Consider the following 57671-nt stretch of genomic DNA (forward strand, 5'->3'; position numbering starts at 1 on the left):
GTCTTGCCTTGTTATGGTATTCTGCTGATGTTCTACTTTCTGTTGAATCTGTAGATACCGCTCCATTTGCTTGTTATAGTCGCTTCTCTGTTTTCTCGCGACCTGCTCCTGGCGTGCCAACCCTTGTATTCTTGTTTCTAAATACTGCTGATATCCCATCTTTATAACGGTATGCTTTGGTACCGTCTTTCTCTTCACTTGCTCCATATGAATAATCATATTGGCGGTATTCTCTAACAATGTTTCATCATGTGATATATATAAGATTGGTTTTTGGCATTGATTGATAAAGGTTTCCAACCACTCCAACGTTTCTATATCCAAATCATTCGACGGTTCATCCAGTAAAATAACATCTGGCTGTTTCATCAGTAAACGAGCAAGTTGTAATTTCACCTTTTCCCCACCAGATAAGGTTTTAATCTCTTGTTCTGAATAAAATCGATCCAAGGGAAATCCCACTTGTCTACCAATATGGGTCAATTCTTTTGGTGTTAGCATGGAAAATGCATCTTCCTCCACACAGTACGTATAGATTGTCTTTTCTAAATCTTCCTCACTCATTTCCTGTGCCAAATACCCTAGAATTCCACCATTGGTAATAAATTCACCTGAGTAATCCACATAAGAATCTACAAGTTCTGGATTGTAAATCACTTTCATTAAAGTAGACTTTCCGTTCCCCTCTTCTCCAATGATAGCTGCCTTATCTCCATCATTGAGAACCACGGAAAAATCAGACAAGATTGTTCGTAAATCTTTTTTATGTGTAATGGTTACATTTTTAATTTGTAACATAAAATCATCTCCATTCTTTTTACCGAAAAAGCCCTAGAACTAGCGCATCCCCCGGAGGATTTCTATTATAGGAAAGTCGAAGGACTTTCCTATAATAGAAAAAATCTGCTTTCCGATTACCGAAAAACAGATTCATCCATGCTTCTTCATTTTATAGAGATCTCTATACATACTTGCAATATAGCGTACACTTCTATTTGAAGAGGGAATGACTAATCAATAAATCGGTAACAGAAAAAAACTTGCTCTCGGCAGGTCTTGTAATCATGTTCTGTTTTTACGAATTATTAATTAGTTATTCATCTTATCCCTCTTTTACTTTTTTATATAATACGATTCGGTATTACAACAGTTTTGCGTTCAACTTTTTACATCTTTATGTGAAAAGTTTGAATTTATAATAGCAGATTATGCCATAATTGTAAAGTCGAATCTATCTGATCTGATGTATTTATCTGATGTATTTATCTGATGTATTTATCTGACGAACTTATCTAACCAATTCTACTTTTTTTAGGTAGCCATTTGAGTGGTTCATACATTTTTTTAACCACACGTACTACGCGGTTCATATCTCCTGGTTCAATCAATACATTATATTGATTCGGTATAGTTCCAAATGTTACGACCTTTTCAATACCAATCTCTTTTTTTAAGTAATCTAACATATTTTTCTTACTTGCATTTTTATTATAGATCTTAATATACCCATACCCTGGATAATCATCTGATTCGTATAGAAGGACTTTGAAACGTTCTGTATACCCCATTTCCTGTAAGATCTGATAGAATTCTTCTACTCGCTGCATCTTATCTAAGATCATAATATAAACCACTTCTTCCTGTTCAGGAAGAGGACGCTTTACATAATTACGAAACGGAGATCGGCGCATTTCCTGTACCAATTGGTTTTGTACCTCATCTTCCATCTCCTCATAGTAGATGACTAACATATCATCAATGATCACATTGGTAAAACAATGTATCCCCTGTTCTTTGATTAGATCCAGCATTTCCTTCGCTTTCTGATAGGAGATCACATATTTCTTCTTGTATTGTTTTTGCTTGATATCATATAAAACGGCTCCATCCATTGCAATAACTGGGAGGTTCAACCGAATATCTCGCATTGGTTCCAACATAGAAGCAGGTGTTCTCTTTGTCGCTATTGTAAAATTCGCCCCATCATCTAGAATGCGGTTTAGTTCAAATCGACTATACGCGGACATGTTATCCTTTTTATTCAATAATGTATCATCAAGACCCGATAGGAATAGGATATCCCGATTCTTCTGTTTTGGCAGATGAAAACTATTAACAAGTAAGGCTATAAGAATACCGATCATCGTATCTAAGAATCGATTCCACACAAAAAGATATGGATTTTGGTCTGCTATATGATTCACTACAATACTTAAGAATACAACGCAGGAAAAGTAGGAAGCTTCCTTCCGATTAATTAAAACTGTTGTATAGATAACTACAATAATCATAAAAGCAATGCTAATATCATAGATAATCTGGTGTTCGATTGGCGATATATGCAACTGCTTTCCAACAAGGATTACAACTAATCCATATAAAGCACCGATTATGGTTCCAATCGTCCTTTGTTTTGCTTTACTTACACTATTCTTTACATATAATTGCATACACCATAATGCCGCTAACTGTGAGTAAAAGACAATTCCACTTCCTCCTCGCAAGGAAGATACCACATAGCATAGGGCAATGGCAACTGCAGATTTTATGATTCGCAACCCAACTGGTGGAATCTCATATTTCTTTCCAACTTTCATTTACAGAAACCTCTTTCGCTTTCAAATTCGTAGCGATCTTATATCTACGAATCCAATGTCACTGAATACCATGCATTTTCATGCCTGTTTTTTATTATAAAAATGTATTCAGACTTTTTCAAGAGTTTCCATCTTTTTCAATATACGCTCCAATACCTGTTCCAGTAATGATGTACCTATCAAAGCTACACATTCGTACTAAGTGCTAACAAATCTTTCGATATCTCTTCTACTTGATGGAATGTGTCTCCCATTGCCTCTGTTGCCATGTTCTGTGTCTTTGTTGCTTCTAATATGGAGTTCGTTTGTTCTACTGAACTATGTACCAGTTCTCTCATTTGGTTGGTCATATTCACAATATTTTCGGTATGTGATTTATTGCTCGTACTACATTCTAATAGTTTTTCTGTTTTCTTACGGGTATCTTCCTGTAATTCTCCTAACTTCTCTGCTCGAGAGCGTGCTGCATCAATCTTATCGATTCCTTCCGTAACGGACTTACAATTTTGTTCTACGGATTCTCGAACCAAACGGATCTCTTCTAGGATATTGTTAATGATTCCCGCAATATTACCACTAGCATTCTTTGATTCATCTGCAAGAACACGTACTTGATCTGCTACTACTGCAAAACCTTTCCCATTCTCCCCAGCTCTTGCTGCTTCAATGGAAGCATTCAGTGCCAACAGATTGGTCTGTCCTGTAATATTGGTGATCGTTTCTGCAAATTCAGAAATCTCTGCAATACGTTTATCAAGATTATTAATAGCAGAATTGGTTGAATTTGCTGTGGTTTCAATCTCTTCCATACTGGCAACTGCATCCTCCATGAACGCTACATATGCCTTGGTTTCTTCATAGGTCTTATCGGAAATCATGATCATATCATCCGTCTCACTGGACATGGTATCTGCAACACTTTGCATCTGCTCAATACTTTCTTTTGTGGAATCCACCTGTTCTAAACTCGAATTGCAATCTTGTAAGGTTTGGTTTACTGCTTCCACAATCTGCTTATTCGCACCAACCGTATCATCCATGGCATTGGATAGCTTTTCAACAACATGAACTAATTTCATCGATGCATTTTCACAATTCTCCACAACTTCCTTTACCTTTTCGGTATTATGTAAATCCTTCATCAAATTTCTCGTAACACCTGCAAGTGAAATAAACACGCTACACATAACCACATGTTCTAACGTAAATCCAAGCATTCGTCCCACCGCTTCAGATATATTACAATTTAATCGGATGAAAATCGATAACATTAATGGAAAATACGCTATTATACAGATATTTCTAGTAAATTTTTTATCAAAAAACATACAGCTACATGCCAATGCTAACGTATATGTCATGTAGATTCCTACTGTTTCAAAGGCACCCATAATGCTAACACAACCAGCTATTGCAACGATAATTACATACTTCATTACGCCAATTGGTATATGATTATTGAATTTCAATAATACAGTAGGTGTTACCGTACATATGGTACCCATAATAGAGATAATCAATAGACTTAGATAGCTGGTGGACCATATTTTAAGAAAAGACATAAGGAACAAAATAGGAAATACGAATGTCATCCATAATAGAATTTTTGACAATCGTTTGCACATACGTAAATCATTTGCTTCAAAAAAAGATAATTTTTCCTCCATACAAACCTCTCCATTCTTATCTAATGTTTATATACAGCCTATTACTCTATTTATTATACCATTATATCTTTTTTTTCGCATTAATTTTCGTGTCAATTATAAATGTTAACAATTTTTGAGAACTGCAAAGTAATACCTACATCGCGAAGGCCACGAGGTCATTCACTATAGAGAATACCGACTTCTATTACAAATCCATCTTCTTCCTTATACGCATCAATATGCCCTCCCATTTGCTCCATACAATAATGGCAGATATACAAGCCAAGACCAGTACCTTTCTGTTGTCGTATTGTAGGATTTTTACTACGGTAGAATTTCTGAAAGATTAATGGAAGTTCTCCTTCCTCCACCCCATGTCCAAAATCCTTGAACCGAAGGCGTAGCTCTTCTCTTCTTTCTTCAATGGTAACTTCAATTCTTGTATCTGCATATTTATAGGAATTCACAATAATATTCGTAATAACCTGCTCCATACGAAGGGGATCCATCTGTACCAGACAATGGGTCGTTCCACTCACCGTTACTAGGTTGCGATAATCTGCATGTTCGATCATAGACAAGATTGTTTTACTATTCGCATCCGTAACAACAACTTGGAGTTCCCCCAAATCCTTCAATGTAGATTCAAAAAGATTTGATACAAGAGCATCAATCTTATCTGCATTCCCGTATATATTCTCTAGTTTCTCTTTCATCTTTTCATCCTGCTCTTTTACTAGAAGGACTTCTGTTATTACTTTAATTGAAGTAACCGGTGTCTTAATGTCATGACTAAGGGAAGCCACTAACTCCTGCTTGCTGGCATTTGCTTTATATTCGGTTTCTTTCGCTAATTTCAGTTCATCGCGCATACGATCAAAACTTTCTGTAAATGCACCAAACAGATTTTTTTTATCCATATTAAGTGGATAATCCAGATTTCCATTGGATACCTGACGGGCAAACTCTTCCATTTTTATAAATGGTTTAAAATACTGCCTGTTCACATACCATATACCTCCTGCTAAAACCATACCAATGACTAGGTACGCTACAAGGAATACAACTTGTAGACGATTCCGATATGCTTTCATCAGATCTCCATTATTTGTTTCCATACAGATTAATTTGTCTCCCACCTGGGTATAGGTATTATGATGACGAATTGCTTCTTCTTTGGTTGCTTCCGCATAAGAACCATTCTGATATAGAATCTTATGTTTGGCATCACTTACTGTAAATGCATAATCAACAAATCCGCTCGGTAATTCTTGTAGATTGTCAAGGTGCTTCTCCACTTCTTTTGTTATTTTATTCACTTGTGTAATATCCACATCTGCTACATGTTTCTTTTGATTGGAATAAAAACTGAAAAAAACTCCCAATAATAGATAAAGAAATAAAAATAAAATAATTGTCCTCTTCCTCATCTTAACGCTCCGTCTCAAATACATAACCAATTCCCCAGACCGTCTTTATATAGTTTGGTTCATTGGGTTTGGGCTCAATTTTTTCTCTTAAGTGCCGTATATGTACAGATAAAGTTCCTTCCTGTAAGTACATGTTATTCCACACTTTATCAAATAACTCATTCTTTGGAATCACTTGGTTTTTGTGCGCAATAAGATAGGATAACAGTTGATATTCCATTTCTTTTAATTTCTTCATTTCTCCATTCACTTGGATCTGATGATAGTTATGATCAATGGACAGTCGATCATCAATCTGTTCTAGACCATGTACTCTCTTTGGTCTTTGGCTTTGCCCCGCCTGTATCTTCTTCTCTTCCCCCACATCTACCTTGGCTGATGAGCCATCATAACGCTTTAACATCGCTTTCACCTTTGCCAATAGGATATTTAAGGAATATGGTTTTTTAATGTAATCATCTCCACCGATATTAAGCGCAGTCAATACGTCATCATCGCTAGTCCGAGCACTCAGGAAAAAGATTGGTATGTCCATCGTCTCTCGAATTCGTTTACACAACTCAAATCCAGACCCCGCACCGAGGTTAATGTCAAGTAAGATCAGATCAACCGTATTCTCTTTCAAAAACAAGAGTGCTTCCTCATATCCTGTTACATAAGCTGTTTTCAGATCAAACATATTAAAATATTCACTGGTATTTTGAGAAATATCTAACTCATCATCTACTACCAAACATCTATAGTGCATTCCCCTCACCTCGACAATTTTTGCTTTTTCTTTATCATACCAGTATTCTTTTTAAAATGCAAAATGATAACAGTTTCGCGTAACGATTCTTTTATTCTTTCGTTTGTAACTGTATCGTTGCTCCTTGTTCCCCAACCAATACCATTGTTCCTCCCTCCGGTATGACCACTGTGTTTCCTCCATTTTTCATAAAAGTGGTATACTGCAGATTATGGTATCGATTGTACAGATAGAGAGCTCCTTTACCATCGACTACAATATATTTCTGCTTTCCTACTGCGTCCTCTCCAATGGAGTACCATTGTACCGTATTGCTTTCCTTTGCTTTCCATGAAAGATCTTCCCCTGTATATTCCTTCAATTCCTCTTGTGGTATGTAATAGTAAGCAGAATTACCAACGGTCATATATTCGATTCCTTCTTTTGTTACAAATTGAATATCTTTCATATCTCGATTCATCCCTGCATCCTGTGCATGGGTAGCATCAAGGATCTTCGATATCTCCACCTGCTTCTTTCCTTTCACATACCCATCCAATCGACTACAAAATTGCAATTCTTCATAGGCCGTATTGGTCCACGATGTGGAATTGTACTTCTCATATACTGGATAGTATCCTTTTCCCATTCTTTTTTCCCAAGCTGTTTTTATTTTCTCATCCAGTGGTATACTTTGCTGCCTCTTAAGAGAACACTCCTTTTCTCTTGCGACACCCAATCCTTCCATCTCCATTTGGCATTGGCTGCAAAGATAGACATTCCCGTCGCTTTCTTCTTTAAAGTATGCTTTAGCACTTACGTTCTGCCCTGATTGCATCGTTAACGCATGTACTCCCATATAATACCCGTCTTCATTTACAAAATACCCGTCCTTTGTATAATAAAATGTTGCGGTTACTTGCGAATCCTCATCAATGGAGGCAATTTCCATCTCCTGGTCAGAAGGAAAAGTAATTGCATACCAAGAAGCACCTCCATAGATACCTGCATATGTTTTGATTTTATCTGGTATATTGGCCTTTTCATATTCCTGCTTGTATTCCGTATCCGTACGCACTGTTTCTGGCATAACACCTTTGTCCTGCAAGATGGCTTCTAGAATGGCATTACTGATCAGATAATCAAGCTGTCCTTTTCCGCCAGAGCTTAGAATTGCTACCGAACAATTATATTCTGGTGCAATTGTCAAGTTTGCCTGATGGAAATTCACACTTCCACTTTTACTTACCACCTGTATCCCATATTGATCAAATGGATATTGACGAACGGAATCAAATCCCAATCCAAACTCAGAACTGCTTTCCCCTTCTAAGTTAAGATATGTGGTTTTTGCATATTCATTGGTTAGCATTGCATCCACTGCTTCTTTTCCTAATACATTGCCATCGTTATTTTTGAAAAAGATTTGTGCGTATTTACATAAATCTTCCGTGCTAGAGAGAATGCCACCACTACCAATGGCATTACAATACTCATATGGCATCTGATAATTTTTATCAAAGTAACATCCTGCTTTTTCAAGACTTACTCGTTCTGGATTTTTTGCATCTAACTCTGGTGTACTAGAATCCTGCATATCCAATGGTTCAAATATATAGCGTTCTATATATTCCGAAAAAGACATCCCTGAGATTCGTTCCACAATCCGTTCTGCCAAACTAAAACCGTCATTACAATAAATTGCAAATGTTCCTGGTTCTGCTTTCAGACGTTCTTCCTTTAGTGCGCTTAGTAACGAATCACGTCCCTCTGAATCTGCTTCCTCGAATAGCATTACATTCTTAAAGTGACTTCCCATCAATCCTGACGTATGATTGAGCAACATTCTTGTTGTGATCTTCGTATATCGTTCATCTGCCATAGTAAAATCGGGGAGATAGGTAGTAATTGGTTCGTCCAAATCCATCTTCTTCTGCTCCACCAGTTGCATGATCGCCGTTGTTGTTATAATTTTACTAACGGAACCTATGTTGTATTGTCTGTTCTTGTTTCTTATCGCGTCCTGTTCTGTTTTATTCTGTTGCGTTGTATCTTGTTGTGCTATTTCTTGTTGTGTTGCATCTTGTTGCATTGTGTCCTGTTGCATAATATCCTGTTGCATGAAATCTCGTTGGTTGTTATGAATGTGCATTCCATGAATGGGTGCTGACGTGCATAGCAGCCCTAGTGCCCCCACGATCACACCAATCTGTGCTTTTCTTCTCATTCTTTTCCCTCCTCTATTCTGTCAATAACTCATAAGCGGAAAGTTTTCTTACTTTCCTTGCCTGTAACATTGCTATGATAAATGCAAATAAAACGATGAAAACTCCAACAAGAATAATCTTAAATGGGGAAACAGCGAATTGCATATTGCTAATTCCTGCTGCTGATAAAATCTTCGTTGTAATTGGTCCTGCTAAGAAGCAACAGAAGATCGTTCCCGTGATAACTCCTATTATTACAGAAGGAAGAAGCGATGCAGCGATCTGAATCATTAATTCCTTCGTTGTATATCCCATTGAACGTAAGATTCCATACTGCTTTCTCTTACGCAATAGAAGCATACGAATGATCATGGTAAGTAATAAAAGTATAATTCCACCTGTAACAAAAACAATTGCTAGGGTTACGATACGAAGCATGGATTGTATCGAACTCATAACAGATTGTCCTGTCTCATACACATCGATCACTTCATGAATCTTATAAGATCTGGAGTTTCCTGATATAATCTGTCCATCCACACAGATACTATAATCCAACTCGGTAACTCCATATATTGCCATCATGGTACGAATTTTCTCTTCGGCGATTTCTTTGTATCTTTCATATTGCTCTGTCTTTTTCTCTTTCTTTAATCCAAAGTACTCTTTCAGTTCTTGTATGAATTCTTTTCTTGATACTCCTTTTTCTAGATAGATATAACATTCTTGAAGTTCCGCACCTGGTACGAGTTTCTTAAATCCCTCTTTTGTTAGCTTAATGACTCGTCCAGAATCACTCATTGCTTGTGTAATCCCTGTAATGATATATTCATAGGTTATACCCTGAATTGAGACGGAGACGACATCCCCTATTGATTTATGTAATTGTTTTGCCATTACCCCAGTAATCACAACCTCATTATCATATTCACAAAACCGACCTTCATATACATTTTCTGTCTCAAGGATATCATAATTTTCATAGGTATTTACCGTTACTGCTATCTGGTCTACATATGCGCTTGCTACTCCACCGATATTCGTCTTGCGCACTCCATCCATTGCTGCGATTTCTTTTTGAACTTCATATGGATCGACTTGGTTTTCCACCTTAACTTGAATATCCGCTAATTCCATTCCTAGCATCTTCTTGAGTAACCATATATCTGATACAAAAGAAGTATACAAAAGGCATGCAAATACCGTGGCAAAGGTCACACCAGCAATACATAGAACAACCATAATGTTTTGCTTTTTCAGTTGAAACCATTCTTTTCCTGCCAGATGGAAAGTAAGACTTCCCTTCTTATCCAATGGAAAATGATTCTTTCGAAAACTATGATTCTTCATTCCCTGCGTTAATGCAACTTGTGGTGAATACTGTTTGGCTCTTCCTGCAGAAAGTCTTGTAATCATTCCAACGATAAACAAAATACCAACGGAAATAAGAAGATCCATTCCAATTGCCATGTTACTACTCCAACGAAGACCATTGGAATTCATCAATGCAGATCCAAATGCTGGTGTTACGATATAGGATAAGCCAATCCCAATTATCGCTCCAACAACACCTGTAACGAAATATTCCAAAGAGAAAACAGAAACGATTTCTCTACTCTGGTATCCCAGTGCACCTAAAATACCAATCTTTTGGATACTATGATCAATATTATTATGAATTTGAAACCGAATTACTAACAACGTAATGATGGCGATAATAAATGCAAATCCCATGATCACCGCTGCTCCCATCAGTCCCATAAAGGTATACGCCGTTTTCATAAGGTAATACTCGCAGCCCCAGACTGCATTATATTCATTCATATTCTGCATATGTTCCTTAATAAATGTTTGAAATTCATTATATACAGGTGTGGTATCTTTCGTATCCTTACAGCGAATCAATACTTCTGTACTTAACCCTTTTTCCAGATATAGTTTTTTATACCCTTCCTTATTCAAATAAAACCGTAACCCACCTGAATTCTCTATACCAAAGTTCGTAGAGCGGAAAAATCCTGCGATGGTATAGGTTTTGGACCAAACATCATTTTCAAAGGTAATGGTTTCTCCTGCCTTAAATCCTTTCGTCTTCATCACCATAGGTAGGTAGATGGCTTCTTCTGGTGATACGATACATTTCTCCTCAATTTTCACTTGGTTCATCTTTCCCTGTTCTTCCAAGTTTTCAAAAAGGAAATAGGTGGACAATAAGCCCCCATCATATGTAATATGCGCATCCCCTAGCATAACAACATCTTTCACTTCAAATTCCTCTATCCTCGTATCCTCTTGTAAATATGTTGTAAAGGATTCTTGATAGGACTTTTTCATCATTATGATGCTATCATGTGCGCTATGGATTTCCTCTGCTTGTCTGTCAAAGTTTGAATTAATGTCTAACATAATCTTTGTTCCTACTAGTAGAAACATTACCACGATGGAAATCATAATTCCTAACGAAATGGTCGCTCCTTTTCTTCGTTTCATATTCAAGCAGGCAATTCGAAAGCTACGTTTTTTTTCACTCCACTTCATTTTTAACCGTTTCATTCTTACCACCCCATTTCGTCAAGGAAATACTGTACTTTTGATCTTCTAGCATCTAGATTATTCGTCGTATACGCTTCTAGATGCAGTTCTCCCTGTATGGTACCATCTTTCATATATAAGATACGATTTCCCCGTAAGGCTGTTTTCACATCATGGGTTACCATAACAATACTTTGCCCCGTCTGATTCACCTCAGTAAAGACATCAAGTACGTCCTTACCAGATGCTGAATTCAACGCTCCAGTTGGCTCATCTGCAAATACAATCTTCGGTTGATTAATCAATGCACGAACAATACCAACTCGTTGTGCTTCACCACCGGATAAACTAGCTGGGAATTTTTTAAAATCTTCTTCTGTTAATCCAACACGAAGAAGCAATTGTTTTGCTCTACTGACAATTTCTTTCTTCTTCTCCGAAACCAGCAATCCATTTGTTAAGATATTGTCTAAAACGTTCATGTTATCCAATAGATAAATATTCTGAAAAACGAAACCACAGTTCATTCTGCGAAAAAGTGCCAACTGGTCATTTCGAAAAGTTGATATCTCTTGTTCTCCAAAATAAATCTTTCCCATACTTGGCTGATCCATTCCAGAAAGTGCATATAGTAATGTGGATTTACCAGATCCAGAGCTTCCCATTAGAATCGTAAAATCTCCTTCCTTAATCTCAAGATCCATGTTCTTAATTACATGTTGTTGTACCCCTCCTGTGGAAAAAGTTTTACATAATTTATCTGTTTTAATAATTGTTTTCATCGACTTCCATTCCTTTCTATTTCTCTATATTTATTCTCTACCTCAAACGTTCGTCCTGTGTGAAGTGTGCATGCAACATAGGCGACTGACAAATCCCCATGCTCTTTCTAATAAACCATTTAACATCCATCATTATAGCGAAGAAAAGGAAAGAAATCTTTGTCCAGCCACTGTTATTTTCTTGTTAATCTCTTAATTTCTTATCAAATTCTTAATTGCTCTTACCAAAATTCATATCCCACTTTTTTATTCAAGTCTATTCATACCAGCCATGTTCACCAAATTATCACAAACTGGTCACAAATCCACTATAAATATTTTGTATTGTATAGATACAAACAATAACAGGCATGTAGATAAAGTAAAACTATATGTGTAAAATTTAAGAAATGGAAAGGAGACTTCTTATGAGAAGAATACACCTACATAAAAAGATATTCACACTAGGCTTATGCATTGCATTAGCAGCTTCTACAATGATTGCTTGTAATAAGAAAGAATCTACAACAAATGAGGAAAATTCAGATATAGAATCCAATGAACTGACTGAGGAACAAGAAAATGCTGATTCCATATACGCCAAAGTACAATCCATTGATGGAACTACAATCACAGCCATCAAAGGTAATCTTAATACCCAAGTTGCAGAAGGCGGCACTCCTCCTGAAAAACCTGCTGACGGGCAAGCTCCTTCTGGTGATTCTGGTTCTGCTCCTGAGATGCCTGCTGACGGACAGCAAGCTCCTTCCGGCAATTCCGGTTCTGCACCTGGGCAACCAGGTGGAACAACATTTGTAGAAGGAACGGATACGATTACATTTACGATAACCGATGATACAAAAATTACAGTTGAATTCTTACAAGGAAGCCAAGAAGGTACCATTGACGATATCGCAGTAAACTCCGTACTAGATATTACGCTTGATGAAAACAACCAAGCAACAGCAATTATAGTGAAGAATCTACAAAGTGGTAATGGTTTTGGTGGTAGTTCTACTGTTACCAACGGTACAGCCGCGACTACCATCGATTCCGATTCCCAAGTTTCCGATACAACGTATACCTCAACCGGAGATAATGAGAATGCATTACGAGTAGATGGTGCCACAGCCTCCCTTACTGGTATCAAGGTGGAGAAAACAGGCGGTGATTCCTCCAATACAGAAGATGGTGATTTCTATGGACAAAATGCTGGTTTTCTTGCTTTGAACGGAGCCAATGTAACCATCGATAATGCCACCGTTAATACTACTACGGTTAACGGGAATGGCGTATTCAGTTACGGAGAAGGTACTACCGTATCCATCTCAAACTCCACCATTCGTACAACAAACAACAATTCTGGAGGTATTCAAACGACTGGTGGTGCAACGATGAACGCTACCAATCTAGATGTACAGACAGAAGGTAATTCCGCAGCTGCCATTCGTAGTGACCGTGGTGGCGGCAATGTAACCGTATCAAAGGGTTCATACATTACAAATGGTACCGGAAGTCCTGCCATCTATAGTACCGCTAACATTGCAGTAAGCGATGCCACATTAATCGCAAACAATTCAGAAGCGGTTGTCGTAGAAGGGCAGAACTCGGTTTCCCTTACGAATTGTGATGCAACTGGGAATATGACGGGAACATACGAAGATTCGGAAGAAAATATCCACTGCGTTATGATCTATCAAAGCATGTCCGGAGATGCAACCATGGGTGATGCAACATTTACAATGAATGGTGGCAGTCTCACTTCGAAGAATGGAGACCTATTCTATGTAACCAATACAAATTGCGACATCACTCTATCAGATGTTGCCTTAACACTGGCAAATGATAATCTTCTTACGATAGCTGGGAACAATGGCAGCCGTGGTTGGGGTACGGAAGGTGCCAATGGTGGTAATGTTATCTTCACGGCAGAGTCGCAGGAAATGTCTGGTATTATTACCGTTGATGAAATCTCTTCCCTCAAATTGACCATGAAAAATGCAACCTCTTTTCAAGGTTGCATCAATCCAGATGGAACTGCTGGAACAGTTGATGTTACAATGGATGCAGATTCCCATTGGACATTAACCGCAGATACGTATATCTCCTCTTTTGATGGGGATCTAACAAATGTAGATACCAACGGTTATCATCTCTATGTAAATGGTGAACTAGCTGCATAGAGATTACCGATCATCAAGGTTGCAATGTTAACTCCACTCCGCCATAAGTGCTTCGAAGGTCAATTGACCCCTCTCCAATATTCCAAGCAGAAGCATCGAGATCATCTGACAGACCAACCTTTTGCTGAATGGTTTCTTGTGGATTACCAAAGGAATTACGTAGAATCTGAAACCAGACCGTATAATCCCCCTTATCAGGGATAATTGTAATTGCGCTGATTCTTCCATGTTCAACAGAAGTGAGCATATCTACCTTCTGTTCAAACAGAACGAGGTGGTATCGGCGCAGTGTTATATCACCATACTCTTCTTTTGTACACTTTCCATTTCCCCATAAGTCAACGAAGGAATTATCGTTCTCTCCAATAGAGGCAATACACCACTGCAAAAGAGTCCTACTATCTCCACTTTGAACAAGTTCAAGGGAATCAGCTACATAATACTGCTCCCCTCCATTCTTGGCAACCTTTCTCGCTCCACTGTAAGCTCCAGTCATTAGAAAAAAGCATATAAAACAAATCGCACCAACCAGAACATGTTTATGTTGTTTGGAAAATGGTCTTTTTTTCATTACATGATCTCCTTACAATACCGTACCAGATAAAAGAGTTCCCTATTTTGCTTGTAATGCCGCCATTGTAATATAATTATATGGTTGATTAAAATGTGGAAGGAAAAATGCATCAAACAATTTAATCTTGTCAATCGTAACATTCTCCTGTACAGCCAAACTAAAGAAATGAATGGCTAACGAGATATCGGAGTCGGAACTCAATTGTGTTCCTAAGATGATCCTTGTATTCTGGTCATACACGATTCGAATCTTAACTTTAAAATTGCCATGTTCAATAAATAATGGCTTTTGCCAATCTTCATAGTCCGTTGCCACAGCAGCCAATCCCAAACTCTTCGCTTTTGCCAAAGTTAGACCCGTTGCTAACATATTAAATCCAAAGACACTGATCCCATTGGTTCCTTGTACACCTTCCGTAGCAATGGACGTACCACAAGCATTATGGGCAGCAATGATACCCGACCGAACCGCATTAGAAGCCAAAGCGATATAATTCTCTCCCTTTGTTGCATTGTCGTAAACCGTTGCACAATCTCCAATGGCATATACATCAGGAACACTAGTCTCTTGCCTTCCATTTACTAAGAACGCACCATTTGTGTACAATTCTAATGTATCTTTTCCCAGCGTATTGTTCGGTTTGAAGCCCATGCATAAAACAACCATATCCGCTTGGAATTCTTCCTTGTCTGTCACAACAACTTCTACTTTTGTTGTTCCCTTAATCTCCTTCACGGACTGCCCAAATGCTAGATGAACTCCATTCTCTTCAAGATGCTTTGCCATAAGGTCTGTAAATTCTCGATCATAATACCCACTTAGGCATGTATCCGCCATGTCGATCAATGTAACCTCATTCCCATTACGCTTAAAGGCTTCTGCCAATTCCACTCCAATATATCCAGCGCCAACAACTACTACCCGTTTAATTCGACCACTTTCTAACTTTTGAATGACTTCTTGTGCATTTTGAAACAGTTTCACAAATTGTACGTTCTCAAGCTCTATTCCTTTGATTGGTGGTGCAATCGGAATAGATCCTGTGGCTAATATCAATTTATCATAGGGTTGTTCACATGTCTTCCCGTTTTTTCCTGTTGCATGCACAACCTTATTCGTATAGTCCACAGATTCCACATAGGTTTCCATATACACCTTCGCACCTTTTGCCTCTAATTTATCTTTATCCGAATAAAAAAGTCCCGAAGAACCTTTGATCTGTTTTCCAATCCATAAAGCCATTCCACAACCAAGAAAGCTGATATTATCATTCGCATCAAAAGCAATGACTTCTTTGTCTGCATAATTATCTAATACTGTATTAATTGCTGCCGTACCAGCATGATTTGCACCAACAACGACGACCTTTTCCATACTTCTTCTCCTTATTAACAACATTAATTGCTTTTCCATTGTATGCTCTTTATCATCTCCAAAGTACTTATTAAATATGTAAAGGTTGAATTTTAACCACTACAAGTATATAGTAGAAAATACGTATGAGTTGATTTTCAAATGTTTTTATCTCAGATTACCAATGAATAATCAGGCCAAAGAAACGACAGGATAACACTTATGTGAAAGGATATGTGAGGGATAATGAACACCACAATACAAGACATCTTAATAAATTGGAATCTCCAAGGAACGATAACAGAGCTCCAATCCAACACTTGGGAAATTAACAAACAGTACATACTAAAATCTTACGACGATGAAGACCTTCTAAAGAGAAACATACAGATTCTGCATTGCCTGCATTCCTGTAATGTTCCAGTTCCACAGATTCACATCTTATCTAATGGAAACGATTATCTTTCCAATGGTAAGGAATATTATCTTCTTATGAGTAAATTGCCTGGGAAACGACTAAATTCCATTAATCAAGCTCCAGCAAAACTTGCAAGACAAATGGGCTCTGCAATTGGTACACTTCATTGTGCATTTCAAACCTGTGAAAAACAATTTACTTTTTGGGACAATAACTTCCTTAATGAGCTAAAGGGTTGGATCTATGATTCCTTTGCTACAAACAATTGGTCTTATCTTGCAAAGGAGACTTATCTAGCCGTTGTAGACAAACTTGCCACGGCTTATCCTACTTTACCAAAACAGTTGATTCACCGCGATGTTCATTTTGGAAACTTTTTATTTGAAGAGGAAAGCTTCACTGGTTATATTGATTTTGATCTTAGCCAAAGGAATATCCGAATCTTTGATTTGGCTTACTTTTTACTCGGACTTCTTTCAGAACGTACAACCAACCAGCTTACTGATGAGAACTGGCTGATTGCCGTAGCCAATACCATCGAAGGATATGAATGTCAACAACCTCTCATTCCTATAGAAAAAGCTCTTCTTCCAACCGTAATGAAAGGGATTGAGTTACTCTTTACGGCTTACTTTATAAATGAACAGGACGATGTTCATGCCAAGGATGCCATGTCTTTGTATCACTTTATTTGTAATATGGAAGCAGATCTCACAAGACTCTGTATGTAAAAAGCAATAGCCTTCTGTGCTTAATTCACAGAAGGCTATTGCTTTACATTTTAAATTAAAAAGATAGCGATTTCATTCCATTTATTGAATATCAGCCAAAGACTTAAAGGTATATCCCATCTCTTCCCATTTGGTTAATAATTCGTCTAAAATCTCACCATTTGTCTTCGAGGTACTGTGTAGTAACACGATTGCTCCTGGATGAATACGCTTCAATAACTTATTAAAAGCCTCTTCCTTAGACGGTTGTGCGTCCACATTCCAATCCACATAAGCAAGACTCCAGAAGAATGTCTTATAACCCAAAGACTGTGCTAGTTTAAGATTTTCAACACTATACTTTCCTTGAGGTGGCCGATAGAATTTGACCATCTTTTGACCTGTGATTTCTTCATACAATTTCTCAACATCCACCATCTCTTTTTCGAATTCTGCTGGATCAGATATGGCACCCATATCTCTATGATGATAGGTATGATTTCCAACGGTATGCCCTTCTGCTACCATTTGTTTCACAAGATCAGGACTCGTTTCTAAGAAATGTCCTACCACAAAGAACGTCCCACTTACCTTGTGTTTTTTCAACGCCTCCAGAATTGGTGCAGTATTTCCATTCTCATATCCACAGTCAAAGGTAAGATAAATTACTTTCTCCTGACCTGTTCCCATAAAATATGTATCATAATTTTTCAGTTCATCACATGATGCATTCCCTGTTGGCGGCTGCCCTTCCTGTGAAAAACCAAGTCCCCAGTTCTCACTTTCTGGCTGAACATTTCCCTTATGTTCTCTCCAGGTTGTTACTGCTTTCCCAGCTCCAGCCCCTACCAAATAGAGTAATACGTACACAATACCCAGTATGATAAGTGATTTCACATTTTGATTGATCTTCATGCTTACCCTACAATACTCTTTTTTATAAATATATTACCAATAAAAATGAATATACGTAAAATAATCCAACAATTACAATATGACCATCAAATTTTTTTAAAAAGCTCGCCATCAATCTTATGATGGTTCTTTACTAACTCGTTCTATGATTTTTCCATGTAAATCGTTTCTACTTCTCAGCACATAATCCAATATATACATAGATTTTGGCATGAACCGGATCACTATTCAGATATTCTTCAAAATCACAGACATAATTTCGTGGTAAGTCTAACTGCCATAACTTTGACCAGAACTCTGCGACTGCCTGTTGCATATCACCTTCAACAAGAAAACGAGCATATCTTCCTGCTGGAATCGTTCTTGCAACCATGCCTTCTGGAAGCGTATCCTTCATTTCTACTTCACAGGCAACTACAACGGTATAATCTCCTTTTTCATCACTGGCATAATCCGTATAGATTCCTACCGCATGATTATTTGCCTTATGTTCGATTTTTGGATATACTTCAGCAGAATAAAATTGCTGCCATAATCCTCCGATTACACTCCCCATCTCTGGCGAAGCATTGTTCGTTCTTGCTTCAAGACCTACTACCATCTTTTCTTCCAATGTTACAATTTCATAATTCATATAGAAAACTCCCCTTTCTGTTTATGGGGATATCATAGCAGGCTTAATCTGACATCGTTTGTCATATTATAAAGTTTTTTTCATTCTTGCATTAAAAATATAATCCCATTCTGAATCCTAATTCATTTTTCGGTATTTGCGATAATAATAATAACTTTCACTTTCCATGTTTGGTTGTTTATGATTGATTGGTGTTCGTTTTTCAAAAAGTTCAAATCCTGCTCTTTCTGCAACCTTGCATGATGCCTCGTTTGCACAATCAATTGTAAGAATCATATATGGCAAGTCGGACACGGACATACACCAATCAAACAATGCCCCCAATGCCTCTGTTGCATACCCGTTTCCTTGATATGCGTCATCTAGAAAATAAGCCATTTCCACTTCATTCAAGGTATCTTCCACCCCCATTCCAACACTACCGATCATGAAATCCTCCTGTTTCAATGTAATGGCATATCTTTTGTTCTCATATACATCTTTTGAATTTTTCTTCGTCTGGTGCCAATCAATGTAGTCCCAAAAAGCTTCCGGAGATGGTCCATTTTCTGACCAATCTTTCATAAATCGTACAACATTTCTTTGCCATACAATATCATAAAGTCTAACTGCATCTTTTCTTTCCAAATCTCTTATAATTAATCTTTCTGTTTCTATATACATTTTATCCCCCCATATTTTGAACCTACCTCTATTACTGTAGGCATTTTCTCGTAAGAAATTCTCTTCCATCATTGTAGTATAAGATTCGATGTATGCGCAAGCTCGTTTTCTATTCTATTAATGATTGAGCCTATAAAACCACAATAAAGGGCTGTTTCACAACAGCCCTTTATTGTATTCAATATATATTTACTTCACCCTAAACGAATGGCCATGAAGAAAACCATTTTAAACACGTCTGTACATAATCATGACTTGCAGGATATCCGGAAAGTACGGGGTAGAAAAGAATAAATGCGATAACCGTTAAGGCAACATAACCACATAAAATCCTCTTCTGCCACTTCTTTTTTCCAAACTTATTCTGAAGAAATGTCATGATTAAATGAATGGTATACCCCAAAATTAATATAAGAAAAACAGAACTCCCAAAATAGTGGTAGATAAATGTTACTCTGGTGATCAACATCCATGGTACCAATTGTACAAGATAACCGATTAATAGATATTTCGCAGTGAAATCACTATATCTGATGATTCGGTATCCCATATAGAATACACCTAGTAAACCACTCCACCATATAATTGGATTTCCCATTGCGCTGATGGATTGTGCCTGATTATTCCCAATGTTACTGAAATAATATAGAATTGGTCGTATATCCAATAACCACGTGTACCATTTGGACCCATATGGATGGGTTGCTACCAACTTGGAATGATAAGACAACATGAATTGCTGATTATCCCACATTCTCTTAAGCAAGGAATCGCCTTCATTGCCACTTACAAACGGCAGATAAGACAGGATATAGATCAAAGCTGGAACAACGACAAAAGCAATTAAACAGAAGCCGATGGTTTTTACAAAAGCAGGTACGAATTTCTGTATAATCTCCTGATGAGAAATTCCATTGCTACTTTCTTCCGGACAAGATTTTGCATATCGATATTCACGAAAACGAATATACATCTGCCAAAAGAATAAGATTGCCAGGCCGACTGCGGCATAGACTCCCGTCCATTTTGTTGATACTGCCAGACCCATCGTAAAGCCACATAAGCCTAATGGGATACACGTTTTAAGGAACGATGTGTCATAAAAACTCGTTCTCATGTACCGTAGCATAAAATAATACATTACAAGGATAAAGAATACGGCATAAACATCAACCGTAGCAATTCTTGTCTGTGTAAAATGCATGAAATCCGAAGCCAGGAATATGGTGGTTACCAAAGCAATCTCCCGTTTTCGAAACAATTCACTAGCCAGTACATACATGACAGGAATCATTGCGATACCAAACAGCATTCCTATGACTCGCCAACCAAATGGATTCATACCAAAGATCTTGATTCCTACTGCAATGATGATTTTTCCCAAAGGCGGATGGGAAATTTCATATGTCGTATCTCCGTGCAGAAACTCATATCCAGTTCTTGCAAAATATATTTCATCAAAATAGGTACTATTTTCAAAACTTCTCTTTTCAGGTACTAAATCTTGTTCATCAAATAACGCATAATTTTCATCTGTAACATTCGGGGTAATCTTGTTTCCATTGCTATCCCAAAGGGCAAGTTCAATGATCGCTGTTGGCTGTTGTCTTGGAATAATACAGAACTGGCTTCCTGTAGCTGTAATCTCTTCCTCTCCCCATGAGAATACCGATTTCATATAAATGTTTTTAACGATTTTCCATGTTCGTGAAGTATCCTCCCAAACATACAGATCAAAATCACGCTTTCCATATTGCCCATTATAATAGGTGATTTTTGAGAGTGTATGTACACGATCAAAATCTATGTTCAACTGCTGATTGACTTCCTTACTTTCCCAAGTGGATTCCGCAGCTTCTTTTGCACCCAAATTATAAAAGGCAAATACGGCATAGATTACAGTCACAAGGAATAACCCAATCCAATCTGCTTTGGTAAAATGATACCGTTTTTCAGACACTCTTATACGATACTCTTTATTCAGTTTCTCTTTATATTTCAACTTTTTTAACATTTTCAGACCCTGTCCATTGATTTTTGCTATTATTTTATTCTTTCCAAAGATATATAGTACGCTAATTTCGCATGCTTGTAAAGATTTACCGACTTATTTTAAGAATCTTTGCTGATACTGCTCGGGTAAGCATAAAACAGAGATGCAATCTCGTTGGGACTTTGGCTCGTTGCTCGCGTAAACTATGATAAACACGCTTTGCGAGTTTATCAAGTTATCGCGGCAGTCGCCAAGGTCTCAAGTAAACTTGGACTTTGGCTCGTTGCTCGCGTAAATAAAAAGAGTGGCACTTCAACATGCCACTCTATAAATATATGATTTGATCACATATTCGTTCTATATATTCTTGTTTTTCACTTGCAATACATATGGTATTACCTAATTTTTTTAGCCGCATTAAGATTTTCCGAATCTCTGCATGGTTCTCTTTGTTTCCTTCTGTAAAGATCCCTGCATCAAGTAGCAATACCTTTTGTCCTTCCATGATCGCTTGGGCAATACTTAACTTCTGTCGCATACGCTTTGTATAGTGTAGTACTTTCTTTCGATTAGTAGGTGATAATCCAACAAATTGAATTGCATCTTTGATTTCCGTTTCGCCCACTTTACCATTCATTCCTGCAATGTATTTGAGATTACGGTATCCCGAATACTCCTCTAAGAATCCAATATCGGAGACATAAACTCCTACTTGCCCTGGAACTTGCCCATATTTCCCCAAGTCTTCCTTGTCGTAAAAAATCTTACCCGTACATGGTGTAATCTCACCAGCTAACATTTGCATTAATAATGTGGTTTTCTCATAAGTCGTGCCTACAAATCCTACTACTTCACCTGTATTAATGGAAAGATTTAATTCTTCCACCATTGTTTCATTCTTTTTTCTTTTTGTCACATGTTCTAGTCTAATAACTTGTTTCATTTGTATCTTCCTGTACTTCCTTCCTTCATATAGGGCAAACGATAGTTTACCACAATGTACTAGGAAGATGCAACTGTAATTCTCCTCGCTTTTTTACACTAAGTGAAATCCAATCGTCTCCGACCTTCACCTGTTGGTCCTTAATCTCCTTTATTTCGTTCACATTAACGATATAAGAACGATGACAGCGAAAAAAATGTTTCGGTAATTTCGCTTCCATCTGGCTAATTCCTGCTCTCATTTGATAGGTTCCATTGGTTGTATGGATCTCAACGTAGTGACCAAACGCCTCTAGATACTGAATGGAATCATAGGCTATTTTATAATAGCGATTATCATTATGGATAATCATCACCTCTTGGTTGCGATCGGACATTTCTTTTGCTTTATTCAAGCATTGAAAAAATTCCGATGCATGTACAGGTTTTAATAAGTATCTCCATGCATTCACTTCATAGCCTTTCAGCACATACTCAATCCTTGAAGTTAAGAAAACAAGTGTCAACATGTCATCCCGCTCTCTGATCTTACGCGCCGCCTTCATTCCGTCCATTCCCTCTAATCCGATATCTAGAAATACGATGTCATAATTGACACCAGAATCCCAAGATGCAAGGAACTGCTCACCTGAAGTAAAGAATGCAACATTTACAGCAACTTTCGTCTGTATCATCCATTCAGAAATCAGCTTTTTTAAGGTATTCTGTTGTTCTTGTTCATCTTCACATAATGCAATGTTCAACTTCATAACCTCCTATCAGATCGAGCGACGGTAGTTTTATCCTGCGTAAATAACATTTTACCAAACTAGTCGTTTAGGGTTCAATTTGGTGATGCCGTCCTAGAAAATTGCAACTGATAAAGTTCCTGGTATCTTCCACTTTGGCTGATTAGTTCCTTATGATTTCCTGATTCAATCATATCCCCATGTTCAAGTACAAGGATACGATCGGCATGCTGAATGGTTGATAGACGATGTGCTACAACCAAGATGGTTCTTCCCTTCATAAGTTCCTCAATTGCCATCTGCACCTTCTGCTCCGATTCTGAATCCAACGCCGAGGTTGCTTCATCCAATAGAAGAATCGGTGCATTCTTTAGAAATGCTCGAGCAATCGCAAGTCGTTGTCTCTCTCCTCCAGACAACTTATATCCATTCTCTCCAATCATTGTATCATAACCATTTGGTAATTTCAAAATGAACTCGTGTGCAAAGGCTTTCTTTGCAGCAAGATAAACTTCATCCTCAGTAGCCGTAACATTTCCATAGACAATATTATCATAAATGGTACCGTCAAATAATTTTGCTTCTTGTTCAACATAAGCAAACTGGTTACGCAGATATTCCAAAGAATAGTCTTTTGCATCGATTCCATAAAGGTTCATATGCCCCTCATAGGAAACCAGCTGTAAAATTGCCTTCATTAAGCTACTCTTTCCTGAACCGCTGCTTCCAACCAGTGCAACCGTTTCATTGGATAATACCTTAAGTGAAAAGTCCTTTATAACCGTTTTATTACCATACGAGATACGAATATTTTGAAGGTCCATTACAACATCCGATGGTTTCTTTGTTACAACAACCCCATATGACTCCAATTCATCCGGTTCTTGTAACATTGTATAGATTCGATTAATTCCCGCTTGACACTTACTTAAGTTTCGTATAGAGATCCCAATGGAATTACAATATCCAAGATAGACATCTGTCATCTGCTTTACAAAGAATATTGTACCAAATGTTATTTTCCCTAATGACCACAATATAGCATTTACCAACAAAGGAAGAATCGTTGTGGTGTATAGGAAGAGATTCGTACAGCTTTCCTGTTTTAAGGTTAATCTACGTTCCTCTCGTTTTACATCGCTCACATAATCTGCAGCATCATGAATGCGTTCCATCATCATTGGTTTCAAACGTAATAGTTTAATTACCATAGCACCTGCAAATACTTCATTATAAACCCCATTTATTCTGGCAACGGCTTTTTGACGTTTCGCTACCACCTTCTCCTGTTTTGGTGTAAAGTAAAGATTGCCGATAATATTACCCAAGAAAATAATAAAACATAAGATTCCTACTGCCAGATTCTTGAGCATAATACTTCCTAGTGCAATAATTCCCATCATTACTGCCTTGACCAATGTTCGAAAATCTTCCGTATACATACGTAAACAAAGGTCTATATCCTGATTTAGATACGTAATCTGATCCTCTATCTTTTCCTGCGAATCTTGTTTCAAAGGTTCTTTTACTAGTTTATAAAAAACAGCTCCACAAATTCCAGCTTTGATTCCTGCCTGGGCTGTCCCATAGGTGCTATAAAAAAGCACATGAAATACCATCATAACAAGAAAACTAATTAAAAAATAGCACATACCAATTCCTACACTCTGAAAATCCAACTTCATGATTGCATCGGCAATTCGTTCTAAAGCAATTGCAGAAAAGATCATACCCAGTCCATCTCCTAAGATATCAAAGCATATTCCTAGCAGCCAACGATATTTGTATGGTCTTACAAAACGAAACATCCATGCCACTTTTTGATAAAATACCTTCGTTTCACCTTTCATCATTTTCCTCCTCTAGACACTCTCTGCCATTCCCTCTTGGATCTGATACAACTGATAATAACGCCCTTGTTGTTCATACAATTCCTTGTGGGTTCCACATTCTACTATTTGTCCCTCATCCATACAGAAGATTAGGTCAGATTCCATAATCGTACTAAGCCTATGTGCCACTGTGATTGTCGTCTTTCCTTCCATGAGTTTCTCAATGGATTGTGAAACTTTTCGCTCTGTCTCCGTATCCAATGCTGCCGTTGGCTCATCTAATACAAGTATTTCTGGTCTCTTAATATATGCTCTTGCGATACAAATCCGTTGTCGTTGACCTCCTGATAGATTCTTTCCGTCATCCGATAATTCTGTATCATACCCATTTGGTAATGATTGAATGAACTCATGAATCCCCACTTTTTTCGCCACATCAATGATTTCTTCCATCGTTGCATCTGGTTTTCCACAACGAATATTCTCTGCAATTGTCATTGGAAATAAATAGTTTTCCTGAAGTACCACTGCTATTTTTTCACGAATCTCTTCCATACCCTGTTCTTCATAAGGAATTCCCTCAATCGCTATGGTTCCCTCCGTGGCTTTATAAAGAGCACATATTAATTTGATTAATGTACTTTTTCCACATCCACTAGAACCTACTACTGCAATCTTTTGCCCTTTCTTTATAGATAAATTAATATCATGTAGCACCATAGGTTCTTTTGAATGTTTAATCTTTGCTTGTTGCTGCTGGATTTGCTGTTCCTTGGTTTGCTGTTCCTGCGTTTGTTGTTCTGTGATTTGCTGTTCCTCTTTGTTTTGATATGTAAATGAAACATGCTCGAATGTGATGAAATCATCTGTATTCTCACAGACCTTTATTTGCTTCCGATCATGGGTTTTCGCATCGTGTTCTATTTCCTCTGGAAGGGTGAATAATTCCAAAATACGTTTTGCTCCCGTCTTGCTTTCCTTATAACTATTTAGGAAGTTCTGAATTTCATAAGCAAATGCTCCAATTGGTTGCATTAACATCAAGATGATAACAAATTGTCCTGGTGTCAGTTCATGATTTAAAACACATAGTGCACCTGAACCAATCATCGTAATATACACCAAGGTACTGGATAAACACTGAATAAAAGAAAGTGCTGCTCTTTTGAGAGCAATCTTTTCCTCCGCCTTCTGAACCTTTTTTAGTTGTGAAAAGTATTTTCCTGATAATAGGACTTCCAAATTATATGCTTTGATTGACGGAAGTTGTTGTAAATAGTTCATGGCAATTCCGTTACCAAGACCACTCTCCACTTTCTGTACCATCATGAGATGTTCTAAAGACTTTGTTGATATGATGTTCATAATTGCTATAACAGGTATCGTGAGTATCACCGCTAATGTCATCTTCCAACCAATGGAGAAACTAATGGTAACTCCAATTAGCGCTGAGATTGCAGTGATTGTAAAACTTGCAATATTTTGTTCAAGAAAAAACTGAATTTTTTCTAAATCTCCCATGGTACGTGATAAGACATCTCCACGCTGCATAGACTCAATTGCAACAAATGGAGTATTTACCAAATGTTCTCCAACATTGATTCTTAACTTTCTAATGTGCTTCTCTACGCATTGGTTCATAATAAATCGGTTGAATATAGAAAACAGATACGCAATTATCGTACAGGTAATACAGACAATTCCCATGTACATTGCTCCCTGTTTACTACTTTTTGCTACATTATCAATGGAACTTCCAAGTACAAGACCTTGAACGGTATTTGCTAAACAAACTGTCAACCAAACAGGGATGAACAACAGATAAACGGGACGAAATAGTCCACATAATTTCATAATCTGTATCATTGGTCTTTCCTTCTTATACGTTGTCTCCATGATCTCCTCCTCCTTATTTCTTTAATTAAGCCTCACAACTCTCTTAATTTCCTTCGTGTTCTACTTGTTTTCTCTACTTGTTTTCAATTCTTCATATAGCGTTGATCTATGTATTTCATTATACCTTCTCCTACGAATTTTTAAATATAGTTGCACGAATGCATGTGAATATGGCACGAAAAACGGCTGTTGCAAAATTCTTTTCATTTTGCAACAGCCGTTTTCGCTTATTTATTCAATTCAGAAAGTACCAAAGTCCCTGTCTCTCTGGTCTTTTTCATATCAATAATTCTCTGGTTTGATGAACCACGGAATTTCAGTTGAATATTTTTCAATTCTTCCACAAATCTTCCATCTACTAAGACATCGATCCGATCCAGAATCTCATCTGTCACTTCGATATGGCGGCAGCCACCTTCCACTAGATCCTTGTCATAGGTAAAGCCTGTGTACATCCAGATATTTAGTTGAGGAAGTTCCTTATTCACCCGTCGAATAAGTTTCACTACTTCTCTTTGATTCGACGGCTCAAATGGTTCTCCACCTAGGATTGTGAGACCATTATAATATCCTTTCCCCAATTCCTTCATGATCCATTCTTCCATCTCTTCATCATAAGGTCTTCCATACTCGAAATCCCATGTTTGAGGTTGAAAGCATCCTTTACACTGATTCGTGCAACCTGAAACAAAAATACTTACGCGAATACCAAGACCATTAGCTGCGTCTGCCTGTAATATTTGACCTACATACATTTGATTTTCTCCTAACCATCCAATCACAACTTCTATTTTGTAATCAACTACTCGTTGAAATTTTCCAAGTGAGAAGTTTGAATTAATAACATTAATCCATTTCCTAATAAGAGTCGTGTAATTATCCTATGACTGCTAATTACACGACTCAAAATATCAATAGTAAATTCAAAGTTTGGGGTACCGCTTACTCAGATAAGACTCCATTGGATAAGTGCAGAACACGTTCCTTAATCTCGCTGGTTCTTCCCTGATTCCAGAATTGTGTACCAATGTAACCACACGTACGACGGGCAACATTCAGTGTATTCTCGTCACGGTTTCCACAGTTTGGACACTCCCAAACTAGTTTTCCACTCTCTTCTGTAACAATCTGAATCTCTCCATCATAACCACAATGTTGACAGTAATCGCTCTTTGTATTCAACTCTGCGTACATAATGTTATCGTAGATATACTTTATGATTTCCAATACTGCCGGAATATTATTCTGCATATTTGGTACTTCTACATAGCTAACTGCTCCACCAGAAGACAATGCCTGGAATTTGGATTCGAATTTTAATTTAGTAAATGCATCAATTGGTTCTGTTACATGTACATGATAACTATTGGTAATATAGCTTCGATCCGTTATTCCTTTGATAATTCCAAATCGTTTCTGTAGACATTTTGCAAACTTGTACGTGGTACTTTCGATTGGTGAACCATACGTACTGAATGCAATATTCGTCTCTTTTTTCCAACGATCACAGGCATCATTCATATACTGCATCACTTCTAATGCAAATGGTGTTGCAGCTGGATTAGTGTGGGACTCGCCTGTCATATATTTCACACATTCATAAAGTCCTGCGTATCCAAGAGAAATCGTAGAATATCCACCATATAATAATCGATCGATGGTTTCTCCTTTTTTCAATCTTGCAAGCGCACCGTATTGCCATAAGATAGGTGCTGCATCTGAAAGAGTACCTTTTAAACGATTATGACGACACATCAATCCTCGATAGCATAGATCAAGACGTTCGTCAAATATCTTCCAGAACTTGTCCATATCTCCACCAGAAGATAAAGCAACATCAACTAAGTTTATGGTAACAACACCCTGGTTAAAGCGACCGTAGAATTTGTAATTTCCATTCTCATCTTTCCATGGGCTTAGGTTACTTCTACATCCCATAACAGGGAAGCAATTTCCCTCTTTTAACTCTTTCATCTTCTTTTCTGAAATATAATCTGGTACCATTCGCTTTGTTGTACATTTTGCAGCTAATTCTGTAAGATAATAGTATTCTGCATTCTCATGAATATTATCTTCTTCCAATACATAGATCAATTTAGGGAATGCTGGTGTTACCCAAACCCCTGCCTCGTTCTTAACACCTTGGTAACGTTGAATTAATGTTTCTTCTATGATAAGAGCTAAATCTTTCTTCTCCTGCTCATTCTTTGCTTCATTCAGATACATGAATACTGTTAAGAAAGGAGCTTGTCCATTGGTGGTCATTAAGGTAACAACTTGATATTGAATCGTTTGCACACCTTTTGTAATTTCTTTACGTAAGCGTTTCTCCACCAATTGGCTTAATACTTCTTCACTTGCATCCGTACCCAAAAGTTCGATTTCTTCTTTTAAATCTTTATAGATCTTTTCTCTTGAAATCTGTACAAATGGAGCCAGATGCGCCAGACTAATACTTTGTCCTCCATATTGGCTACTAGCGACCTGCGCAATAATCTGTGTAGCAATGTTACATGCAGTTGAAAAACTATGTGGTTTTTCAATTAACGTTTCACTAATTACGGTACCATTCTGCAACATATCTTCTAGGTTGATTAGATCACAATTATGCATATGTTGTGCATAGTAATCGGAATCATGGAAGTGAATGATTCCTTCGCGATCTGCTTCTACAATATCTGCTGGTAAAAGCAATCTTCTTGTGATATCTTTGCTTACTTCTCCAGCCATGTAATCTCTCTGAACACTATTTACTGTTGGATTTTTATTTGAATTTTCTTGTTTTACTTCTTCATTATTACATTCAATAAGTGAAAGGATCGTATTATCCGTTGTGTTGGCTTTTCGAACCAATGATCGTTTGTATCGATAACGTACATAAGATTTTGCTACATCAAATGCACCGGTAGACATGATCTGGTTTTCCACCATATCTTGTATCTCTTCTACCGAAACAACACGATTCATTCTTTTGCACTTATATGCAACATAATCTGCAATTTCATTGATCTGTTCTTTCGTAAGCAATGAATTCAATGTTGCATCACTGGCTTTCACAACTGCAGCTATGATCTTATCTAGATTAAATGTTTCTTCTGAACCATTTCTTTTTATAATTTTCATACCTTTTCCCATGCCTTTCCCTATTTAGTGCTACCCCTTGAACGCGAGTATCCCCATAAGGGTTTCCTCGTCCAATTATTTCCTCTCGAATACACATAGTGCAACAACTATTATAAACGTATCAAAGAAATAATTCAATCTCTTTTTTGTTTTTTTGGCACAAGATATAGTAGTTAATATATTTTATCTATACACCATAAGGTGTTTTATCGAAAGACACGTTATCAATTTTCAGTCAACAATCTTCCTGTGCATTTCCGATTAACAAACAACAACATAGGCTATAATTGCCAAAAGTACTTGAATAATCATGAATCGAACAACTACTTGTGTATCCGACCAATGATGATTTTTTCTTACATGATCATGAATTGGTGTCAATGTATTCTTCAGGATTCGAATCTTAAGGAAACGAAGAAGTGATACTTTCACCAATCCTAAACCACCGTCAATGATAAATACTCCTGCAAGCAATAGATAGATCAATGGGTGTTGTGTCTTAATGGCAATAATAGCAATAAAATATCCCATTGCTCTCGAACCAGCATCCCCCATCAACATGCTACTTGGCGATGTATTAAAATAAAGATAAGCAAGCAAAACAGCTACAAATAAAAAGTTTGCCATTGCATACTTTCCTAATGTCTGACTAAAGATAATGCTAAAGGATAGCAGTACAATACTTGCTATACTTGCACTTAATCCATCTACTCCATCTGTACAATTGGTAACATTAATGGAAACCCAGAACAATATGATACCCAAAACAACATATAGGATTTTCGGAATGATCAATTCCATCGTTCCTATGTAAATAGTTGTTGAATTAAAATCAATAAATGTCAATACAGTAATCAAGGCTAAGATTAGATCAATCAGACCTTTCTTATACTCATTCCAAGGTGTTTCCGACGCGTCATCTAGATATCCACTTAGCATAACACCCGTTAACAAGATGGCATAGATTACATATTCACGGTCAAACGGTAAGAATAAAAAACTACTAACTAAGAAACAGATCACAAATGTTAATCCAACACCTCTGATCTTTCCCTTGGATAGTTTTCCGTTTACAGCATAATCTCTTCCTTTATCGGTAGGTAAAAATGGAAATGGATGCTTTAATGCCAAAAATGTAAGACAAAAAGCAAATACAATTCCAATCATCACGATTTGGTTTACATTAAGATAATTTGATAAGATCTTGTACATTTACTTTACCTCCTGCTCCTTTGCAGTTCCCTTCTTGATTTCGTTGATTATCACCATAGTAAAGCTTATCGCATTCTTAAGAATTTTACAATGTTAAATTTTATCCTAAGACAATTTCCTATTTTACAACACAATAGAACCAATTGCACCATTACATAAGAAAAAAGCAGTCGTTATCCATTATCATTGGATTAATATGATGCTTTTCCAACAATAATCAATAACGACTGCCGAATGACCTTTCGTCTTTGTATCATGATATGTCATTATGAATCCAGACCTTTATTCGCTTACCAAAGTTTTCTGTCTCTACAACAATGGATGCATTCTTTTCTAATTCCTTTTCCTGACTTCTGGAGATTCCTAGCACTTCCGCAATTACTTTGTCTGTTCGTATCTTTAGATCATATGGATTGGTAATGAGCAACTGATTTCCTGCTTTTCGTTGGCCCTCTGTAATCTCACCTACAATCTGATACGGATGATTTTTCCAATCAATATCTCCATGATTTTTCATGAATAGATTCCGATTGGTTCCATACTTCATTGCCGTCATTGAATCATTACTTAAGAATTTCTGATACTCTGTACTTGGTATCTCCTCTGGTCTTTGTCTTTCATATATGGTCAAATTCCAGGTATGCTTGCATTTTTCACACTGATAGATCAGCCACACATCAATCCGATTGCCATTGGCATTCACACGAAAACGGTTTGTATTCTTATAGTGTGATTTGCAACCACAGCCAGAACAATTTCGAATCACCTCATAGGATTCTTCTGGTACAATTTCATAATTCCATTTCTTTTCATAGCACATCTTGCGTCTCCTTCTAACATTTGGATCGGCAAAGGCTATTACACTCTCTTATTTGTTTTTATTTGCAATAGCCTCTGCTATGCAAAAAAAGGTGTAGTAGTTCTCATATTGTGTTCCCCCTTATAAATCTCTCTTCCACTTCTTCCCCTCACTGGGTGACCTGTTTAGAAGATACCTCTATCATAACGAATCCGAAAAGGAATCACCACCTCAAACTCTTTTCTAATAAAATTTAAGGCATATAGCCAACATACAAGCGTTTGGCTATATGCCTTATTCGATGCCCCTTGTATCTCCCCGAAGTCTTTTATTCGATACTTTTTATAATGGAATCCATATGGTTCTCTAACCACTTCATGATGCGGGTTGAGAACACTGCCTGATTCATATAAATCTGGCGATTTGCTGCATCAGAATGATAGTATTGTCCATAATAATCACATACTGCAATCTGGTAATAGTAAATGATTGGCATCATCTCTATGTCTTTTTTTGTCAGTTCCTGGTATTGTGCATACGAATCTACATATCGTTTTAGTGCTTCAAGGGAAATAGTCCCCTCTTTACATTGTGCATGACCATATACAAAGGAGCGAAAAATCTCCCATACATAAGGGTGTCTACACGCTGTGGTCCAGTCAATAATTCCATTAATCGTATCTTTTCCCGCCAAGATCTGGCTTATGAAATAATCTCCATGGGTGTTTCCCACAGAAACCCCTTCTAAACTTATATTCTTGTAAGGGAATCTCTCCATCAATCCCATACGGTATGTTAAGTCTGCCATCACTGCATGATCGTTTTGATCTGTTGCAATCTTCAAACTCGATTCGTAAGAAGCAAGCGCTCTCTCTGGTGTCATAAACTGAAAAAAGTCTTCTCCAATTCCAATTGGCAAAGGTTCATATTCCTGTAAGCATTGATGAATCTTACCAAGTAACTTAGCCATATCGGTAAGTAACCAATCTGGTACCTGATTTAATCCATAACATATACCATGTATGAACTTTTGCAAGGTTACGGTCCGTCCCTCCACCAGACTAAGCTCTTGGCCAGCCACATTTTTTACAAATTCCGATGCAGGCACCCCCCGTTGTCTTAGGAAGTTGCAAAGTTTAGGTTCATTCTCAGGTACATTGCATGCTTCTTGACTTGGAATCTTTAGAATGTATTCTCCCTCCTTTGTCTGTACATAATAGGTATCTGATCCCGCTCCCACAGAATATTTCTTTGAATGTACAACCTCCATGTTATAGTATTGTTTCATGATTTCATATTCGTTCATAATATCCCCCTCCATACGCATACCAGGAAATGCACGCATGCATTTTCCAGTTTTTTGTGCATGCCCAACGCATTATGTAAACATTAAATTTATTTGTTTATTATATTACGACTTATTAACAGTTTTGTCTATATTATTAACGCATTCTGTCTTTTGTTGTTTTCTTGCCTCTTTAGAAACAGAACAAAGTGTGCTTCGCACACTCTCTATTAACAGCACCTTCAAAAGCACACTTTGTTCTTGGCGTCGAGCACAGTCAGCATAAGCTGACATCTACCTTATGTGCGAGTACGCATCCTCCCGGAGGGTTTAATATATAGAAAAGTTCGAGAACTTCCCTATATAGATTAGGGTGTCAAAAGCCCTTAGTAAAACTTTCTTTCGTTAATTTGCACAAACACTAGCTAGTCTCATGTAATACAGGACATAGTTTGATGAGCAACTGTATGAAGTCGTTGGTACTTTGGCTCTGTACTTTAGAGCCTTATGTACCACTACGAACTTCATCCAAGCGAGAGCGTGTTGCGATTGAACTATGTCCTGTATTACATGTTAAACAAACTTAAATTGTGCAAATTGACTGACCTCAAAATAAATAAGGGCTTTTACACCCGAACCCTATATATTAAAAAAACCAGGGTTAATACCCTGGTTCTATTAAATCATTGTTTCATTCCTGTTTGATCTCGATCCAATTTCTTGGAAGTAATCATGATCAGTAATTCCTCCACAGATGCAAAGCTTGCAACGGTACATAAAAGTACTACCATCATAGTAAAAGGAAGGATTCCGTAAAGTAAAGGAAATAAAAACAGAAGAAAGCCTGTAATCTTATTCCCGTATGTATGTAAAAATGCAACTACACCGTATCGTATCTTACATACGCATATGGCAAAGCAGCGTATGATTACAATGATAAGCATCCACCACAGCATCCAACTAGACCATTTTAACCTTGTAAGACATATTCCTAGCAAAACCGCAGTAAATATAAAATCTGCGATGGAATCCAACATGGCACCGCATTTTCCAGCCACGTTCCACTTTCTTGCCAGATATCCATCTGCAACGTCCGTTAACCCACACAGAATATAGATGATAACAAAACCCGTGGTCTGAAACGGGAAAAAGCACAAACTGATAGATAACGGGATGCGAAAACAGGTAATACCATTGGGTACTAGGCTTCTCCATGTACTTTTTTTCACCTTGCTCATGCTAATTCCTTTCCAGACCTTATCACATTCTTATGTCTTTTCATGTGTTTTCGTCTCTTCATCATTTCATCAGGAAAGTGTTATGGTTTCCCCACAAGATAGATAGTGCATATGGGTTAATTTACTTGCCAAATACGTATACGCTACTTTTCCAGTGCAATGGCAGGTATAGAAATCCACGGTATCATATTGTTTCAGATGAGAGGCAATCTCATCTAATAGTTTGGTTTCTACTGTTTTTTTCGTCAATGGATTGTACAGATGGTAACCTCCAATACAAACCTGTGGGGCATACTGTATTCCCTTTTTCATAATATTAACGATTCCGGTATGCCCACATCCAACAAACATCGCGGTTACTTTCTCGTTAATTACCAGGTTCTGTTCATGAAGGAAATGATCCTTTTGTCTATTCTCATATAGCGAATCATTGGCATTCGAATAACACATTCGATCTTCTGTTACTACAAATACTTGCAATTCTTCATCGATTACCTGATCTCCATCCAGCAAGACGATCTGTGGATGATGAAGAAACGCTTTATCAATGCCTACATTCGCATATATCCACAAAAACTTGCTAGAATGGGCTTCAAAAGCTCTACGCTGTACATAAATTTTGGCATGATTATTTATTGCGAGGAACTTCTTAAGTGCTCCGCCGTGATCCATATGCCCATGTGAGATAATGACTGTATCCACCTTTGTAAGATCAATATTCTTTTTCGCTGCATTCGTAAATAAAGTCGAATCAGGACCTAGATCAAACAAAATCTTATGTTTTTGTGTTTCTATGTACAAGGAAAGACCATGTTTTGCTTTGCAATCGTCTTTGGCTTGGTTCTCTACTAATGCTGTAATTTTCATCTATGATATCTCCTTTCCTAATCAAAGGGTTTTGTAATTATCCCATTATTCAACTGCTCAACACTATGTATATTACAAGAATAACCCTTATTAATTTATGATAACAGTATTAACTAATACCATCAAGAAGAAAATTTCAGCACATTGTCTACGACCAAGATGATTCATAGAGTTCCCCTCATCTACTCTCTGTAATTTTATTCAAATGCAGGTTCTATATAATCCCTAATTAATTTGATTCGATCTTTTGCTTTCGGCTGGAAGAAGGACGCAATGGAGATCACCATCTTTTTCTCCTCGTTCACATAGATAATATTACCACCATCCCCCATAGCTGCATAGCTATGTTGCTTTTCGTCTATTATCCACCAGAGGTATCCATACAAAAGTTTCCCCCATCTACTGTGTTCCCTCGTACTTTCCTTAATCCATTGGCTCGATACGATTTGCTGTTCTCCCCATCTTCCTTCTTGTAGATACAGTTGTCCAATCTTCGCCATGTCTCTGGCCGTCAGCGTAAGCCCCCAACCGCCTGTATTCACTCCATTTGGATCTGCTACCCATCCACTGCTGTTCTTTCCTTCGTAAAATGCCATCTGTTCCTCCATCGTCTGAAAAACGATAGGGGAAGCAACCGTGATTCCCAAAGGAGAGAATACATGCTCTCTCGCAAAGTCAAGCACCGTCTGTCCTGTTGCTTGAACAAGAATTCCAGAGAATATATCAGGCCCAATGACTGGCGCATACTGGAATTCACCAATTTTTCCTCGTCCTCCTAAAAGATCAAGCGATGCTCTAACCCAATCATCACTTGTAAAATACTCCTTATACGATGGATTTTTGTATTTGTATGGTGCCGTCATGGTAAGCATATCTTTCAATTTGATCGTTTGAATGGTATTCTCTCCCTTTTTCACCGAATAATTTGGAAAAAAATCCAAGATGTTCTGCTCAATACTTTGAATGTACCCTCGATCAATGGCTATACCGATTAATAGTGACAGTATACTCTTTGTCACAGAAAACACATGGAGCGTACTGTCTGCTGTACAATCACCAAAATACTTTTCATAGACAATTTCCCCTTGCTTTTGTACAACCATTCCTCCTATGTTTGTATAGCCACTATGCATGATTTTTTCCATCTTTGTCTTTGGTGTCATGCCAGATACCTCCCTATCTTAGAATTTTGACGCTGCATCAATTCCATTGGTGTTCCTACTCCTAGGATTTCTCCTCCTTTGTCCCCACCTTCCGGTCCCAGTTCAATGATATAATCACATCTTCGTAGTACTTCCACGTTATGTTCAATAACAATGACAGAGTTTCCACTTGTAACCAACTGATCCAATAAATTGAGCAGCAAAGCAGTATCATAGAGACTTAAGCCGGTTGTCGGTTCATCCAGGATATAGAGCATATTGCCTCCCCGTTGTTTTCCCAGTTCTTTGGCCAGTTTCACTCTCTGCGCTTCACCACCACTTAAGGAAGAAGTCGGTTGACCAAGTGTAAGATAACCCATTCCCATCTGTTTCAGAATTCGAAGTGGCTTTCGAATGGCACTTTGATCAGCAAAAAAGTCATACGCTTCTTCAATACTCATGGCTAAAATATCTGCAATGTTTTTCTCACGATAGGTTACCGCCAAAGTATCCTCATGAAAACGCATTCCATGACAAACGGGGCAGATCTTATCCACAGAGAAATCGGACGTAAGGAAAATCTTCTCATATCCACTACCACCACACGCCAGACAGGCCCCTTTGGAATGAAAGGAGAAATGCCCCGCACTCATATGCGCAATCTGTGCTTCTGGCTGTTTTGCAAAAAGTTCTCGAATCTTGTCCCATATTCCAATATACGAAGCTGGTGTCGAGCTCGAACTTCTTCCGATTGGTTCTTGGGATATCTGTGCAAAACCGCTAATGTTACTTGCTCCTTTTAGTCCCTCGGCATGACCATATTTTTTCTGTGTTGCAAGTCGCTTTAATAAAGTGTCTTGAATGAGAGAGCTCTTCCCACTACCAGAAAGTCCTGCGACCCCAACCATGGCATGTAAGGGGAATTCCACAGTTAAATCTTTTAGGTAATGGGTATTGGCATGTTCCAAGGTCAGATATTTTGAAAAATCCACTTTTTGTTTACCACTTGTTCGTTCTGGCATTTTCCGTTTGCCTGATAGATATTGACTTAGTATGGTATCTGCTTTCCTATATTCTTCGTAAGGACCTTGATAGACCACACTTCCTCCTTCCACTCCTGCTCCCGGTCCAATCTCAATGATATGATCCGCTTGTTTGATCATCTCCCGATCATGTTCTACAACGATTACCGTATTCCCAAGGTCTCTTAATTCCTTTACGGCTTTTATCATATACGCTTTCTCTGAAGGATGTAATCCTGCCATTGGTTCATCAAAAACATATAACAACGAATCCATTTTCGATTCTAGATGCTGATGAAGGAATACACGTTGCATCTCTCCACCACTTAAGGTAGCCATTTCACGGTACAAGGATAGATGTCCCAATCGAAACTGAATCAACTGTTGTAATTTCAGGTTCACATTCTTGATTACATTAACACTAAACTGCGACAATTCTTCTTTTGGAATACCCCGCAGAAACTCCAGTAGACTGTCTAACGTCATCTGTCCAAGTTCCCCAAATCGCCTTCCATGTAGTAAAACTTCACTGGCTTCTTCTGTGATCCGCTCTCCCTGGCAAACAGGACAAATCTTCTTCGCATAAACGCTTTCGACATCTTCTCCTTTTTCATATGCATTTCTTAGTATCCGTTCAATACAGTAACTCTGTTTTCCATTTTCATAGCAGCCATACACAACTTCTTCTCGAATATCCTCTGGGAGTTGCCAAAATGGTTCATCCATATAGGCCTGGAATTTCTTTCGTAAGATTCGAAAGAAACCAGCCGTTACTTTCAAGCTTTCATATACTTCACATAGGGTTGTCGTCTGATCTTTAACCAACTGCTCTAGATTCACGTCAAAGAAGGAACCTTTTCCTTGGCACTCCATACACATACCATCAGCCGTTGTATAAAGGAAATCACTTGGTGAAAGATGATCCCCCTCTTCCCCCGTTTGCCCATCCGTTGCGTACACCAATGCCAACTGGTTAAGAAGATTCGTCTTTGTTCCCACCGTTGAACGTGGATTACTTTGACGTATCGTGTTCTGTTTAATCGCAACTGCTGGCCCAATTCCATCAATGGATTCAAATCGTTTCTCTTGCTCAAGCCCTGCCAGAATACCAATCGAACGAAGATATTGGTTTTTCCCTTCTTCAAACAGAATATCAAATGCAAGACTGGATTTTCCAGAACCGCTGATTCCTGTAATCACGATTAGTTTATGTTTTGGAATAGACAAACTGATATTCTTCAGATTATGTATTTGTGCTCCTTGAATCTTTATTTCTTCCATATGCTCACCTCTCACTTGAATTGCAATTTGGTTAGCGAGACTTGTTCCCTCCTATGTCTCTCACAACCTATGTCCCTATTGTAAGCACATTAGAAAAAAGAATCTTTGCATTTCTTGCTATGTTGCATATTGGTCTATTGGATATCTTTCAGGGCAATGTTTTCAACTTCAATCTGTGAATCTGGTTTTAAGGTAATCAGTGTAGCACCTCTCTGCTTTGTTTTCTTCGAAATTCCTGGCATAGCAAGATAATCGATCGACATACCATAAGAGAGCTGAATTCCTTTGTATCGCATAGAGATCGTATTATAGTGGTCATGTCCTACGAAGATTCCTTTCGTGCTGCCTAAATTCACCGCCGTTTCGAACAATTTGCTATCATACTCTGGACAGCAGATGGCTTCGCCCTTTTCCCCTACAGCACCATGTATATACGTAACTTCTTCACTTCCTGCTTTGTACAGATCGTATGCTGTCTTATACTCTTTCACTGGTATATGCGTAAAGATTAAGGAAGATACAACATGTCCCTCTTTCTCTGACAATTGTTTTACGGTATCCGCATACCACTGTACCTGGTCATCATGAATATAATCATAATCATTGAATTTCTTGCTGGCATAGGAATTGGAATCAATTAAAAATACCGCCTGATTAAGTGTTCCATCTGCATTCCGAATCTCAATCAACTGGTTGCTACGCCCTGTGATCTCTGGTTGTTTCGTGGTATAGAGAAGATTCTTTGTATTCTCAAAGGAAAAAGAAGCAAATAAATCATTCACTTCCTCTGCTGTATGGGAAGCTACGAACTCTGTATCATGATTTCCATAGGTAAATGCCCATGGAACACCAATGTTTCTCATAAAGGATGCAAACTGCATAATCGGCGTATAGTTGTTGAAGGAATAGGATTCAAATCCAAGTGGGAAAACAAAATCACCTGTAACTACTACAAAGTCTGGTTTTGCATAATCAATCAGTTCATAAACCGCTTCTAACGCCTTCATGTCTTTCCGATACGATAATAAACTTCCTCCCAGATGAACATCCGTTATCTGTAGGATTTTAAAATCTCCTTTATCTGGATTTTGAATCGTATAAACACCCGTCTCCTCATTATAGGTAATGGCAAGCTCTCTTGTTGCAACACTTGGAATTGTTGCGATATACGGTTGGATATACCAGGAACCCAATCGCATGATACTAACTAAGCCAATAACAAGACAGAGCGATAATAAACAGGCTACCCATTTTCTTCCCTTTTTCATTTTCCGCAGATAGTGCCATTTTCCAAAGGGATTGGCAAGTAATATGTATAGTAATAGTAGAATCTCTAGTAAAAGAAAACTTTGTATAAAGATAGAAAGGCTTCCCGCTTGTACTCCCATGATGATTCCTACGATCAAAATTGCCACCTGTACAATGGCTAACTTTATAACGGTATTCTTCTTCAGTTTCTTAAAATCAAGGTCCTCCTCATCTTCGATCGTATTGTCTAGTACAAACATCAATTTCTTCTGAACCAGATACAATAGCCCCGCCTTTACGATTAAGCCAATTCCTATCGCTCCTAATAAAAAGGCAAACACATCGGATATGAGTAGAAATCTTGGATTGGAATTTCGTACCATGGAAACCATCAAACATGGTAGTATTCCTATAGCAAATAAAGCAATTCCGATAATAATCGATAAGGTAATCGAATGTTTCCACTTTAAGCAACAATCCGTTGCATATTCGTATGCACGATGTGATAGATGCATCTTCTCCTTGCGATGTATCCAAAAGGGAATCATCTTCCCTATTCCTACTAAAAGATAGCACAGCATCGGTACTCCACAGATAACAGCCCCTACTGTCCCCAGCATATTAATTCTTGCAACATCGGTCGTCTCTGTACGTATATCAAACAATACAATAAAAACCATCGGTGATAAAATTGCAAATGTAACCGCAATACCTAATTGACTACATCCTCTCCTCAACCAATTTAATTTTTTATAGATGTCTTTGATCCTCATATGTCCCCCTCATTCGTAACTTTATTATAGGATTTGCCTGACTTATGCCTCCCAAACAAATAAAATCCAAGCAAATGTTCAACATTTATCCGTTTTTCTGTATACTTATCACATATTGTAGACAAAACTATTATAATACAGAACAAAGAACGTTGTAAAACAAAAAAAACCTCCAAGTGTCCCATTAATTACAACACACTTGGAGGTGATACCTTCACACAGCCCTAGACTACACCAGAGCCTTCTCTTATTCTTTCATTACTTTTTCAAGAATATAATTCTCTTCATATTTATCTTTTGGATTCTCTATTTTCACTACATGAAAACCACATTTATTCACATAAAAATTATGATTTCGTTTTGAAAATCCTGGAGTTTCCGTTCTCCATACACGCGTATCAGGATACTTTTGTTCTATGAACTTCCAGATGCACGTTCCATATCCCTTATCTTGACATGATGGATCAAGGAATACACTTCCAAGGAAATTCTCCTGCTCTCTTCCTAGGAATACATTGCATCCTCCAACCAGCACTCCGTCTTTTACTATTTTATACGCTTCCGCTCCACTTTCTATGTACCATTTTTGAATGAATTCTCCATTGTCATATCCATCTGGTCCACCACTTTCTTCTCCCAGATGACGCTTCGTATCTTCATCAAATGCTCGTTTCATGATTGCCGTTAATGGCATAACGTCCTCTTTTGTAACTTTTATAAATTGTAATCCCTTAAATTCTTCCATGTGTATCCCCCCCTATTCAACAATCTAACTGGTTTGCTTACCAACGGGTTTTCTTTAAAATAGTATGGCGGTTTCACAACCTAACCAGTACTATCCTTTATTTCGCAAGCAATATGTAAATATCCATATAACACTTTCCCTCTTTTTGGTATTCATATTCAAAGCAGTTGATAGCATCCTTTCTCCACATGTGCGGAATATTATTTACGTCGAGGTATCGCTCTAGAGTCTTATATGCATTAGGAATTAACTGAAATGGAGCTAGAAATGGATCTGTTACCGTTATGACGGCATACTTTTCTTCCTTTTGAGAATAGATTTCCATCTGATTTTGCTCCGATGAAAAATTCTCTGGTAGCATACAGGCAGCAACATAACCATGCATATGGTATACATTGATCTGTTCTTGTGACAGATTAGGAAAATCCCAGCCAATGATCTTTGGTTCAACCAAATTATTCTGCGTTGCCCAACCTTTGATAGAAGCAATCGCATCATCTTCTGGCGTTTCACTGATTACGATATGTTTCACATATGAAAATGCTTCCTGTGTCACAATACGAATATCGGAAAATGCCTCATTATTCGTATTCAAATCTTCCCGAATCAGCTGATCCATACTACAGGAAAAAAAACTACATAAATCAATTACTTTGTCCATCTCCGGATACGCAAGATCCAATTCCCACTTTGATACCGTTTGTCTCGATACCTGCATGATCTCTGCCAACTCTTCCTGTGTCATACCATCATGCAATTTTCTTAAAAACTGAATGTTATGCCCAAAACTCATCCCATTCCTCCATTCTCCATACTATTTATGGTCTTTTCACGATCCTTTCATCTGAACTTCTGATCGTCCATCATAAGATTTCAATAGAATCGTTTTGTTCTTGACCACAGGATTAGTATAGCGGATTTCTCAATATTACAACACCAATTTTCTGTTTCTAATTTCCCAATCTTCGCAACCAAAAGTTGCAATAAGGTAGAAATATCGATACTTGTATTGGTTTCTCCTTGAAAACACTGGATTTTGCTCTAAGACGTTACATACATTCTAGTATCTCTTCTGGCTTGGAACAGATTACTTTTGCACCATGTTCTACTAAAAATTCATGCTCTCGAAATCCCCAATCCACGATGATATGATCCATGGAAGCATTCCTTGCAGTCTCAATATCCACATCGGAATCTCCAATATACACCGCATCTTCTCGCTTAACATGAAGATTATTAAGAACCTCATTCACGGAATCTGGATATGGTTTTTTTCGTACATTTTCCCGTTCTCCTACATAGGCATCAAACGCTCCTGGAAAATATTGTTCACAAAGAATCTTAACCGCATAATCCGCTTTATTGGATACAACAGCCGTTTTATACCCTGCTTGCCGAAGTTTCTCTAGCATCTCCATAATTCCCTCATATGGTTTTGTATAATCCATGCAATGTTCTTTATAGTAGGTTGTAAAACTTTGAAAGACTTGGTCAATGTCTGCCTCTGTTGCATTCTCCGGCACTGCACGTTCCACTAGCTTGCGAATTCCATTTCCTACGAAATGTCGTACCTCCTGCATCGTTCTCTCTGGATAACCATGTAGGCGTAATGCATAATTAATCGTAACTGCTAGATCTTTCAGTGTATCCAGAATGGTTCCATCCAAATCAAAGATTGCTAATGCATATCTCATTCTTATCATCCTATATCCTTTCGTTGTTCCTCAATTCAATCCTCATGTTCCTTTATTACTTCTTTTTCAATTTCCTACTCAATCACGATTTTATCAAATCCCAATTAATCAATAGATATACAAAAACATTTACTTATACTATCCAAACGCCATTTTGCATGCTGTAAAATGTCAGCTCCAAAGAGTCCCACTATACTTCCTTCCTCGGCACCACTGATGCTTCGGTTGTATACTTCCACGTTATTTAATGTAACTTTTGCTTGATCAATCTGAAATTCCACCTGGTTTGCTACATATACATTCTCTGTATTACCAGAACCCACTCCTTGTAGGAAACTTTCGCTAGCATTCAGCTCCTGTAATCGCTCCTTCCAAGTATAGTCAAGCATGGTCTCCGTATGCCCACTGTCAAATCCCATCGGAAGAATCTTGCCCTCATATATGGTTTGAATTATTGGAAAACGATTCCATTGTAACGTATCGGTCTGTTCTGCATAACCTCCATCATGAATCGTAACCGTTCGTTGCTTCATATCAAAGTCCCAACAGAATTGTGATATGATATCCCAACCAAGCAGCATCTCTCCAGAGAATACCTGGTGGTTGGAATCCTCACCAAAATCAAATGCCTCATCTGGTAAAATTCCCACTGTAAGATCCGTTACTTGTTTGTCTGCAATGGTAAACTGCTTTCCTTTTCCCTTTTCAAAAGCCAAGGTTGCTCCATTATTATTCCCAGCAACACCAGCGGAATCCTCTTTTTGTAAGTCTACTTTCTTGGCCAAACTTTCTGTTACAAAAGAAAGTCCTGCACCTGTATCAAACATCGCTATTGTTTCTACTCCATTTAAACAAACTGGAAGTAAAATTAAGTTTTCAAACCTCTCTTTTGCAAATGGCATTGTGTATGTACTTCTTTCTTTCATAATAATTTTTCTCCTTTCGTATTTTGCTATCTTAGTATTTCATTTAATTCTGGTTATCTGCGGTACGTATAAAAAAAGTACTCGTTCGGTTCTTCATCATTCACATCTTGATACTTTTTCATTCCCATACGTTTGTAACCAATCTTCTCCACGGTCTTCCAAGAGGCTATATTCTCCACCCGTACCGTTGCAATTAATTGCGTTATGGAAGGATACTGCTTCATAAAATACGTCGAATAGACAGTCGCTGCTTCTGCTGCATAACCATATCCTCGGTACGCACTTCCGATGAAATACGTTATGCCCACCTCATGAAGATCCTTATAAACACTACTTCCTACTGAGCCAATCACTCTGCCATCCTCCTTACGAACAATGGCATATGCCAAATACTCCTTCCAAGGATCATCTTCCTTTGTTAAGTCAATCGCTTCTCCAATCCAACCGCTAAGCCAGGAATACTCCTCTTCTTTTCCAAAGATTTCCTGCAATGATCCATCCGAAGCCATATCGATAAATTCCTCTGCATCCGTTTCTTTTAATGTTCGAATAATAAGATTTTCAGATTCTATATGCATATGCATCACCTACTGTTCTATTATCATAGTCCTTCTTACCTCAATCGTATTTATTATAGCATGTTAGGTAACTATGGTCAAAAGGTCATATATTGCAAACATATACACATTTTTTCTGGAAGCATGCTATAATTATGATAAGTAACTGGTTTGGGTCAAAAGCCCAAAGATGTAACCATATTAACAACTATAACAGAGGTATCCTATGAAACAGATTTTAATCATTGACGATGATATACAAATTGGAAATATGTTAGAGGAAGTCTTGGCTCGAGAAAATTATCACACACTACGGGCTTATTCTGGTACGGAAGCATTACTTCTCCTCTCCAACACCCAGCCTGATCTTATTCTACTTGATTTGATGTTACCTGGACTTTCCGGAGAAGAAGTATTACAAAAGATTTCCCACATCCCTGTAATTGTTCTAAGTGCCAAAGTAGCCATCGAAGATAAAGTCAATCTCCTGATGGGCGGTGCGGTTGACTATATGACCAAACCATTTTCCACCAAGGAACTGCTAGCAAGGATCAACGTTCAACTACGTAAAACCAGCGAGCCTCTTGCTCCTCACTATTCTTATGGAGCGCTCTCGTTAGACGTTTCCTCTCACGAAATAACTGTGAATGCGATTCCTGTTTCCTTAACAAAAACAGAATATGCTATTTTAAAATTGTTGCTCATGCATGCGGGACAAGTTATCGCAAAATCCGTCATATTAGATCGAATCAGCGTTGATACACCTGATTGTACAGAGCGTTCGTTAAAACAACATATCAGCAATCTTCGAAAAAAATTATATGAGATTGGTGGAAAAGATTACATAGAGGCTGTTTGGGGAATTGGATTTCGATTAACAATGGACTGATTCCCCTGTAAAGAAATCTTGACCAAATCTTGACGATTTTCTTGACCACCTTCTTGACATTTTCCTGCTAGAATTCATGTATCAAAGATAAGGGAGGCTATATACATGGAATATGTTCTTGAAACAAACACTTTGTATAAAAAGTACAAACACTTTTCTGCATTAAATGGCTTATCCATGCATGTACCAAAGGGTGCAATCTATGGATTTGTTGGAAAAAATGGCGCAGGGAAGACCACATTGATTCGTCTTATCTGTGGTTTACAGGAACCTACAGAAGGGACGTATACACTATATGGAATACATAGCGATCAGCCAATGATTCTGAAATCGCGCAAAAGAATGGGAGCTGTGGTAGAGACCCCTTCCATCTATCTCGATATGACTGCAGTGGATAATCTTCGTCAACAGTATACCTTATTGGGCATGCCTTCAGAGGATGGGATACCTGAATTGCTCCATCTTGTTGGCTTGTCGGACACCGGCAGGAAAAAAGCAAAGAATTTTTCCCTCGGAATGCGTCAACGTCTAGGTATCGCCATTGCTTTAGCCGGAAATCCAGACTTTTTGGTACTAGATGAACCAATTAACGGTTTAGATCCCCAAGGAATCATTGAAATGCGCGAATTGATTCTAAAACTCAATCGTGAGAAAGGGATTACCGTTCTTATATCAAGCCATATACTTGATGAACTTTCTCGCCTTGCAACATTCTATGGTTTTATTGATGGTGGGCGTATGGTAAAAGAAATGAGTGCAGAAGAATTAGAACATACTTGTCGGAAATGTATTCGTGTAGAAGTAAGCAATTTAAAAGTACTCGCTCGAGTACTTGAACGCAAGAAAATTGAATATAAGATCATCTCGGAAACGGAAGCAGATGTATTCGCACAGATCAAAGTTACCGATCTTGCTCTTGCTCTTGCAGAAGAAAATTGTGAGATTCTGACCATGCAGGATCGAAATGAGAGCCTAGAAGGTTTCTATATGAGTCTTGTGGGAGGTGAGCACAATGCGTAAACTATTACGTGCGAACTTCGCTCGACTAAAAAAATCAACTGTATTCTGGGTTTGTATGATCGTCATGTTCCTTCTTGGAATTGTCCTACCTCTTGTGCACTATTCGGATAAGATTCAATCCCATTATGAAGTGCCATTAGACAATGGTTTCTTTTCTTATGCAATATTTGTAGTAATTCTTGCCTCTGTATTTACTTCCTTGTATATAGGAACAGAATACAGTGATGGAACCATACGAAACAAGATTATCATAGGGCAAAAACGGGTGAAGATCTATCTTTCTAATCTGATTATCTGCATCTGTGCAGGCGTATTCTTTTGCATTGCACACCTGATTCCGTATCTCTGTATCGGAATCCCGTTGCTTGGCTTTTTTGAAAGTGGAATTCTTCCTATTTTACTTTTTATGTTTTCCATTCTTATCATGATGACAGCATTTATTGCCCTATTCACCCTGCTTTCCATGCTTGTGCAAAGTAAAGCAATCTCTGCTGTAATCTGTTTACTGACAACATTTTGTCTTCTACTCTTTGGCTCTTTTATATTCGCACGATTATCAGAGCCAGAGTATTATGAAGGATATTCCTATACCCAAAATGGTATAACCACAACACAAGAGCAGGAAAAGAATTCTCTCTACCTTGAGGGTACCAAACGAGAAATCTTTCAATTCCTACTTGATTTCACACCTGGAGGCCAGGTTATCCAATTATCAGGAATGGAAACAGGTCATCCAGAAGTATTGATCTGTTATTCCCTTATTCTCATAATTACAACAACGGGAATTGGCATACCCGTCTTTCAAAAAAAGGATTTAAAATAAGGAGGCATCTATGGAGTATTGGTTATTGGTTATCATTGGAGTATTAATGCTCCTTATCATTGTTTTGCTTTACCATCACATTTCCTTCCGTCGTTCTATTCGGGAAATACAAGAAGAACTTACAGATATTCTATCTTCCGATACCAATAACCTGCTCTGTATCTCCTCTTCCGATCGATGGCTTCGTTCTTTCACAGCAGAATTGAACATCCATCTTAGTAAGCTTCGCCAAGAACAACACCATTTACAGTCAGGGAATCAAGAACTTAAAAATGCCATCACCAACATATCCCACGACTTAAGAACTCCATTAACTGCAATCTCCGGCTATCTTGATCTATTAGAACAGGAAGAGAAATCGGATCAAGTAGCCCACTATGTCTCCGTGATTGCCGAACGAACAGAGGCTCTTACCTTACTAACGGAGGAACTTTTCCGCTATTCCATCATTACCTCTACATTGAATGAACTTCATATGGAACAAATCAGTTTAAATGGTGTCCTAGAAGAAAGTATTGCTGCCTTCTATGGTGCATTAACCAAGCATCATATTGTACCGGTAATCTCCATGCCACAGGTTCCCGTTATTCGTTGTCTGGACAAGGCTTCCGTAAAAAGGATTTTTAGTAATATTCTTCATAATGCCATCAAATATGCCCAAAATAGTCTTACCATCTCCTTAACAGAAGATGGTATTCTGACTTTTACCAATACAGCCATCGGCATGGACAACTTACAGGCTGAACAGTTATTTGATCGGTTTTATACGGTAGAATCCGCAAGGAATTCCACGGGACTTGGGCTTTCTATAGCCAAAGTTCTCACCGAAGCAATGGGAGGCTCCATTGAAGCCATCTGCCAAAATGAAAAATTGAGTATCCAGCTACATTTTTAAAATTGAGATTGCTTTATTTTAAGAACTGGTTCGGGTGTCAAAAGCCCTTATTTGTTTTGAGGTCCGTCAATTTGCACAATTTAAGTTTGTCTACCATGCAATACAGAACATAGTTCACTCCGGGCACGCTCTCGCCCCGCTGAAGTTCGTAGTGGTACATAAGGCTCTAAAGTTCTTTGTATTTTATCCAATAATCCCGATATTGTGTATCATTTCCTACCAAGCATTCCTTCGATAGAGAGTATCCACTTTCTTTTAGTGCCTCTATTCTCTCCACTGCATAGTTCGGTGCTTTTGTTGCAAGGAAAGAACAGTGAAAGGATTCCAGAACAGATTCATCAATGAGAGCAAGAATTGCCTGAATTGTGTTCTTGTTCTCATTCTTACTTCCCAGATCCAATCGTAGTAAACCACAATCCGTAAAGAAATCATCTGCTTCTCGACGGAACAATTCAATCGTTCCAATTGCTTTGTTTTCCTTCTTGTCAACAATTGTAAAACGGACAAATCCTCTTCTATCGTACTCCATCTTCCAATACTTGATTGCTTCTACCACATATTCCTCTTTGCTCATATAGAAATTATCCCCATGGCAGTTGTCACTATTGAAAAATGGAAGTGCATTCTTATCACTATACACTGCAAACAAATCTTTTGCATCTTTCTCTTCAATTAATCGAAGAAGATATTGTTCATTCTCTATAATTGGACATTGTTCATATACATCATACATTGTTTTATCCTCCTTAAATTCCATGCTTGTTTTTTCTGATTTCCTGTTCTTACCTACCAAATTTAATAAACGCAAACTTCGCACTCTAAAAAGTATATCTAGCAACTAAACTCTTGCTTTTATGAGCATGTTTTCTTATGCTTATACTCTTGTTTAATTGCTTTACATGTCCCAAGAATTCGATCAATCAAACTTTGTGGCTCCAAAACCTTCACATTATTCTCAAAGGAAAGGATCACCCCATACCAATAGAATTCATTTTCTGGAACCGTAAAACAAAACTCAAAATCTCCATTTTCATATTCCTTACTGATTTCTCCATGAAGATATTCTTTACACTTTGCTTTGATCTTTTTCTTTCCCAATACTCTTACTGTAATGCTCTGATTCTTACTTGCTTGCTGTTCCTTTTGTGGCAAGCCCTGTTGTGTAATTTCACTTTGTTCTTCTTTCTGCGATTGCTTTTGTAATTCCTTATGTAATTCCTTGTGTTCTCCTGAGAATTTCTTCTGGGTAATCTGTAGCTGCTCCATTCGAATAAGCTTGAACATACAGTAGTCATGATATTTTTCATAATAAGCGATTAAGTACCAGTTATACCATCGATACTCCATACGTATTGGCTCTACTTCCAGTTCTTTCACCTGATCTTCATTATTGGTATATGTAAATCGAACGACTTTCTTCTCCCTTATGGCTTCTTCCAATTGATGCATCCGTTGGTTAATCTCATGATTTTCCTTCGCTATACTAAGATCAACACGTATGGGACTACTCCTCTCATCTACAAGCAGATTCATCTTATCTAATATCGTATTAACATTCTTATTCGCATACGCACTTGCCAAACCTTTCAGAGCTGTCACAATAACTTCATAATCCTTCGCATTGATCAGTTGTTTCTCCATTACATAAGTACCCATGATCTCATATCCACCATCAACACCATATGTGGATTGAATTGGAATTCCTGCTTGTCCTAACGTATCCATATCTCTCATGATCGTCCTTGAAGAAACTTCAAACTCTTCTGCTAACTTTTGTGCTGATGTTTTCCCATGATTTAATAGATACGTGGTAATCGCCATTATTCGATCAATCTTCATAACTCCTCCTTTCTCTCTAACTATAACAAGAGAACTATGACATCATTATGTCATAGTTCTCAATAGAAAGAAAGTTTATTTTTTAATAAATTGCACCCTTTCAAACATTTGATTTTGTTTAAAAGAGTGCGTTTATCTCACCTTATTGGAACTACACCTAAATCCTAATGTATACCCAAGGCAGATTTTTTTGCTTAAGTCTATTAATTCATATCATGTATTACATCACTTCGTGAGAGACATGATACTGAATTAATAGACAAGGATTTAGGGTGTTGGAAGTCCCAAAGTATAACCATAATAATTTTATAAAATGTTCTACTTTTATTTCTATATTCCATTATGTAAAATATAGCCATTTTTTGCTTGTGCTTCCATGCACATAATTTCCAGAGCATTTAATTGCCGTATAACTTCTTGCCTATTATATAAATTTTTCTCATATGTACTCTCATCTGGCAAAAAATTACCTGTTAACATAAATTCTAGAGGTGCTTCTTCAAATAAATTTTTCCAACACTTTACAATGTTTCTAAATTTAATTATATTTTCATCTTTTATAATAGTATAACCATAATAATCTAAACCTTTTTCAGTAGTTTGCATACTATTACAACATGTTTCAATCCACCTTAATGAATCACCCATATATATAATCAAATTATCCGATACATCTATTTTATCCATTCCATTTTCAATAAAATTTATACTACTATCTTTTTCTATAATTGTAAATTCATGATTCAATGCCATAAGAGACCTTCTTTCTTATTGTTTACCAAATGATATAATTTACATTCTAAAATCAACTTTATTAGACATAGAACTAGTAAAGAATCTACTTTTTCCATCCCCTCCTCATCTAAGTAATAATTATTCGTATATATAATACACTCATTAATAAAATCAGATCTATCTTCACTAAAAACCTACCAATCTCAGCATCATAGTATCCTAAGAGACCACTTTACATAAATAAAGTAGTCTCTTTGATATTATATGGTATAATTTAATAATTGATTTTAGTAAAGTACATGCTAGGTTCATATTTCATTTAAGTATTCTTAACTCTCATTGATTAATTTTTGAACAATGACAGTAACTAGTTTATTGTATATTATTCTTTTTGATTTTTTAAAGTAACAACCTCTATTGAGGGTTCCCATTCACTGACAATATCAATATTAAAACTTAATGTTATAATTATATAATGTTTTAAATCCAAAACCTCTGCAAAACCACTAGCACACTCCTCTATCTGTTGTTTAAATTCACCATTTGTTACTTCATAAATTACATTTTCAAATTTATTTACTCTGTATTTTTCTATTTGAGTATCTGAATATACCCCCTCTTGTACAATTCCTTCATCCAGCACTCTTATTGCTTTGACTTCACCAAAGAAAATACAAACCTTATGGTATCTACTAAGTAATTCAATTACTAAACCGGTCTCTTCACCATGAGTTATTTTTGTTATATAAGTTGCTTTTGGTATTTTACCTTTAAATATTTCTTTCCATTCTTCCATAAATATACCTCATTAATATCTAATTTTAAAGATTTTACCCTAATTCAAATCATGGATCACAGCACTTCGTAAGAGCCATGATATTGAATTAATTGACAGGGATTTAGTAAGTTGCAAGTTCGAAAATATAACCATATTACAAATTACTGAAAAACAATAAAATTATCTAGCTTTTTGCAATTCTTCCATTAACTCTTTTGCAACATTTAAACCATAAGCATAATAATTTTTTTCTAAAGAACAAAATAATATTTCTTCAATTTTATTATCAACACTAATTAAAATTTTTTGAAATGCTATATCTGTTTCATCTTCAATAATTAATAAATTAAGCTTACGTTGAAAATCCTCTAGGTTTATTTTTTATTAATAAAATCCTGGCATATTTCTATTACTAATGTCATTGCATTCATATCATTCTCCTATTATTACTTAGTCATTATTGTAACAACTGCACCTTGTTTATTTGTTATAACTTCTATTGATCCACCAACATATTTTAAATTCCCATTTTTTTGAACTATAGGTTTAATTGAATTGATTACATATTCTACATAGTTAGGCGAAACACTTCTTCAGTAATCGCCTCCTATTATTTTCTTGCCAACTTTAGAATTTTTGAATTTTTTAGCAATTCCCTTACCCATTTTAATTGCTGAAACAACTAAGCAAACAACTCTACCTGCATGATACCCCATTTCAGTAACATTTTTGTTACTTACTTTTTCCATGGCTTAAATATCCATAAATGCTTTGTTACATACTTAATATCAGCTACTAAATAATCCAAACCTTGTTTAATAACTTGCTTTACAGTTAATTCTCCACAAACAAGTTGTTTGATAATAGTAATAAGGACGACTGGAGATTTTATTATATCCCATAGCCAAGAACCCATACCATTAATTAAACCCTTAATTAACTCATCTGTTTGTGTAATGAAATTCATATTTCCACTAAGATCAGTATACTTAATTGGATTATTTAAACCATATGTGTATTGATTTAGACTAATTAATTCTTTTCTATCGCCTTTATAGCTATCCTCGCTAACAAACCGCCCAATCTCGGCATCATAATATCTCGCCTTCGCATAATACAATCCTGTACTTTCATCATATACATGTCCTGTATAAGCAAAGATATTACCACCTGTACTAACCGCCTCTGGGTTTGCAATTACACCATATTCATCATATTTTATGGTAGCTTTCGTCTTGCCTGTCTCGTCAAGGATATTCGTTACGCTATGTTTCTCATCCGTTCTATAACAGCTTATATTTCCAGATGTTTCAACACCAATCACTTCATCTGAGAACGTGAATATAGAAGCTTTGCCACTTACACTATCCTTTGCCATGATGATATCATTGTACGCGGATTTTTGGTCAACTACTAATTTACATTGAGACGACTATTATAAAACAATCCATTGTCACCTTGATAAAAAAGCCACTCAATATCCTCTATTTCAATATCATCAAAAGCCGTAATTATCTTAACATCTTTTCTTCCATCATTATTAAAGTCCTTTACGGTAGCTTCTTTTACTTTCGTACCCGTCTTAAATGGAGCATGAAACTTATAAAAAATGTCGTTACAATCATTTGTCAGATATATTGCAGGATAGAACTTATCTGTATGATCAACTTCACCTGATATTAAATTTACATTTCCCCATGAATCAATGTCAGTTATAAATGAATATTTCTTATCTGGTATAAAATCTTTGATATCATTGAGATTATATGGTCTAAAAACATACTGCCCATCAATTAATTTATTCTCACAATCTCTCTCCTTATGTACATATTCTATTTTTGCTTCCAATTCATTATCCTGAAAATTCCAAACAATGTTCCCTTCGTTTCCATAAATGTCGTTAAACTTGCACTCTGCTTTATCATTATTAACTGTTCCGTTTAAATCTCCCAATAAATCATCAAATTCATAAAATGAAAACTCTGGAAATGCAATTGCTGATACACAGATTTTTCCTTCTATTATACCATTCTCTATTTTTGAAATATAAAATGAAAAGTAATCATATCCCCCCTCTCCACTCCAATTTTTCACAATCCATATCTTTTTTAAATATTGATTATAGTCAATTATTTCTTGGTTATTATCATTTAATAAAAAATTACCTGGTTCTGATATATCTTCCGTATTGTTAATTTGTTTACTTTTCTTTCCGCATCCAGTCAAACAAACAGCATTAATTAGGAATATTATGGTTAATATATAAAACCATTTAATTTGCCTTATACGTTTGTTTCTTTTTTTATACATATAATTTCACTTCCCTATAATTTTGCTAAGAGAATAAAGATCTTTTCGACTTAACTAATTTTAATACAGCGTACCGTTCTTGAATACTTTTTGTCTAAATTACTCTCCCATCTCTCTTTCTGACGCAGCCCACCAATATTGACTCCAAAGTAATAGGAGGGATCTAATCCCCTGTACAATGACGTAGCACAGTAACATATGTATTTATTTGAAACTATATATACATTACGTTACCAGATATAGCCATTTATACAATTATAGTATATCATTGTCTTATAAAGGATTATATGCTATTTTTTTACTATTTTTTTATTTATAGTACTTTATTCTATTAATAACGACAGGTAATTAGCACTCGGAAGGTTAAAAAAAGCAAGATCTCGATTGATCTTGCTTTACTACTCCAATTTCTAATTTTAGTGTTAACATATTATCCTTCTCTTACCATCTTATTAGTTGAATACACAAACAACAATAATCCAATTATACAGAATCCCATTCCAATAGCAAATGCAGCTGGTAGATAGCAGTCTGACACTTTTCCATAGATGAGATTGGTAAATATCGCTACGCCATCCATGATTAATGAATGAATACTTAAAGCAGTTGCGCGATTCTTATGGGTAACCATCTGGTTCTCTATTGTTTGTGAAAGAGGAACCAGTAAACTATATGCCAATCGAAGAAGTAGAATTGCAACTACTGATAGGATTGGATTTACGGTGAGCATTAGCGCAAGACAAGCACCTATTGCCGTTGAGAACAGCAAGATTCCTGTCTTCTTTTTCCCCAATGTCTTTGTAAAAGAGGCCGATTTTGCACCAAGTAAGCCAATGATCGTTACGATCACATATACAATACCGATCATTCGATCTGACATTCCTGACCGAATATATTGAAGTTGATTTAAAAATACTGTAATTGTTTGGTGACATTCACTGAATAAAGCGATTCCTACTAGGAAGAGCAAAAGCTCCTTTCGCTTCAAGGTATCTTTGAGGATAACCACAAACTCTTTCATTGGCGGTTCTTCCTTTGGTTCTGTCGACTTTACCTCTTTCAGAAAACATGCTAAAACTGCTGCTATACCATAGGAAATCACAGTAGCCAATCCAGCTGCTCGATAATCCTCACATAGAAATACATTATATATTCCGGCTGCTATAAGTAAACCGGCTGTCTGTAAGCTATCATATATACTAAATACTTTATGTACCCGTTCTTTCTCACAGGAAAGATATAGGACACTAATATCCACACCAGAAAGTCCTGCCATTACAATGCTCAACATAATTCGTTCCAATAGAAACATACCAAATCCATTTGCTTTCCAGAACACAATTTTGGATAGGAAATAGAGCATACAGCAGATTATCATCGTACGTTTATACCCAATCTTCTCCGCTAGTATTCCCCATGGCAGTTCGAATGCCAATGCAAGTGCCAATGAGATACTTTCAATAATCGTAATCTGAAATACCGTAACTCCCACCGCCTGCCGATACAGGGTAGAAACCGCACTATAAAAAACCATGCCCTGTAATAAGCCAATGAGATACATGATAACAATATTCTTTTTTATTTTCATTATGAATCATCCTTTTATTATTAGAATAAAATGTGTGCCTTCCTAAGAAGCCACGTTCTGAAAGCCAAGAAAATGCCAACCCATTTCCTAGACGTCAAAAATAGAGTTAACTTCATTAACTCTGAACAAATTTTATTCTATTCCAGTTAAATTGGATGATTCATAATTGATTCCTCCGACCATTTTGATAAACACATCATAGCATACCAAATTCCTTAACGCAAGATAAATCGACATATTTTGCAGTCCTGTAAAATCGAGCATCGGTAATCGTAGAAAAAGGCATGTTAAGATTCAAACACAAGAAGTGTCCGAATCTTAACATGCCTTTCATGAATCGTATTGTTAATGGTTCTAATCTACTCCTAAAACCACTGCGTGCACTATTCTGCTCTAGCCATAGCTTCCTTGAAATCTTTGGTATCCGTAAAGATCTCATTCTTCCAAGGATTAGTTTTTTGTGCTTTGGCTCGTTTAAGAATGAACGCAAAAGCCACAACGTTAATCAGTATGGAAAGGATCGAGATGAAACCTTGTACTTTTGGATCTGCTGTCGTAGGTGCAGTTGCGCCTGTTGCAGCTGCGATTCCACCATCTCCATAAACAGAAGTTACAGTTGTGAAATGGCTAGCATCCTGGAATAATGGGAATACTTGTGCAAACATACACCAAAGTGCAAGTGTATTCGCACGATTTTGAATCCAACCACCCTTGTTCCAAAGTGCATTGGCAAATGTAGGTGCAAGCAATAAAGCAAGACCACAATACCAAGCATGGGTAGGAAGATTCATATAGGTATATTGGAAGTTCCATACGTCATATGCAAGAATGTATACCCAGATCATATCTGGCCAAAGCATATCCTTCTTGTCCTTTGAGGAACGGATTGACCACCATCCTGTCATACAGACAATATTAATTAAACCTGCGACACCATTTAATATGTTCCACCAACCACCATAAAGCCAAACGCCTTCTGATGATTTCCACCATCCACCTGCAATAGAACCAGCCCGGATCGCTGACTCAAAATCAGATGCAACGGCAATTAAAATATTAATTCCGACAATCACAAATGGAAATGCTTTAAACCAATGTGCTTTGCCAAGCTTGCCCCATTGGTATTTCAATACCATGAAGCCAATACAACCAATTGTTGCAGCATACAGTTTTGCATAATGGAACCAACTGTTCATATGCACATAGGTATCATTGTTCAGTGCCCATTTGGCACCAGTACCTGCCCCAATATAGATTGCGATAAAATAAATTGTTAGTGCTGCTGGAAGAGCAAGGAAACATGCGATTCCACCAATCTTCGTGCGGCGTGCAATCTCATTCATTAACACTAAGCCAATGAAAACCATTGCCCAACCAAGAAGTTGCCAACCTGCTGTTTCTCCATAAATTTGAAAAATCATACTCTTTCCCCTTTCTCATAGATGATGATTAGAGCGTTAATAGGAATGTAACGCTCCTGTATAACAGAGCAAGAGGTCCTTAAAGGACCTCTATTTCCTTAATGTTGAATTCACTTCCCTGCACCAGATACGTATCTGGGCTTTTGCAATATGGACAAATCTTTCCATATTCCACGGTAGGATACGTCTCCCCGCAAGCCTCACAATACGTGATTGCTGGAAGCTTCTCAACAATAAGTTCCGCGTTGTTAAATAACGGTCTTTTCTTCGCCGCCCATTTCCAACAGTTCGTAAGATAGGACTCTAGAACAGTGGAAACTTCGCCAAGTTCCAACGTGACTTTTGTGATTGCTTCTACGTTATTCTCGGCGGCTACTTTTTCAAGACTGTCCATGATATGAAATGTAACTCCTAATTCATGCATTGTTTATTTCTCTTTCTTTCCGAACTTAATCTTCAATGGTTGTTTAATCATATTAGGAAGGATGTATTTTAACTTTTCTTCCGAACTTCTCATTACGGAACAGCCTGGAAGCTCTCGATTCAGATGAATGGCGTCAAACATACATTTGGTCGTACATATTCCACAGCCAATACATTTATTTGGATCAACAACCGATGCACCACATCCCAAACAACGAGATGTTTCTGCTTTTACCTGCTCTTCTGTAAAGGTAGTCGATAAGTCGCGGAAGGTCTTTGCTTGTTTCTCTGCAT

Annotated in this window: 50 protein-coding genes (2 of these 50 cut by a window edge); 6 read left to right on the forward strand and 44 right to left on the reverse strand. The window is 37.2% G+C overall.

Features of this window, described 5'->3' with window-relative positions; genetic code table 11:
- From HBB17_RS04475 to HBB17_RS04510, 8 genes are all read right to left on the reverse strand, one after another.
- A protein-coding gene (locus HBB17_RS04475; RefSeq protein WP_167956104.1) for an ATP-binding cassette domain-containing protein crosses the window boundary here: on the reverse strand, positions 1 to 798 show its 5' portion. Its footprint begins 744 nt before the window's first position; only the first 798 of its 1542 coding nucleotides appear in the window; its start codon is at positions 796 to 798; its stop codon lies beyond the left edge, outside the window.
- A gap of 494 nt (positions 799 to 1292) precedes the next feature.
- Entirely contained in the window at positions 1293 to 2597 is a 1305-nt protein-coding gene (locus tag HBB17_RS04480; protein ID WP_167956106.1) for an HAD hydrolase family protein, read from the reverse strand.
- A gap of 185 nt (positions 2598 to 2782) precedes the next feature.
- Positions 2783 to 4264: a methyl-accepting chemotaxis protein gene (locus tag HBB17_RS04485; protein WP_167956108.1), complete on the reverse strand. Its 1482-nt coding sequence runs from the start codon at positions 4262 to 4264 to the stop codon at positions 2783 to 2785.
- Between the two features lie 158 nt (positions 4265 to 4422).
- On the reverse strand, positions 4423 to 5676 hold the full coding sequence (locus tag HBB17_RS04490; RefSeq protein WP_167956110.1) for a sensor histidine kinase: 1254 nt from the start codon (positions 5674 to 5676) through the stop codon (positions 4423 to 4425).
- Between the two features lies 1 nt (position 5677).
- Positions 5678 to 6424, reverse strand: coding sequence for a response regulator transcription factor (locus HBB17_RS04495; protein WP_167956112.1), 747 nt, complete (start codon positions 6422 to 6424; stop codon positions 5678 to 5680).
- Between the two features lie 91 nt (positions 6425 to 6515).
- Positions 6516 to 8630 carry a serine hydrolase domain-containing protein gene (locus HBB17_RS04500; RefSeq protein WP_167956113.1) on the reverse strand — a complete coding sequence of 705 codons (2115 nt, stop codon included), beginning with the start codon at positions 8628 to 8630 and terminating at the stop codon, positions 6516 to 6518.
- Between the two features lie 13 nt (positions 8631 to 8643).
- Positions 8644 to 11163 (reverse strand): ABC transporter permease, encoded by a 2520-nt coding sequence (locus HBB17_RS04505; protein ID WP_167956115.1) that lies wholly within the window; start codon positions 11161 to 11163, stop codon positions 8644 to 8646.
- A 2-nt stretch (positions 11164 to 11165) separates the two neighbouring features.
- Positions 11166 to 11924: an ABC transporter ATP-binding protein gene (locus HBB17_RS04510; RefSeq protein WP_167956117.1), complete on the reverse strand. Its 759-nt coding sequence runs from the start codon at positions 11922 to 11924 to the stop codon at positions 11166 to 11168.
- 407 nt (positions 11925 to 12331) lie between these two features.
- On the opposite strand from HBB17_RS04510, the gene HBB17_RS04515 reads away from it, so the two are divergent.
- Positions 12332 to 14086 carry a hypothetical protein gene (locus HBB17_RS04515; protein ID WP_167956119.1) on the forward strand — a complete coding sequence of 585 codons (1755 nt, stop codon included), beginning with the start codon at positions 12332 to 12334 and terminating at the stop codon, positions 14084 to 14086.
- 13 nt (positions 14087 to 14099) lie between these two features.
- On the opposite strand, the gene HBB17_RS04520 is transcribed toward HBB17_RS04515, so the two are convergent.
- Both HBB17_RS04520 and nox read right to left on the reverse strand, forming a co-directional pair.
- Positions 14100 to 14657, reverse strand: coding sequence for a hypothetical protein (locus HBB17_RS04520; protein ID WP_167956121.1), 558 nt, complete (start codon positions 14655 to 14657; stop codon positions 14100 to 14102).
- 42 nt (positions 14658 to 14699) lie between these two features.
- Complete coding sequence (gene nox, locus HBB17_RS04525; RefSeq protein ID WP_167956123.1) at positions 14700 to 16034, reverse strand: H2O-forming NADH oxidase; 1335 nt, start codon at positions 16032 to 16034, stop codon at positions 14700 to 14702.
- A gap of 225 nt (positions 16035 to 16259) precedes the next feature.
- Between nox and HBB17_RS04530 the strand changes: the two genes are divergently transcribed.
- Entirely contained in the window at positions 16260 to 17162 is a 903-nt protein-coding gene (locus HBB17_RS04530; protein WP_167956125.1) for a phosphotransferase, read from the forward strand.
- A gap of 81 nt (positions 17163 to 17243) precedes the next feature.
- Here HBB17_RS04530 and HBB17_RS04535 read toward each other — a convergent pair whose 3' ends face one another.
- The 23 genes from HBB17_RS04535 to HBB17_RS04645 form a co-directional block, all read right to left on the reverse strand.
- Positions 17244 to 18056, reverse strand: coding sequence for a polysaccharide deacetylase family protein (locus HBB17_RS04535; protein ID WP_167956127.1), 813 nt, complete (start codon positions 18054 to 18056; stop codon positions 17244 to 17246).
- Positions 18057 to 18225: 169 nt separating this feature from the next.
- Positions 18226 to 18690, reverse strand: a complete 465-nt coding sequence (locus tag HBB17_RS04540) for a GyrI-like domain-containing protein (protein WP_167956129.1) — start codon at positions 18688 to 18690, stop codon at positions 18226 to 18228.
- Positions 18691 to 18807: 117 nt separating this feature from the next.
- Positions 18808 to 19353 carry a GNAT family N-acetyltransferase gene (locus HBB17_RS04545; protein ID WP_167956131.1) on the reverse strand — a complete coding sequence of 182 codons (546 nt, stop codon included), beginning with the start codon at positions 19351 to 19353 and terminating at the stop codon, positions 18808 to 18810.
- A 199-nt stretch (positions 19354 to 19552) separates the two neighbouring features.
- Entirely contained in the window at positions 19553 to 21367 is a 1815-nt protein-coding gene (locus tag HBB17_RS04550; protein ID WP_167956133.1) for a phospholipid carrier-dependent glycosyltransferase, read from the reverse strand.
- Positions 21368 to 21671: 304 nt separating this feature from the next.
- The gene (locus HBB17_RS04555) at positions 21672 to 22289 is read right to left on the reverse strand and encodes an ATP-binding cassette domain-containing protein (protein ID WP_167956135.1); all 618 of its coding nucleotides are present in this window, start codon (positions 22287 to 22289) and stop codon (positions 21672 to 21674) included.
- Positions 22290 to 22335: 46 nt separating this feature from the next.
- Positions 22336 to 23031, reverse strand: a complete 696-nt coding sequence (locus tag HBB17_RS04560) for a LytR/AlgR family response regulator transcription factor (RefSeq protein WP_167956137.1) — start codon at positions 23029 to 23031, stop codon at positions 22336 to 22338.
- Between the two features lie 80 nt (positions 23032 to 23111).
- Positions 23112 to 24869, reverse strand: coding sequence for an ABC transporter ATP-binding protein (locus HBB17_RS04565; RefSeq protein ID WP_167956139.1), 1758 nt, complete (start codon positions 24867 to 24869; stop codon positions 23112 to 23114).
- 9 nt (positions 24870 to 24878) lie between these two features.
- On the reverse strand, positions 24879 to 26744 hold the full coding sequence (locus tag HBB17_RS04570) for an ABC transporter ATP-binding protein (RefSeq protein WP_167956141.1): 1866 nt from the start codon (positions 26742 to 26744) through the stop codon (positions 24879 to 24881).
- A 227-nt stretch (positions 26745 to 26971) separates the two neighbouring features.
- Entirely contained in the window at positions 26972 to 27499 is a 528-nt protein-coding gene (gene nrdG / locus HBB17_RS04575) for an anaerobic ribonucleoside-triphosphate reductase activating protein (protein ID WP_167956143.1), read from the reverse strand.
- A gap of 187 nt (positions 27500 to 27686) precedes the next feature.
- Entirely contained in the window at positions 27687 to 29867 is a 2181-nt protein-coding gene (gene nrdD, locus HBB17_RS04580; RefSeq protein ID WP_167956247.1) for an anaerobic ribonucleoside-triphosphate reductase, read from the reverse strand.
- Positions 29868 to 30128: 261 nt separating this feature from the next.
- Positions 30129 to 31079, reverse strand: coding sequence for a phospho-N-acetylmuramoyl-pentapeptide-transferase (locus HBB17_RS04585; protein ID WP_167956145.1), 951 nt, complete (start codon positions 31077 to 31079; stop codon positions 30129 to 30131).
- Between the two features lie 253 nt (positions 31080 to 31332).
- Positions 31333 to 31899, reverse strand: coding sequence for a DUF1062 domain-containing protein (locus HBB17_RS04590; protein WP_167956147.1), 567 nt, complete (start codon positions 31897 to 31899; stop codon positions 31333 to 31335).
- A 307-nt stretch (positions 31900 to 32206) separates the two neighbouring features.
- Positions 32207 to 33184 carry a phosphotransferase enzyme family protein gene (locus tag HBB17_RS04595; RefSeq protein WP_167956149.1) on the reverse strand — a complete coding sequence of 326 codons (978 nt, stop codon included), beginning with the start codon at positions 33182 to 33184 and terminating at the stop codon, positions 32207 to 32209.
- 662 nt (positions 33185 to 33846) lie between these two features.
- Entirely contained in the window at positions 33847 to 34392 is a 546-nt protein-coding gene (locus HBB17_RS04600; RefSeq protein ID WP_167956151.1) for a CDP-alcohol phosphatidyltransferase family protein, read from the reverse strand.
- A 78-nt stretch (positions 34393 to 34470) separates the two neighbouring features.
- Positions 34471 to 35268: an MBL fold metallo-hydrolase gene (locus HBB17_RS04605; RefSeq protein WP_167956153.1), complete on the reverse strand. Its 798-nt coding sequence runs from the start codon at positions 35266 to 35268 to the stop codon at positions 34471 to 34473.
- A gap of 197 nt (positions 35269 to 35465) precedes the next feature.
- Positions 35466 to 36431 carry a serine hydrolase domain-containing protein gene (locus tag HBB17_RS04610; RefSeq protein ID WP_167956155.1) on the reverse strand — a complete coding sequence of 322 codons (966 nt, stop codon included), beginning with the start codon at positions 36429 to 36431 and terminating at the stop codon, positions 35466 to 35468.
- Positions 36428 to 38713 carry an excinuclease ABC subunit UvrA gene (locus HBB17_RS04615; protein ID WP_167956156.1) on the reverse strand — a complete coding sequence of 762 codons (2286 nt, stop codon included), beginning with the start codon at positions 38711 to 38713 and terminating at the stop codon, positions 36428 to 36430. The genes HBB17_RS04610 and HBB17_RS04615 overlap by 4 nt, the downstream gene beginning before the upstream one ends.
- A gap of 134 nt (positions 38714 to 38847) precedes the next feature.
- Positions 38848 to 40734 carry a metallophosphoesterase family protein gene (locus tag HBB17_RS04620; protein WP_167956159.1) on the reverse strand — a complete coding sequence of 629 codons (1887 nt, stop codon included), beginning with the start codon at positions 40732 to 40734 and terminating at the stop codon, positions 38848 to 38850.
- A 247-nt stretch (positions 40735 to 40981) separates the two neighbouring features.
- On the reverse strand, positions 40982 to 41479 hold the full coding sequence (locus HBB17_RS04625) for a GNAT family N-acetyltransferase (protein WP_167956161.1): 498 nt from the start codon (positions 41477 to 41479) through the stop codon (positions 40982 to 40984).
- A gap of 97 nt (positions 41480 to 41576) precedes the next feature.
- Positions 41577 to 42272, reverse strand: coding sequence for a helix-turn-helix domain-containing protein (locus tag HBB17_RS04630; RefSeq protein WP_167956163.1), 696 nt, complete (start codon positions 42270 to 42272; stop codon positions 41577 to 41579).
- A 256-nt stretch (positions 42273 to 42528) separates the two neighbouring features.
- Positions 42529 to 43173, reverse strand: a complete 645-nt coding sequence (locus HBB17_RS04635) for an HAD family hydrolase (protein WP_167956165.1) — start codon at positions 43171 to 43173, stop codon at positions 42529 to 42531.
- A gap of 104 nt (positions 43174 to 43277) precedes the next feature.
- Positions 43278 to 44099: a retropepsin-like aspartic protease gene (locus tag HBB17_RS04640; RefSeq protein WP_167956167.1), complete on the reverse strand. Its 822-nt coding sequence runs from the start codon at positions 44097 to 44099 to the stop codon at positions 43278 to 43280.
- A 53-nt stretch (positions 44100 to 44152) separates the two neighbouring features.
- On the reverse strand, positions 44153 to 44677 hold the full coding sequence (locus HBB17_RS04645) for a GNAT family N-acetyltransferase (protein WP_167956169.1): 525 nt from the start codon (positions 44675 to 44677) through the stop codon (positions 44153 to 44155).
- A gap of 205 nt (positions 44678 to 44882) precedes the next feature.
- Between HBB17_RS04645 and HBB17_RS04650 the strand changes: the two genes are divergently transcribed.
- The 4 genes from HBB17_RS04650 (at position 44883) to HBB17_RS04665 (ending at position 48283) form a co-directional block, all read left to right on the forward strand.
- Complete coding sequence (locus HBB17_RS04650; protein ID WP_167956171.1) at positions 44883 to 45545, forward strand: response regulator transcription factor; 663 nt, start codon at positions 44883 to 44885, stop codon at positions 45543 to 45545.
- A 105-nt stretch (positions 45546 to 45650) separates the two neighbouring features.
- Entirely contained in the window at positions 45651 to 46565 is a 915-nt protein-coding gene (locus HBB17_RS04655) for an ATP-binding cassette domain-containing protein (protein WP_167956173.1), read from the forward strand.
- The gene (locus HBB17_RS04660; protein ID WP_167956175.1) at positions 46558 to 47388 is read left to right on the forward strand and encodes an ABC transporter permease subunit; all 831 of its coding nucleotides are present in this window, start codon (positions 46558 to 46560) and stop codon (positions 47386 to 47388) included. The genes HBB17_RS04655 and HBB17_RS04660 overlap by 8 nt, the downstream gene beginning before the upstream one ends.
- Positions 47389 to 47398: 10 nt before the next feature.
- Positions 47399 to 48283 (forward strand): sensor histidine kinase, encoded by an 885-nt coding sequence (locus tag HBB17_RS04665; RefSeq protein ID WP_167956177.1) that lies wholly within the window; start codon positions 47399 to 47401, stop codon positions 48281 to 48283.
- A gap of 166 nt (positions 48284 to 48449) precedes the next feature.
- On the opposite strand, the gene HBB17_RS04670 is transcribed toward HBB17_RS04665, so the two are convergent.
- The 11 genes from HBB17_RS04670 to HBB17_RS04720 all read right to left on the reverse strand — a co-directional run.
- On the reverse strand, positions 48450 to 49016 hold the full coding sequence (locus HBB17_RS04670) for a GNAT family N-acetyltransferase (RefSeq protein ID WP_167956179.1): 567 nt from the start codon (positions 49014 to 49016) through the stop codon (positions 48450 to 48452).
- Between the two features lie 119 nt (positions 49017 to 49135).
- Positions 49136 to 50122 (reverse strand): helix-turn-helix transcriptional regulator, encoded by a 987-nt coding sequence (locus tag HBB17_RS04675; RefSeq protein WP_167956181.1) that lies wholly within the window; start codon positions 50120 to 50122, stop codon positions 49136 to 49138.
- Positions 50123 to 50452: 330 nt separating this feature from the next.
- On the reverse strand, positions 50453 to 50875 hold the full coding sequence (locus HBB17_RS04680; protein WP_167956183.1) for a coproporphyrinogen III oxidase: 423 nt from the start codon (positions 50873 to 50875) through the stop codon (positions 50453 to 50455).
- Between the two features lie 364 nt (positions 50876 to 51239).
- Positions 51240 to 51653 (reverse strand): hypothetical protein, encoded by a 414-nt coding sequence (locus HBB17_RS04685; protein WP_167956185.1) that lies wholly within the window; start codon positions 51651 to 51653, stop codon positions 51240 to 51242.
- 575 nt (positions 51654 to 52228) lie between these two features.
- Positions 52229 to 52384: a hypothetical protein gene (locus tag HBB17_RS04690; RefSeq protein ID WP_167956187.1), complete on the reverse strand. Its 156-nt coding sequence runs from the start codon at positions 52382 to 52384 to the stop codon at positions 52229 to 52231.
- Positions 52372 to 53013: an RHS repeat-associated core domain-containing protein gene (locus tag HBB17_RS04695; RefSeq protein ID WP_167956189.1), complete on the reverse strand. Its 642-nt coding sequence runs from the start codon at positions 53011 to 53013 to the stop codon at positions 52372 to 52374. Before HBB17_RS04695 ends, HBB17_RS04690 begins: the two co-directional genes overlap by 13 nt.
- Positions 53014 to 53048: 35 nt before the next feature.
- Positions 53049 to 53945: a hypothetical protein gene (locus HBB17_RS04700; protein ID WP_167956191.1), complete on the reverse strand. Its 897-nt coding sequence runs from the start codon at positions 53943 to 53945 to the stop codon at positions 53049 to 53051.
- 430 nt (positions 53946 to 54375) lie between these two features.
- Positions 54376 to 55533, reverse strand: a complete 1158-nt coding sequence (locus tag HBB17_RS04705; RefSeq protein ID WP_167956193.1) for an MFS transporter — start codon at positions 55531 to 55533, stop codon at positions 54376 to 54378.
- 383 nt (positions 55534 to 55916) lie between these two features.
- Positions 55917 to 56954 (reverse strand): DUF5692 family protein, encoded by a 1038-nt coding sequence (locus HBB17_RS04710; RefSeq protein WP_167956195.1) that lies wholly within the window; start codon positions 56952 to 56954, stop codon positions 55917 to 55919.
- Positions 56955 to 57033: 79 nt separating this feature from the next.
- The gene (locus HBB17_RS04715; protein WP_167956197.1) at positions 57034 to 57378 is read right to left on the reverse strand and encodes a hydrogenase maturation nickel metallochaperone HypA; all 345 of its coding nucleotides are present in this window, start codon (positions 57376 to 57378) and stop codon (positions 57034 to 57036) included.
- A 3-nt stretch (positions 57379 to 57381) separates the two neighbouring features.
- A protein-coding gene (locus HBB17_RS04720) for an FAD-dependent oxidoreductase (RefSeq protein WP_167956198.1) crosses the window boundary here: on the reverse strand, positions 57382 to 57671 show its end. It continues 2500 nt past the right edge of the window; only the last 290 of its 2790 coding nucleotides appear in the window; its start codon lies beyond the right edge, outside the window — the gene reads right to left on this strand; its stop codon occupies positions 57382 to 57384.

This window comes from Anaerosporobacter faecicola (assembly GCF_012070565.1).
Taxonomy (GTDB): domain Bacteria; phylum Bacillota; class Clostridia; order Lachnospirales; family Lachnospiraceae; genus Anaerosporobacter; species Anaerosporobacter faecicola.

What these genes read in the sequence shown, in the direction of transcription:
- HBB17_RS04710 (WP_167956195.1), bottom strand. Translation starts at nt 56,954, where the DNA reads ATGATTTTTCAAATTTATGGAGAAACAGCAGGTTGGCAACTTCTTGGT.
- HBB17_RS04705 (WP_167956193.1), bottom strand. Translation starts at nt 55,533, where the DNA reads ATGAAAATAAAAAAGAATATTGTTATCATGTATCTCATTGGCTTATTA.
- HBB17_RS04665 (WP_167956177.1), top strand. Translation starts at nt 47,399, where the DNA reads ATGGAGTATTGGTTATTGGTTATCATTGGAGTATTAATGCTCCTTATC.
- HBB17_RS04535 (WP_167956127.1), bottom strand. Translation starts at nt 18,056, where the DNA reads ATGAAGATCAATCAAAATGTGAAATCACTTATCATACTGGGTATTGTG.
- HBB17_RS04610 (WP_167956155.1), bottom strand. Translation starts at nt 36,431, where the DNA reads ATGACACCAAAGACAAAGATGGAAAAAATCATGCATAGTGGCTATACA.
- HBB17_RS04565 (WP_167956139.1), bottom strand. Translation starts at nt 24,869, where the DNA reads ATGATGAAAGGTGAAACGAAGGTATTTTATCAAAAAGTGGCATGGATG.
- HBB17_RS04570 (WP_167956141.1), bottom strand. Translation starts at nt 26,744, where the DNA reads ATGGAGACAACGTATAAGAAGGAAAGACCAATGATACAGATTATGAAA.
- HBB17_RS04540 (WP_167956129.1), bottom strand. Translation starts at nt 18,690, where the DNA reads ATGAATTATGAAATTGTAACATTGGAAGAAAAGATGGTAGTAGGTCTT.
- HBB17_RS04500 (WP_167956113.1), bottom strand. Translation starts at nt 8,630, where the DNA reads ATGAGAAGAAAAGCACAGATTGGTGTGATCGTGGGGGCACTAGGGCTG.
- HBB17_RS04545 (WP_167956131.1), bottom strand. Translation starts at nt 19,353, where the DNA reads ATGTATATAGAAACAGAAAGATTAATTATAAGAGATTTGGAAAGAAAA.
- HBB17_RS04495 (WP_167956112.1), bottom strand. Translation starts at nt 6,424, where the DNA reads ATGCACTATAGATGTTTGGTAGTAGATGATGAGTTAGATATTTCTCAA.
- HBB17_RS04510 (WP_167956117.1), bottom strand. Translation starts at nt 11,924, where the DNA reads ATGAAAACAATTATTAAAACAGATAAATTATGTAAAACTTTTTCCACA.
- HBB17_RS04715 (WP_167956197.1), bottom strand. Translation starts at nt 57,378, where the DNA reads ATGCATGAATTAGGAGTTACATTTCATATCATGGACAGTCTTGAAAAA.
- HBB17_RS04550 (WP_167956133.1), bottom strand. Translation starts at nt 21,367, where the DNA reads ATGTTAAAAAAGTTGAAATATAAAGAGAAACTGAATAAAGAGTATCGT.
- HBB17_RS04555 (WP_167956135.1), bottom strand. Translation starts at nt 22,289, where the DNA reads ATGAAACAAGTTATTAGACTAGAACATGTGACAAAAAGAAAAAAGAAT.
- HBB17_RS04680 (WP_167956183.1), bottom strand. Translation starts at nt 50,875, where the DNA reads ATGGCATTGAATCATGAATTTACAATTATAGAAAAAGATAGTAGTATA.
- HBB17_RS04590 (WP_167956147.1), bottom strand. Translation starts at nt 31,899, where the DNA reads ATGTGCTATGAAAAGAAATGGAATTATGAAATTGTACCAGAAGAATCC.
- HBB17_RS04700 (WP_167956191.1), bottom strand. Translation starts at nt 53,945, where the DNA reads ATGTATAAAAAAAGAAACAAACGTATAAGGCAAATTAAATGGTTTTAT.
- HBB17_RS04485 (WP_167956108.1), bottom strand. Translation starts at nt 4,264, where the DNA reads ATGGAGGAAAAATTATCTTTTTTTGAAGCAAATGATTTACGTATGTGC.
- nox (WP_167956123.1), bottom strand. Translation starts at nt 16,034, where the DNA reads ATGGAAAAGGTCGTCGTTGTTGGTGCAAATCATGCTGGTACGGCAGCA.
- HBB17_RS04625 (WP_167956161.1), bottom strand. Translation starts at nt 41,479, where the DNA reads ATGGAAGAATTTAAGGGATTACAATTTATAAAAGTTACAAAAGAGGAC.
- HBB17_RS04520 (WP_167956121.1), bottom strand. Translation starts at nt 14,657, where the DNA reads ATGAAAAAAAGACCATTTTCCAAACAACATAAACATGTTCTGGTTGGT.
- HBB17_RS04660 (WP_167956175.1), top strand. Translation starts at nt 46,558, where the DNA reads ATGCGTAAACTATTACGTGCGAACTTCGCTCGACTAAAAAAATCAACT.
- HBB17_RS04670 (WP_167956179.1), bottom strand. Translation starts at nt 49,016, where the DNA reads ATGTATGATGTATATGAACAATGTCCAATTATAGAGAATGAACAATAT.
- HBB17_RS04620 (WP_167956159.1), bottom strand. Translation starts at nt 40,734, where the DNA reads ATGAGGATCAAAGACATCTATAAAAAATTAAATTGGTTGAGGAGAGGA.
- nrdD (WP_167956247.1), bottom strand. Translation starts at nt 29,867, where the DNA reads ATGAAAATTATAAAAAGAAATGGTTCAGAAGAAACATTTAATCTAGAT.
- HBB17_RS04530 (WP_167956125.1), top strand. Translation starts at nt 16,260, where the DNA reads ATGAACACCACAATACAAGACATCTTAATAAATTGGAATCTCCAAGGA.
- HBB17_RS04615 (WP_167956156.1), bottom strand. Translation starts at nt 38,713, where the DNA reads ATGGAAGAAATAAAGATTCAAGGAGCACAAATACATAATCTGAAGAAT.
- HBB17_RS04605 (WP_167956153.1), bottom strand. Translation starts at nt 35,268, where the DNA reads ATGAAAATTACAGCATTAGTAGAGAACCAAGCCAAAGACGATTGCAAA.
- HBB17_RS04630 (WP_167956163.1), bottom strand. Translation starts at nt 42,272, where the DNA reads ATGAGTTTTGGGCATAACATTCAGTTTTTAAGAAAATTGCATGATGGT.
- HBB17_RS04490 (WP_167956110.1), bottom strand. Translation starts at nt 5,676, where the DNA reads ATGAGGAAGAGGACAATTATTTTATTTTTATTTCTTTATCTATTATTG.
- nrdG (WP_167956143.1), bottom strand. Translation starts at nt 27,499, where the DNA reads ATGTATGTAGGTCAAATATTACAGGCAGACGCAGCTAATGGTCTTGGT.
- HBB17_RS04515 (WP_167956119.1), top strand. Translation starts at nt 12,332, where the DNA reads ATGAGAAGAATACACCTACATAAAAAGATATTCACACTAGGCTTATGC.
- HBB17_RS04635 (WP_167956165.1), bottom strand. Translation starts at nt 43,173, where the DNA reads ATGAGATATGCATTAGCAATCTTTGATTTGGATGGAACCATTCTGGAT.
- HBB17_RS04690 (WP_167956187.1), bottom strand. Translation starts at nt 52,384, where the DNA reads ATGGAAAAAGTAAGTAACAAAAATGTTACTGAAATGGGGTATCATGCA.
- HBB17_RS04505 (WP_167956115.1), bottom strand. Translation starts at nt 11,163, where the DNA reads ATGAAACGGTTAAAAATGAAGTGGAGTGAAAAAAAACGTAGCTTTCGA.
- HBB17_RS04640 (WP_167956167.1), bottom strand. Translation starts at nt 44,099, where the DNA reads ATGAAAGAAAGAAGTACATACACAATGCCATTTGCAAAAGAGAGGTTT.
- HBB17_RS04650 (WP_167956171.1), top strand. Translation starts at nt 44,883, where the DNA reads ATGAAACAGATTTTAATCATTGACGATGATATACAAATTGGAAATATG.
- HBB17_RS04480 (WP_167956106.1), bottom strand. Translation starts at nt 2,597, where the DNA reads ATGAAAGTTGGAAAGAAATATGAGATTCCACCAGTTGGGTTGCGAATC.
- HBB17_RS04585 (WP_167956145.1), bottom strand. Translation starts at nt 31,079, where the DNA reads ATGTACAAGATCTTATCAAATTATCTTAATGTAAACCAAATCGTGATG.
- HBB17_RS04675 (WP_167956181.1), bottom strand. Translation starts at nt 50,122, where the DNA reads ATGAAGATTGATCGAATAATGGCGATTACCACGTATCTATTAAATCAT.
- HBB17_RS04655 (WP_167956173.1), top strand. Translation starts at nt 45,651, where the DNA reads ATGGAATATGTTCTTGAAACAAACACTTTGTATAAAAAGTACAAACAC.
- HBB17_RS04595 (WP_167956149.1), bottom strand. Translation starts at nt 33,184, where the DNA reads ATGAACGAATATGAAATCATGAAACAATACTATAACATGGAGGTTGTA.
- HBB17_RS04695 (WP_167956189.1), bottom strand. Translation starts at nt 53,013, where the DNA reads ATGGCAAAGGATAGTGTAAGTGGCAAAGCTTCTATATTCACGTTCTCA.
- HBB17_RS04685 (WP_167956185.1), bottom strand. Translation starts at nt 51,653, where the DNA reads ATGGAAGAATGGAAAGAAATATTTAAAGGTAAAATACCAAAAGCAACT.
- HBB17_RS04645 (WP_167956169.1), bottom strand. Translation starts at nt 44,677, where the DNA reads ATGCATATAGAATCTGAAAATCTTATTATTCGAACATTAAAAGAAACG.